62 protein-coding genes and 1 tRNA gene (2 of these 63 cut by a window edge) are annotated in these 55923 nt (G+C 68.9%); 27 read left to right on the top strand and 36 right to left on the bottom strand.

Annotated elements, in window-relative coordinates; genetic code table 11:
- The 3 genes from topA to cspA form a co-directional block, all read right to left on the bottom strand.
- Positions 1-332: the 5' portion of a type I DNA topoisomerase gene (gene topA / locus JF781_RS07495; protein ID WP_225326184.1), read on the bottom strand. 2494 nt of this gene lie to the left of the window's left edge; 332 of the gene's 2826 nt are visible here — the first part of the coding sequence; its start codon is at positions 330-332; its stop codon lies off the left edge, out of view.
- Between the two features lie 203 nt (positions 333-535).
- Positions 536-1135 carry a hypothetical protein gene (locus JF781_RS07490; protein ID WP_225326183.1) on the bottom strand — a complete coding sequence of 200 codons (600 nt, stop codon included), beginning with the start codon at positions 1133-1135 and terminating at the stop codon, positions 536-538.
- Positions 1136-1305: 170 nt separating this feature from the next.
- Positions 1306-1509 carry a cold shock protein CspA gene (gene cspA, locus JF781_RS07485; protein WP_007772268.1) on the bottom strand — a complete coding sequence of 68 codons (204 nt, stop codon included), beginning with the start codon at positions 1507-1509 and terminating at the stop codon, positions 1306-1308.
- 271 nt (positions 1510-1780) lie between these two features.
- On the opposite strand from cspA, the gene JF781_RS07480 reads away from it, so the two are divergent.
- On the top strand, positions 1781-4114 hold the full coding sequence (locus JF781_RS07480; RefSeq protein ID WP_225326182.1) for a DEAD/DEAH box helicase: 2334 nt from the start codon (positions 1781-1783) through the stop codon (positions 4112-4114).
- An 80-nt stretch (positions 4115-4194) separates the two neighbouring features.
- On the top strand, positions 4195-5220 hold the full coding sequence (locus tag JF781_RS07475) for a PAS domain-containing protein (protein WP_225326181.1): 1026 nt from the start codon (positions 4195-4197) through the stop codon (positions 5218-5220).
- Here JF781_RS07475 and JF781_RS07470 read toward each other — a convergent pair.
- The 7 genes from JF781_RS07470 to ssd are packed head-to-tail and all read right to left on the bottom strand — an operon-like array spanning position 5217 to position 9758.
- Entirely contained in the window at positions 5217-5519 is a 303-nt protein-coding gene (locus JF781_RS07470) for an Rv3654c family TadE-like protein (protein WP_308011523.1), read from the bottom strand. The two genes, JF781_RS07475 and JF781_RS07470, sit on opposite strands and share 4 nt — an antisense overlap.
- Positions 5520-5550: 31 nt before the next feature.
- Positions 5551-5841, bottom strand: a complete 291-nt coding sequence (locus tag JF781_RS07465) for a TadE family type IV pilus minor pilin (protein ID WP_275254028.1) — start codon at positions 5839-5841, stop codon at positions 5551-5553.
- Between the two features lie 35 nt (positions 5842-5876).
- On the bottom strand, positions 5877-6077 hold the full coding sequence (locus tag JF781_RS07460; protein WP_225326180.1) for a DUF4244 domain-containing protein: 201 nt from the start codon (positions 6075-6077) through the stop codon (positions 5877-5879).
- 18 nt (positions 6078-6095) lie between these two features.
- Positions 6096-6692 (bottom strand): type II secretion system F family protein, encoded by a 597-nt coding sequence (locus JF781_RS07455; RefSeq protein WP_225326179.1) that lies wholly within the window; start codon positions 6690-6692, stop codon positions 6096-6098.
- 50 nt (positions 6693-6742) lie between these two features.
- The gene (locus tag JF781_RS07450; RefSeq protein WP_225326178.1) at positions 6743-7543 is read right to left on the bottom strand and encodes a type II secretion system F family protein; all 801 of its coding nucleotides are present in this window, start codon (positions 7541-7543) and stop codon (positions 6743-6745) included.
- The gene (locus JF781_RS07445; protein ID WP_225326177.1) at positions 7540-8703 is read right to left on the bottom strand and encodes a TadA family conjugal transfer-associated ATPase; all 1164 of its coding nucleotides are present in this window, start codon (positions 8701-8703) and stop codon (positions 7540-7542) included. Before JF781_RS07445 ends, JF781_RS07450 begins: the two co-directional genes overlap by 4 nt.
- Positions 8700-9758, bottom strand: a complete 1059-nt coding sequence (ssd, locus tag JF781_RS07440; RefSeq protein ID WP_225326317.1) for a septum site-determining protein Ssd — start codon at positions 9756-9758, stop codon at positions 8700-8702. Before ssd ends, JF781_RS07445 begins: the two co-directional genes overlap by 4 nt.
- Positions 9759-10270: 512 nt before the next feature.
- On the opposite strand from ssd, the gene JF781_RS07435 reads away from it, so the two are divergent.
- The gene (locus JF781_RS07435; protein ID WP_225326176.1) at positions 10271-11128 is read left to right on the top strand and encodes an HAD-IB family hydrolase; all 858 of its coding nucleotides are present in this window, start codon (positions 10271-10273) and stop codon (positions 11126-11128) included.
- Positions 11129-11577: 449 nt separating this feature from the next.
- Here JF781_RS07435 and JF781_RS07430 read toward each other — a convergent pair whose 3' ends face one another.
- The 6 genes from JF781_RS07430 to JF781_RS07405 form a co-directional block, all read right to left on the bottom strand.
- Positions 11578-12336 (bottom strand): oxidoreductase, encoded by a 759-nt coding sequence (locus JF781_RS07430; protein ID WP_225326175.1) that lies wholly within the window; start codon positions 12334-12336, stop codon positions 11578-11580.
- Positions 12337-12347: 11 nt separating this feature from the next.
- The gene (locus JF781_RS07425; RefSeq protein WP_225326174.1) at positions 12348-13985 is read right to left on the bottom strand and encodes an ABC transporter ATP-binding protein; all 1638 of its coding nucleotides are present in this window, start codon (positions 13983-13985) and stop codon (positions 12348-12350) included.
- Positions 13982-14857 (bottom strand): ABC transporter permease, encoded by an 876-nt coding sequence (locus JF781_RS07420; protein WP_225326173.1) that lies wholly within the window; start codon positions 14855-14857, stop codon positions 13982-13984. The genes JF781_RS07425 and JF781_RS07420 overlap by 4 nt, the downstream gene beginning before the upstream one ends.
- A complete protein-coding gene (locus tag JF781_RS07415; RefSeq protein WP_225326172.1) occupies positions 14850-15776 on the bottom strand; it encodes an ABC transporter permease in 927 nt (308 codons plus the stop codon). The genes JF781_RS07420 and JF781_RS07415 overlap by 8 nt, the downstream gene beginning before the upstream one ends.
- A gap of 1 nt (position 15777) precedes the next feature.
- Positions 15778-17406, bottom strand: coding sequence for an ABC transporter substrate-binding protein (locus JF781_RS07410; RefSeq protein ID WP_225326171.1), 1629 nt, complete (start codon positions 17404-17406; stop codon positions 15778-15780).
- 133 nt (positions 17407-17539) lie between these two features.
- Positions 17540-18082, bottom strand: coding sequence for a DUF4232 domain-containing protein (locus JF781_RS07405; RefSeq protein WP_225326170.1), 543 nt, complete (start codon positions 18080-18082; stop codon positions 17540-17542).
- 134 nt (positions 18083-18216) lie between these two features.
- Here JF781_RS07405 and acs point away from each other — a divergent pair, with 134 nt between their 5' ends.
- Positions 18217-20172 carry an acetate--CoA ligase gene (acs, locus tag JF781_RS07400; RefSeq protein ID WP_225326169.1) on the top strand — a complete coding sequence of 652 codons (1956 nt, stop codon included), beginning with the start codon at positions 18217-18219 and terminating at the stop codon, positions 20170-20172.
- Between the two features lie 10 nt (positions 20173-20182).
- On the opposite strand, the gene JF781_RS07395 is transcribed toward acs, so the two are convergent.
- Positions 20183-20881, bottom strand: a complete 699-nt coding sequence (locus JF781_RS07395; protein WP_225326168.1) for a S1 family peptidase — start codon at positions 20879-20881, stop codon at positions 20183-20185.
- A gap of 235 nt (positions 20882-21116) precedes the next feature.
- On the opposite strand from JF781_RS07395, the gene JF781_RS07390 reads away from it, so the two are divergent.
- Both JF781_RS07390 and JF781_RS07385 read left to right on the top strand, forming a co-directional pair.
- Positions 21117-21641 (top strand): phage holin family protein, encoded by a 525-nt coding sequence (locus tag JF781_RS07390; RefSeq protein WP_225326167.1) that lies wholly within the window; start codon positions 21117-21119, stop codon positions 21639-21641.
- Positions 21642-22613 (top strand): alpha/beta fold hydrolase, encoded by a 972-nt coding sequence (locus JF781_RS07385; protein ID WP_225326166.1) that lies wholly within the window; start codon positions 21642-21644, stop codon positions 22611-22613.
- On the opposite strand, the gene marP is transcribed toward JF781_RS07385, so the two are convergent.
- Genes marP through nth form a run of 4 tightly spaced genes read right to left on the bottom strand, consistent with a single transcriptional unit; the run spans position 22606 to position 26049 of the window.
- Positions 22606-23799 carry an acid resistance serine protease MarP gene (marP, locus tag JF781_RS07380; RefSeq protein WP_225326165.1) on the bottom strand — a complete coding sequence of 398 codons (1194 nt, stop codon included), beginning with the start codon at positions 23797-23799 and terminating at the stop codon, positions 22606-22608. The genes JF781_RS07385 and marP overlap by 8 nt on opposite strands.
- 11 nt (positions 23800-23810) lie before the next feature.
- Complete coding sequence (locus tag JF781_RS07375) at positions 23811-24629, bottom strand: CoA pyrophosphatase (RefSeq protein ID WP_225326164.1); 819 nt, start codon at positions 24627-24629, stop codon at positions 23811-23813.
- Positions 24630-24658: 29 nt separating this feature from the next.
- Positions 24659-25336 carry a TlpA disulfide reductase family protein gene (locus JF781_RS07370; protein WP_225326163.1) on the bottom strand — a complete coding sequence of 226 codons (678 nt, stop codon included), beginning with the start codon at positions 25334-25336 and terminating at the stop codon, positions 24659-24661.
- A gap of 32 nt (positions 25337-25368) precedes the next feature.
- Positions 25369-26049: an endonuclease III gene (nth, locus tag JF781_RS07365; RefSeq protein ID WP_225326316.1), complete on the bottom strand. Its 681-nt coding sequence runs from the start codon at positions 26047-26049 to the stop codon at positions 25369-25371.
- 173 nt (positions 26050-26222) lie between these two features.
- Between nth and JF781_RS07360 the strand changes: the two genes are divergently transcribed.
- Both JF781_RS07360 and crp read left to right on the top strand, forming a co-directional pair.
- Complete coding sequence (locus JF781_RS07360) at positions 26223-26618, top strand: hypothetical protein (RefSeq protein ID WP_225326162.1); 396 nt, start codon at positions 26223-26225, stop codon at positions 26616-26618.
- Positions 26619-26721: 103 nt separating this feature from the next.
- Positions 26722-27396, top strand: a complete 675-nt coding sequence (gene crp / locus JF781_RS07355) for a cAMP-activated global transcriptional regulator CRP (RefSeq protein ID WP_007772229.1) — start codon at positions 26722-26724, stop codon at positions 27394-27396.
- A gap of 105 nt (positions 27397-27501) precedes the next feature.
- On the opposite strand, the gene JF781_RS07350 is transcribed toward crp, so the two are convergent.
- Genes JF781_RS07350 through JF781_RS07340 form a run of 3 tightly spaced genes read right to left on the bottom strand, consistent with a single transcriptional unit; the run spans position 27502 to position 28930 of the window.
- Positions 27502-28293 carry an MBL fold metallo-hydrolase gene (locus JF781_RS07350; protein ID WP_225326161.1) on the bottom strand — a complete coding sequence of 264 codons (792 nt, stop codon included), beginning with the start codon at positions 28291-28293 and terminating at the stop codon, positions 27502-27504.
- Positions 28294-28298: 5 nt separating this feature from the next.
- Positions 28299-28766 carry a RidA family protein gene (locus tag JF781_RS07345; protein ID WP_225326160.1) on the bottom strand — a complete coding sequence of 156 codons (468 nt, stop codon included), beginning with the start codon at positions 28764-28766 and terminating at the stop codon, positions 28299-28301.
- 2 nt (positions 28767-28768) lie between these two features.
- A complete protein-coding gene (locus JF781_RS07340) occupies positions 28769-28930 on the bottom strand; it encodes a DUF4177 domain-containing protein (protein ID WP_095576409.1) in 162 nt (53 codons plus the stop codon).
- Positions 28931-28988: 58 nt separating this feature from the next.
- Between JF781_RS07340 and JF781_RS07335 the strand changes: the two genes are divergently transcribed.
- Both JF781_RS07335 and JF781_RS07330 read left to right on the top strand, forming a co-directional pair.
- Positions 28989-30008 (top strand): ArsA family ATPase, encoded by a 1020-nt coding sequence (locus tag JF781_RS07335; protein WP_225326159.1) that lies wholly within the window; start codon positions 28989-28991, stop codon positions 30006-30008.
- Complete coding sequence (locus JF781_RS07330; protein ID WP_225326158.1) at positions 30005-31135, top strand: ArsA family ATPase; 1131 nt, start codon at positions 30005-30007, stop codon at positions 31133-31135. Before JF781_RS07335 ends, JF781_RS07330 begins: the two co-directional genes overlap by 4 nt.
- Positions 31136-31178: 43 nt before the next feature.
- On the opposite strand, the gene JF781_RS07325 is transcribed toward JF781_RS07330, so the two are convergent.
- Positions 31179-31529: a WhiB family transcriptional regulator gene (locus JF781_RS07325; RefSeq protein ID WP_225326157.1), complete on the bottom strand. Its 351-nt coding sequence runs from the start codon at positions 31527-31529 to the stop codon at positions 31179-31181.
- A 352-nt stretch (positions 31530-31881) separates the two neighbouring features.
- On the opposite strand from JF781_RS07325, the gene ponA2 reads away from it, so the two are divergent.
- The 5 genes from ponA2 (at position 31882) to JF781_RS07300 (ending at position 37536) form a co-directional block, all read left to right on the top strand.
- Complete coding sequence (gene ponA2 / locus JF781_RS07320; protein WP_225326156.1) at positions 31882-34314, top strand: transglycosylase/D,D-transpeptidase PonA2; 2433 nt, start codon at positions 31882-31884, stop codon at positions 34312-34314.
- 124 nt (positions 34315-34438) lie between these two features.
- Positions 34439-35398, top strand: coding sequence for a metallophosphoesterase (locus JF781_RS07315; RefSeq protein WP_225326155.1), 960 nt, complete (start codon positions 34439-34441; stop codon positions 35396-35398).
- Positions 35395-36510, top strand: a complete 1116-nt coding sequence (locus JF781_RS07310; protein ID WP_225326154.1) for a PLP-dependent cysteine synthase family protein — start codon at positions 35395-35397, stop codon at positions 36508-36510. The genes JF781_RS07315 and JF781_RS07310 overlap by 4 nt, the downstream gene beginning before the upstream one ends.
- 61 nt (positions 36511-36571) lie before the next feature.
- Positions 36572-36648, top strand: a tRNA-Pro gene (locus JF781_RS07305).
- A 198-nt stretch (positions 36649-36846) separates the two neighbouring features.
- Positions 36847-37536 (top strand): GAF and ANTAR domain-containing protein, encoded by a 690-nt coding sequence (locus JF781_RS07300; protein ID WP_225326153.1) that lies wholly within the window; start codon positions 36847-36849, stop codon positions 37534-37536.
- Positions 37537-37592: 56 nt separating this feature from the next.
- Here JF781_RS07300 and JF781_RS07295 read toward each other — a convergent pair whose 3' ends face one another.
- Both JF781_RS07295 and JF781_RS07290 read right to left on the bottom strand, forming a co-directional pair.
- Entirely contained in the window at positions 37593-38225 is a 633-nt protein-coding gene (locus JF781_RS07295) for a restriction endonuclease (protein WP_225326152.1), read from the bottom strand.
- Between the two features lie 133 nt (positions 38226-38358).
- Positions 38359-38661 (bottom strand): DUF4193 domain-containing protein, encoded by a 303-nt coding sequence (locus tag JF781_RS07290; protein WP_225326151.1) that lies wholly within the window; start codon positions 38659-38661, stop codon positions 38359-38361.
- 314 nt (positions 38662-38975) lie between these two features.
- On the opposite strand from JF781_RS07290, the gene JF781_RS07285 reads away from it, so the two are divergent.
- Positions 38976-39671, top strand: a complete 696-nt coding sequence (locus JF781_RS07285) for an HAD family hydrolase (protein ID WP_225326150.1) — start codon at positions 38976-38978, stop codon at positions 39669-39671.
- A 12-nt stretch (positions 39672-39683) separates the two neighbouring features.
- On the opposite strand, the gene JF781_RS07280 is transcribed toward JF781_RS07285, so the two are convergent.
- Positions 39684-40184: a DUF6328 family protein gene (locus tag JF781_RS07280; RefSeq protein ID WP_225326149.1), complete on the bottom strand. Its 501-nt coding sequence runs from the start codon at positions 40182-40184 to the stop codon at positions 39684-39686.
- Positions 40185-40228: 44 nt separating this feature from the next.
- Positions 40229-40597: an STAS domain-containing protein gene (locus tag JF781_RS07275; protein WP_225326148.1), complete on the bottom strand. Its 369-nt coding sequence runs from the start codon at positions 40595-40597 to the stop codon at positions 40229-40231.
- 179 nt (positions 40598-40776) lie between these two features.
- On the opposite strand from JF781_RS07275, the gene JF781_RS07270 reads away from it, so the two are divergent.
- From JF781_RS07270 to JF781_RS07245, 6 genes are all read left to right on the top strand, one after another.
- Positions 40777-41679 carry an STAS domain-containing protein gene (locus tag JF781_RS07270; protein ID WP_009954780.1) on the top strand — a complete coding sequence of 301 codons (903 nt, stop codon included), beginning with the start codon at positions 40777-40779 and terminating at the stop codon, positions 41677-41679.
- Between the two features lie 22 nt (positions 41680-41701).
- Entirely contained in the window at positions 41702-42091 is a 390-nt protein-coding gene (locus tag JF781_RS07265; protein ID WP_008263312.1) for an STAS domain-containing protein, read from the top strand.
- Positions 42081-42491 carry an anti-sigma regulatory factor gene (locus JF781_RS07260; RefSeq protein ID WP_225326315.1) on the top strand — a complete coding sequence of 137 codons (411 nt, stop codon included), beginning with the start codon at positions 42081-42083 and terminating at the stop codon, positions 42489-42491. Before JF781_RS07265 ends, JF781_RS07260 begins: the two co-directional genes overlap by 11 nt.
- A gap of 46 nt (positions 42492-42537) precedes the next feature.
- Complete coding sequence (locus JF781_RS07255) at positions 42538-43110, top strand: SpoIIE family protein phosphatase (protein ID WP_225326147.1); 573 nt, start codon at positions 42538-42540, stop codon at positions 43108-43110.
- Positions 43107-45332, top strand: a complete 2226-nt coding sequence (locus JF781_RS07250; RefSeq protein ID WP_225326146.1) for a SpoIIE family protein phosphatase — start codon at positions 43107-43109, stop codon at positions 45330-45332. Before JF781_RS07255 ends, JF781_RS07250 begins: the two co-directional genes overlap by 4 nt.
- 78 nt (positions 45333-45410) lie before the next feature.
- Entirely contained in the window at positions 45411-46412 is a 1002-nt protein-coding gene (locus tag JF781_RS07245; RefSeq protein WP_225326145.1) for an iron-containing redox enzyme family protein, read from the top strand.
- Here the strand turns inward: JF781_RS07245 and JF781_RS07240 are convergent.
- From JF781_RS07240 to JF781_RS07215, 6 genes are all read right to left on the bottom strand, one after another.
- Positions 46360-46611, bottom strand: a complete 252-nt coding sequence (locus tag JF781_RS07240; protein ID WP_225326144.1) for a CDGSH iron-sulfur domain-containing protein — start codon at positions 46609-46611, stop codon at positions 46360-46362. The genes JF781_RS07245 and JF781_RS07240 overlap by 53 nt on opposite strands.
- A complete protein-coding gene (locus JF781_RS07235; RefSeq protein ID WP_225326143.1) occupies positions 46608-47297 on the bottom strand; it encodes a HemK2/MTQ2 family protein methyltransferase in 690 nt (229 codons plus the stop codon). Before JF781_RS07235 ends, JF781_RS07240 begins: the two co-directional genes overlap by 4 nt.
- Before the next feature lie 106 nt (positions 47298-47403).
- Positions 47404-47958: a type 1 glutamine amidotransferase domain-containing protein gene (locus JF781_RS07230; protein ID WP_225326142.1), complete on the bottom strand. Its 555-nt coding sequence runs from the start codon at positions 47956-47958 to the stop codon at positions 47404-47406.
- A gap of 38 nt (positions 47959-47996) precedes the next feature.
- Positions 47997-48368 carry a malate dehydrogenase gene (locus tag JF781_RS07225; protein ID WP_225326141.1) on the bottom strand — a complete coding sequence of 124 codons (372 nt, stop codon included), beginning with the start codon at positions 48366-48368 and terminating at the stop codon, positions 47997-47999.
- A 16-nt stretch (positions 48369-48384) separates the two neighbouring features.
- On the bottom strand, positions 48385-49371 hold the full coding sequence (locus tag JF781_RS07220; RefSeq protein ID WP_225326140.1) for an LLM class F420-dependent oxidoreductase: 987 nt from the start codon (positions 49369-49371) through the stop codon (positions 48385-48387).
- A 56-nt stretch (positions 49372-49427) separates the two neighbouring features.
- A complete protein-coding gene (locus JF781_RS07215) occupies positions 49428-49892 on the bottom strand; it encodes a GatB/YqeY domain-containing protein (RefSeq protein ID WP_225326139.1) in 465 nt (154 codons plus the stop codon).
- 165 nt (positions 49893-50057) lie between these two features.
- On the opposite strand from JF781_RS07215, the gene JF781_RS07210 reads away from it, so the two are divergent.
- From JF781_RS07210 to JF781_RS07190, 5 genes are read left to right on the top strand one after another with little or no spacing between them, the layout of a single operon-like run.
- A complete protein-coding gene (locus JF781_RS07210; RefSeq protein ID WP_225326138.1) occupies positions 50058-51236 on the top strand; it encodes a hypothetical protein in 1179 nt (392 codons plus the stop codon).
- Between the two features lie 24 nt (positions 51237-51260).
- Positions 51261-51914 carry a DUF4129 domain-containing protein gene (locus JF781_RS07205; RefSeq protein WP_225326137.1) on the top strand — a complete coding sequence of 218 codons (654 nt, stop codon included), beginning with the start codon at positions 51261-51263 and terminating at the stop codon, positions 51912-51914.
- Entirely contained in the window at positions 51914-53053 is a 1140-nt protein-coding gene (locus JF781_RS07200) for a DUF4350 domain-containing protein (RefSeq protein WP_225326136.1), read from the top strand. Before JF781_RS07205 ends, JF781_RS07200 begins: the two co-directional genes overlap by 1 nt.
- On the top strand, positions 53050-54027 hold the full coding sequence (locus tag JF781_RS07195) for a MoxR family ATPase (RefSeq protein WP_225326135.1): 978 nt from the start codon (positions 53050-53052) through the stop codon (positions 54025-54027). The genes JF781_RS07200 and JF781_RS07195 overlap by 4 nt, the downstream gene beginning before the upstream one ends.
- Complete coding sequence (locus JF781_RS07190) at positions 54027-55349, top strand: DUF58 domain-containing protein (RefSeq protein ID WP_225326134.1); 1323 nt, start codon at positions 54027-54029, stop codon at positions 55347-55349. The genes JF781_RS07195 and JF781_RS07190 overlap by 1 nt, the downstream gene beginning before the upstream one ends.
- 74 nt (positions 55350-55423) lie before the next feature.
- On the opposite strand, the gene JF781_RS07185 is transcribed toward JF781_RS07190, so the two are convergent.
- A protein-coding gene (locus tag JF781_RS07185; protein WP_225326133.1) for a stage II sporulation protein M crosses the window boundary here: on the bottom strand, positions 55424-55923 show its 3' portion. 493 nt of this gene lie beyond the right edge of the window; the window shows 500 of its 993 coding nt (coding positions 494-993); its start codon lies off the right edge, out of view; its stop codon occupies positions 55424-55426.

The following is a 55923-nucleotide window of genomic DNA, read 5'->3' as shown; positions in this document are numbered from 1 at the left end:
TCCGTGGCGAGATAGAGCTCGTCGACGTCCTTGAGCAGGCCCTTGAGTTCGGTGACGGTGCTCTTCTTCTCGGGGCTGATGATGTAGAGCGGTTCGAAGTCGTGGTCGACGTTCACGCCCAGCCTGGCCCACGGCTCCGACTTGTACTTGGCGGGCACGTCGGCCGCGGCGCGGGGCAGGTCGCGAATGTGACCGCGGGACGACTCGACGATGTAGCTGGACCCCAGGTAGCCGGCCAGTTTGCGCGCCTTGGTAGGCGACTCGACAATCACAAGTCGCCGGCGGCTTCCGTTGCCGCCGCCGGCGCTGTCCTTCAGTTTCGGGTCAGCCAACTGCCCTTACGCTCCATCCCTGATTGGTCCCCCCTGCGAGACCACCTGCAGGAAGAATGACAGGTCGGCATCGAAAATTCCGGTGAAATTCAGGTACGCGACCGTTCCTTCGCCCTGCGGCACCTGACAATTTCGCACCCTCGGGCGGGCCTGCGCAAACCGACGCTCGAGAACGCGGCGCAAAATCGCCCGTTGTCCGCCGGCTAAACCCGCGGCCACCGGGACAGCGCCTCGGCGCCGTCGGGCGGCTCCCCCACGTTCTCTACCAGGCGCGATAGCCTGCGGCGGCCGGTGATGCGCAGCGCCGGGTGGCCGCCTCGGGTGCCGATCAAGGTGGGCGCGATCCCGACGCGCATCAACGCCGACGCCAGCGGCGAGTGAGTGTCGGGCGCGTGCGGGTCGAGCGCCAGCAGGTAATGCTCGCCCTCCGGGTTGCCGGCCGCCAGCGTCCACGCCCGCAGCTCCCGCGGCCCGGGCAGCCAGCGCGGCGGCACGGTCTTGACCGCGCCGCGCGTCCATTCGGCCGCCAGCGTGCTCAGCGACGGGTCCACCGCCGTGCGCACCAGCGGGGTGTCCTCGTCGGTCCGGCTGATCTCGGCCACCAGCCCGGCCTCGCGGATCATGTCCGCCAGCGCCGAGGCCCGCCATACGTCGTCGACGACCACGGAAAGCCGAGCCAGCCGCGCGCCCTGCGCCTCCGGACCGCCGACGGTGACGATCTGCCCGGACGCCGCCAGCACCCCGGAAAGATCGGCGACCGCGGGCGGCACCGACTCCGCTGTGAAGAAGGAAAGCTGGCTCACGCCATCCGACAGTAGGCCCTCTCACCCGTCCGCGTCTTGAGGCGACCGGCGCGGCGGCGGCGGGCACCCACGTGGCGCAAAAGCCGAAAGAAACCGAAACAAAGAGGAAACCCCCCGGCGGGGCCCGCTGGGGGCTGCACGGGGGGTATCCGTCTCAGGTCTGCTCTCCTCTACAGGGAGCGGACTCCGGTGGCCTGGGGGCCCTTAGGGCTGTGGCCGATTTCGAACTCGACCTTCTGGTTCTCTTCGAGGGTGCGGAAGCCCGAACCCTGGATCTCCGTGTAGTGGACAAACACATCCGCGGAACCGTCTTCGGGGGCAATGAACCCAAAGCCCTTCTCCGCGTTGAACCACTTCACAGTTCCCTGTGGCATCTCTCGATCTTTCCTTTTCTTCTGGGTGCGGGGCATCGCCTTTCGATGCCCCGGGCCTGGTACGACCGCCATACCTCGCTGAGTCGCCGGAACTTCACCCGACCGATTAACCTCGCAGGAACCGCGGCCGCAACGTCGATCCTGCGAAAGTTTGACACGAACACAGAAGCTGCGACCGCAATTAGTCAACCATGTTCATCGCGTCGGCGACAGACTTGTGTGTTTGCCTGATGTGAAGTGCGATTCGGGCAGCGATGCGAAGCGGGGTGAGATGGCGAGTTTCGGCAGTGACCTGCTTGCCGCCGCGCTCGCCGGAACCGCGACGGACGAACGCCCGCTGCGCCACGTCGCCGAGCTGCCGCCGCGCGGCGGCCGGCCGGCCGATTGGCCGGCGTGGGCCGAGCCCGACGTGGTCAAGGCGTTCGCCGACCGCGGGATCGCCGCACCCTGGTCGCATCAGTTCGCGGCCGCGGACCTGGCCTACGCGGGCCGCCATGTGGTGGTGAGCACCGGCACCGCGTCCGGCAAGTCGCTGGCCTATCAGCTCCCCGTCCTCAACGCGCTGGCGACCGATCCGCGGGCCCGGGTGCTCTACCTGTCGCCGACCAAGGCCCTGGGGCATGACCAGCTGCGGGCCGCGCACGCACTCACCGCGGCGGTTCCGCGGCTGCATGACCCCGGTTTTGCGGTGGCGCCCACCGCCTACGACGGCGACAGCCCCGCCGAGGTGCGCCGCTTCGCGCGGGAGCGCTCCCGCTGGTTGTTCTCCAACCCCGACATGATCCATGTGTCGATCCTGCGCAACCATGCCCGCTGGGCCGTCCTGTTGCGGGGTCTTCGCTTCGTGGTGGTCGACGAATGTCATTACTACCGTGGGGTGTTCGGCTCCAATGTGGCGATGGTGCTGCGCCGCTTGTTGCGGTTGTGCGCCCGCTATTCGAGTGCGCCGACGGTGATCTTCGCCAGCGCGACAACGGATTCCCCGGGAGCGACGGCCGCCGAGCTCATCGGGCTTCCGGTTCAGGAGGTCACCGAAGACGGTTCACCCCAGGGGGCGCGGACCGTGGCACTGTGGGAACCCGCGCTGCGGGCCGACCTGGTTGGCGAGAACGGCGCGCCGGTGCGGCGCTCGGCGGGTGCGGAGGCGGCGCGCGTCATGGCCGACCTGATCGCCGAGGGAGCCCAGACCCTGACCTTCGTACGGTCGCGCCGCGCGGCGGAATTGACCGCGCTGGGCGCCCAGGCGAGGTTGGACGACATCGCCCCGGAGCTTTCCCGGACGGTGGCGTCGTATCGGGCCGGGTATCTCGCGGAGGACCGCACCGCGCTGGAGCGTGCCCTGGCCGAGGGCCGGTTGCGCGGCCTGGCCACCACCAATGCGTTGGAGCTGGGCGTCGACATCGCCGGGTTGGACGCGGTGGTGCTCGCCGGTTTTCCCGGCACCGTCGCCTCGTTCTGGCAGCAGGCCGGCCGCTCCGGACGGCGCGGCCAGGGGGCGCTGGTGGTGCTGATCGCCCGTGACGATCCGCTGGACACGTATCTGGTGCACAACCCGGCCGCGCTGCTGGACAAGCCGGTCGAGCGGGTCGTCATCGACCCCGGGAACCCGTACATCCTGAGTCCGCAATTGCTTTGCGCGGCAACCGAACTGCCGCTGGACGAGGTCGAAGTCCGCGAACTCGGCGCCACCGACGTGGCGGACGGCCTGGTCGATGACGGGCTGCTGCGGCGGCGAAGCGGCAAGTACTTTCCGGTGCCCGGTCTGGAACCGCATGCCGCGGTGGACATCCGGGGCTCGGTGGGCGGGCAGATCGTCATCGTGGAGACCGACACCGGGCGGTTGCTGGGCAGCGCCGGCGTCGGCCAGGCACCGGTCTCGGTGCACCCGGGAGCGGTGTACCTGCATCAAGGCGACAGCTACGTGGTGGACTCGCTGGACACCGAGGAGGGCATCGCCTTCGTCCACGCCGAGGACCCCGGTTATGCGACGTTCGCGCGGGAGATCACCGACATCGCCGTCACCGGCACCGGCGAGCGCTCGGCCTTCGGTCCGGTCACGCTGGGGCTGGTCCCGGTTCGGGTCACGCACCGGGTGGTGGGGTATCTGCGCCGCCGGCTCTCCGGGGAGGTGATCGACTTCATCGAATTGGACATGCCGGAGCACACGCTGGCCACCACCTCGGTGATGTACACCATCACCGAGGATGCGTTGCAGCGCAACGGTATTGACGGCACGCGGATTCCCGGGGCATTGCATGCGGCCGAGCACGCGGCCATCGGGCTGCTGCCGTTGGTCGCCAGCTGCGACCGCGGCGACATCGGCGGCTTGTCCACCGCGGTGGGACCCGAGCCCGACGGGCTGCCCAGTGTCTTCGTCTACGACGGGTATCCGGGCGGCGCGGGATTCGCCGAACGGGGCTTTCGAAAGGCCCGCACGTGGCTCGGCGCGACGGCCGGCGCCATCGAGGCGTGCGAATGCCCGCGGGGGTGCCCGTCGTGCGTGCAGTCCCCCAAGTGCGGCAACGGCAACGACCCGCTCGACAAGGCCGGCGCGGTGCAGGTGCTGCGGTTGGTCCTCGCGGAGCTGGCGCGAGAGTCACGCTGAGCAAACCGGCGGAGCCGGCGAGGTCGCCCGTCGGTTCACCCGCTCCCACGGGCGCGTCCCGTCGCCGTAAACTCAGCCGCATGGCCCACGACTGGTTGCTCGTGGAGACGCTCGGTGGGGATCCCACCGTTGTGGCGCAGGGGCGCCAACTGAAGAATCTCGTCCCGATCGCCACCTTCCTGCGCCGCAGCCCGTATCTCGCCGCGGTGCGAACCGCGATCGCCGAATCGGTGCAGACCGGGCAGGGCCTGACCAGCATCACACCCAAGCGTGATCGCATCATTCGCACCGAACCGGTGGTGATGTCCGACGGTCTCATCCACGGCGTGCACGTGTGGACCGGGCCCTCCGACATCGACCCGCCCGAGCGCCCGATTCCGGGGCCGCTGAAGTGGGACCTGACCCTGGGTGTGGCGACCGACACCCGCGAATCGCTGATCAACAGCGGCAAGAACCCCGAAGTCGAAGTCACCTTCGGCAGGGCCTTCGCCGAGGATCTCCCGTCCCGTGAACTCAACCCGAACGAGACCAAAGTGCTCGCGATGGCGGTCAAGGCCAAGCCCGACCAAACATTGTGCAGCACCTGGGATCTCACCGACTGGCGCGGCAAGGCGATCCGGATAGGTTTCGTCGCGCGCACGATCTTGGAGCCGGGGCCCGACGGCCGGGAGCACTTGGTGGCGCGAGCGATCAACTGGCAGTCCGAACTGAAGGGCCCGGCGGTGTCGACCGACGACCTGGCGCAACGGATCCTCAGCGGCCTCGCCCAGGCCGGGGTGCACCGCGCGCTGATCGACCTCAACAACTGGACCCTGTTGAAATGGCTCGACGAGCCCTGCACCTTTTACGACTGGCGACGCAGCGAGACGGGAAAGCCACGCGTTCACCCCGACGATCAGGACGTGATGACCGCCATGACAAGGGAATTCGACGGGGGCGCCACCAGTCGGGTGCTGCGCATGCCCGGGCACGACGGGGACTGGGTGCCGGTGCACATCACCGTCAACCGGGTGGAGCTGGAGCCGGATACGTACGCGGGGCTGGTCTCCCTGCGATTGCCCACCGATGACGAGCTGGTCGCCGCGGGGCTGTCACAAGCGCCCTAGTCCTTTCCTGCGACCGCCGGCCCCGCCCGCGCGGTGGCCCGTGCCGTACCGGCGACGACGACCGCCACCCGCGCCGTGATGACGACATCGAGACCGTCGACCACACAGCCGATGTCGTCGACCCGCATCGCGCGGGCGACGACCGCGGCGTGGGTGCAGGCCGCGTCGGATCCGGACGCCAGGCGCGCCGCCGCGGCCAGGGCGGCCAGGTCGGCCGCCGCCTGTGCGCGGTGACGGGCCACCACCGCCGAGCCGAGGTAGGCGGCGACGCCGGTCGCCCATAGCAGCACCACGACCATCCAGGCCGCGACCAATGTGGCCGAGCCCCGATCATCGGGGCGGCTCGACCGCGGCGACCGCCTTTGCGTCAATGACACTGGCGGGCAACAACTTCGAGTGCGCGACCACGGTGGCGACCAGGAAGTCGCCGTCGCGGTGCAGGTCGATTCGCGACCCGGCAGGGGCGAGTCGGCGAGCGGCGGCCACGGCGGAGCGTTCGTCGCCGCGAGCGGCCAGTCGGGCGGCCTCGCGCGCGGCGTCGATGCAGCGCACCTGCATCGAAACCGCGCTGACGCCGGCCAGGCACAGCACCAGCACCACCACGAGCGATGCGATGCCCAACGCCGCCTCGACGGTGCTCGCGCCGGCACTACCGGCTACACCTTGGTGTTGAGCGCACGGCCGATGATGTTGGTCAGCGCCGACACGATGGAATCTCCGGTGACCACCGCGTACAGCACCGCGCCGAACGCCGCCGCCGCTATCGTGCCGATGGCGTATTCGACCGTCGACATGCCCGACTCGTCGGCCGCCAGCACGACCACGCGCGCGGCGAATTCGCGAAACATGTTGATCATCAAGGACTTCCTTTCGTTTCACAGCAGACCCGACTGCAGCACCTCACCGGCCAATCCCGCCACCACCGGGACGATGCCCAAGCAGACGAACGCCGGCAAGAAGCACAGGCCCAGCGGCCCGGCGATGAGCACCCCGGCCCGCTCGGCGGCGGCGGTGGCCGCGTGTGCGGCGTCGTGGCGGGACTGGTCGGCCAACTCGGCGACGCCACCGGCCAGCGCCGCGCCCGAGGACGCAGAGCGCCGCGCCAACCGCAGCAGCGCGTCGACGTGCGTGTCGTCCGGGCTCGCCGGTAGGTCCGACGGAATCGCCCATGCCACAGCGGGATCGGCGCCCAGCGCCAGCAGGTCGGCGGTCCGGCGCAGGACGCGGGCCAGCTGTGGCGGCGCGGATGGCGCGGCGGCCGCCGCGGCGGTCGACACCGCCATGCCCGCCCCCAGGCACACGGCCAGCACGTCGAGACAGGACGCGACCGCCAGCGCGTCCGGGCCGCCCGTTCGCGCGGCGGTCCCCCGCGCCCGGCCGCCGCGCAGCGGCATCCCGGCACGCCGTCGCGTCAGCGAGGGACCGGGACCGATCCACAGCGCCGCGGCCAGCAGCACCGCTACGAGGTTCATGCGCCGCTCCTCCTCATCGCTTCGCTCTGCATCGTCACCGGCGCGGTTCATCACGCCACCCGATCGACGATGCGGTCCGACCACAACAGCCCGCCGCAGGCCAGCGTCGAACCGATGAGCAAGAGCCACCCGCCCACATGCCCGCCCAGCAGGAAGGCCAGCGGTCGGGCCCCGATCAGTTGACCCAGCAGCACCCCGAGCACCGGCAGGGCGGCCAGTATCGCCGCGGTCGCGCGCGCACCGGCCAGGCTCGATGCAACGCGCGCCGAGAACCGTTGCCGCTCAGCGATATCGCGCTGGGCGGCGCGCATCAGGGTCGCTATTCCCAACCCATTGTCACTGGCCAGCCGCCAGCACAGCGCGAGCCGCTCCCAATGCGCGGGTAGCGCCGACGAGCGTGCGGCGGCGGCCAGCCCGGCCGCGACATCGGCACCCAACCGGGCCCGCGCCGCCACCGAGCGCAGCGAGTCCGCGACCGCGCCGGCGGTCTCGTCGGCGGCGACGCCGAACGCGCGCACCGGATGGGAGCCCGCCCGCAGCTCACCGACGAGCACATCGAGCGCGGTTTCCAGCGCGCGGCCCTCCCGCGTCGCGCGTCGCATGCGGCGGCGACGCCGATAGCGCAGGCTCACGGTCGCGCCCACGACCGCGAAGCACAGAACGGTCGTCAGCGGCAGCAGGACCAGGGCGGCGCAGCCCACACCCACAGCCACCCAGCCCGCGCCGCGAAGCCCGTTCGACGGGAGCCGCCGGCGCGGCGACGCCGCCGGACGGAGCCGGCGCCGGGGCGAGGGCCGACCGACCACCAGCGCGAGCGACAACAGCAGCGCGCCGGCCTGCGGGCCGTTCACGCCGGCATCCGGCTTTGCAGGACGCGCCGCAGTTGCGGGGCGTCGTCGGTCATCCCCCGATCCGCGTGCCACACCGTGACCGCCCGGACCTGTCCTCGAACCGGTTGCAGCACAGCGATTTCAGCGAGTCGCCGCCGACCGGTGCGGTCGCGTTCGACATGCAGTAGCACCTGCACGGCCGCGGCGAGTTGGCTGTGCAGGGCCGCCCGATCGAGACCGCCGAGCGCGCCCAGCGCTTCCAGGCGTGCGGGGACCTCGCCGGGGTTGTTGGCGTGCACGGTGCCCGCGCCCCCGTCGTGCCCGGTGTTCAGCGCGGCCAGCAGGTCGACCACTTCGGCGCCCCTGACCTCGCCGACCACGATGCGGTCGGGCCGCATCCGCAGCGCCTGCCGGACCAGTTGGCGCACCGGGACTTCGCCGACGCCTTCGACGTTGGCGCACCGCGCGACGAGTTTCACCAGATGCGGGTGCCGCGGCGCCAATTCGGCGGCATCCTCGACGCAGACGATCCGTTCGGCGGGCGGCACGGCGCCCAACATCGCGGCCAGCAAAGTCGTCTTGCCCGCGCCGGTTCCGCCGCTCACCAAAAACGCCAGCCGGGCGGCGATGATGTCGGCGACCAGCGCAGCGGCCGCGGGCTCGATCGCACCCGCGGCGGTCAGGGCCGCCAAGTCCTGACTGGCCGGCCGCAGCACCCGCAGCGACAAACAGGTGCCCGCGGCGGCCACCGGCGGCAGCACGGCATGTAGCCGCACCGCGAACCCCCCGGCCCCGATGCCGGTCAGCTCGCCGTCTACCCAGGGCTGCGCGTCGTCCAGCCGCCGTCCGGCGGCCAGCGCCAGTCGCTGCGCCAAGCGCCGCACCGCGGCCTCGTCACGGAAGCGAATCCCCGTTCGGCGCAAGCCGTTGCCGTCGTCGACCCATACCGCGTCCGGTGCCGTGACCAAGACGTCGGTCGTACCGTCCGCGCACAGCAGCGGTTCGAGAACGCCGGCGCCGGTGAGTTCGGTCTGCAGCACGCGGAGATTGGCCAGCACCTCGGTGTCGCCGAGCATCCCGCCGGACTCGGCCCGGATCGCGGCGGCCACCACCGAAGGCCCCAGCGGCCCGGCTTCGCCGGCCAGTCGCTCGCGGACGCGCTCGATCAGCGAACCACTCACGCCGCCCGACCGTTCCGCGCCGCCCGCGCGCCGGCGGGCGGCAGCACCCCAAGCACCTCGCGGGCCGCCGCCGCGAGCGCCGACCGCCGCCCCAATCGCAGGCCGCCGCGTTCCACCTGCTCGCCGAGTTGCGGCTGCGCTTTGATCGCCGCCAGCAACGGCAGGCCGGCGATCTCGGCGACCTCCGCCGCCCGCAGTCCTCCCGGCGACGGTCCCCGCACCACCAGGCCCACGTTGGGATTGACGGACGCCAGGGCCGGCGCCATCGCCGTGGTCGCCGCGCAGGCCCGCACGTCACAGCGGCTGGCGACCACGACAAGGTCGGCGGCGCTCAAGGCGGCCTGGGTCGCGTCGGTGAAGCGGCGAGGCAGGTCGCAGATCACGCTGACCGCGCCCCGACGGCCCGCCTCGACGATGGCGTGCACCGCCCCGGCGTCCACCTCGTACCCGCGCCGAGTTCCGGAGAGCACGCTGATTCCGCGGTGTCGCGGCAACGCATCGCGCACCGCCGGCCAGGTGAGCCGCCCACCGCGCAGCGCAAGGTCCGGCCAGCGCAACCCCGGCGCGTTTTCACCGCCGAGCAACAATTCGATGCCGCCACCCCACGGGTCGAGGTCCACCAGCAGCGCTTCGCTGGCGGCGTGAGCCAGGGCGACCGCGAGCACAGAGGCGCCGGCGCCGCCGCAGCCCCCGATGACGGCGACCGCGTGGCCGCGCGACCCGTCGTCGCGCGACGACTCGGCGGCTTCGGCGAGTTCACCAACCAGCTCGGCCGCGTGCCCGGGCAGTCGCAGCACGTGCCCGGCGCCGACGCCGACGGCGGCCGCCCACGTCGTCGGGTCGGGCTCGGCCGCGGTCACTACGGTCACGTGATCGCGGCGTGGCAGCGCCCAGCGCTCGCAGCGCACCGCGGCCCCCGCGTCCAGCACGATGGCCGCGGCCGCCGCCCAGGTCTTGCGGCTCACCGGCGTCGCGTCGCCGGCATGCACGACGCGAATCCCGGCCGCTGCCGCCACGCGCTCCACCTCGGCGCGCAGTTCGGGCTCCGCCAGCATCGCCAATACACCCGCAGAACCCTCGGCGCGGTGGGCGGCTTCGGTCGTGGAGGTGCCGGTCATCCGCCCACTGTGCGGGGCCCCAACCTTGGCACACCAGTCCCAAACGCGGATTTGGGGATAGAGACGTGAGTGTGCACAAACCGCGCGCGGCGGCGGTGCGCCAGCGACGACGGACGAACTCCCCGCAACGCATCGAGGGCCAATCCCAGCGCCCGAAACCGGGGGGAAACGGCCCAAAAAGACCCGAGAAAAGGGACGACCCCCGCCAGGGGGGGAGGAGGCGAGGGTCGTCGTGCATCAGCCCCGGGGGGTCGGGCTGATACACCCTCGGCTCAGGCCGAGTAATGCTTACTATACACATGACAGTCCGCAATAACGCAATAGATCATTTACTGAAAAATGACCTTGAGCCGCGAAAACACTGCTCCACCGGCCACCCGCACGGCCCTGAGCGGCCATTTCCGGTGCGGGACCACGGCACGACGGCACCGCCGACCTATGCTGGGTCCGTGACCGTCTTCGACCCGGCTGCCGAGCAGTCAGCCGCGGGCCAATCAGCGGCAAGCACCACGTCCCGCGCCCGCACGGCGGCCTTCTTCGACCTCGACAAGACGATCATCGCCAAGTCCAGCACGCTGGCGTTCAGCAAACCGTTTTTCGCACAGGGCCTGCTCAATCGCCGCGCCGTGCTCAAGTCCAGCTACGCCCAGTTCATCTATTTGCTCTCCGGTGCCGATCATGACCAGATGGATCGGATGCGGGCGCACATGACCAATATGTGCACCGGCTGGGACGTGGAACAGGTCAAATCGATCGTCAACGAGACGCTGCACGACATCGTGACCCCGCTGGTGTTCGCCGAAGCCGCCGATCTGATCGCCGCCCACAAATTGTGCGGGCGTGACGTCGTGGTGGTCTCGGCCTCGGGCGAGGAAATCGTCGCGCCGATCGCCCGGGCCCTGGGCGCCACCCACGCGATGGCCACCCGGATGGTCGTCGAGGACGGTCGGTACACCGGCGAGATCGCGTTCTACTGCTACGGCGAGGGCAAGGTCCAAGCGATCCGCGAGCTGGCCGCTCGCGAGGGCTATCCGCTCGAACACTGCTACGCCTACTCCGACTCGATCACCGACCTGCCGATGCTCGAGACGGTCGGTCACCCCAGCGTCGTCAATCCCGACCGCGGGTTGCGGAGGGAAGCCGTCGAACGCGGCTGGCCCGTGATGTCCTTCTCCCGCCCGGTGTCCTTGCGGGACCGCATCCCGGCGCCGTCCGGCGCGGCGATCGCCACCACCGCGGCGGTGGGCATCAGCGCGCTCGCCGCCGGCGCGGTCACCTACTCGCTGTTGCGCCGCTACGCGTTCTAGGCCACAGCAAACACGTGAGGCGCGCCATCCAATGCGCCTTGGCTGCATTCGCCAAATTGGGCCTTGCTGTGCTAGGGGTCTAGTAGTACAAAGGAACCACGGAAGCCCGGTGAGGCCTAGGTCGATCCGGAAGAGAAGGTTCGATCTCCCGATCCGGGCGCCCAGCACGGTGCCCGGCACCCACGCGGAGTCATAGCCGCGAAAATGGCAGAAGTGTTGCGGGCCTGCGTAATTGCGAAAAGCGGAAGCGTCGACGGCCCTTTGGGTGGGGCTGCAACCAGAAGCGTCGCAAGATCGCCGAGGCCAACCCACGCAGCCCCGAAATGCACGCTTGGTAACCGAGTCCCGTGCTAGCGGGCGGCGGACCGATCATTCGGAACGTCGCCCGCTCTACACTTTTCCGACCCTTTTCCGGTGCCGATTTCCCGGCCTTTCGCCCCCCGCTTCAGCTACCGATTCGACATCGAGTCGGCGATCGCCAGAGCCTCTTTCGCACCGGCTTGCATCGCTCGGCAACACAGCACCAGCCACGCGCCCACCCCCTCGCGCGTGCCATCGGCGAAACCCTGTGCCGCGTCGCGGTACGCCGCGGGCTGACGCATCCAGCTGACCTCGGGCACCCCCAAGCCGTGCGGGTCCAGCCCGCTGGCGATGGTCACCAACCTCGACACCGCGCGGGCGACCACGCCGTCCGAACTGCCGAATGGCTTCAGCGTCAACAACTCACCGTGCGCGACCGCGGCGATCACCGGGGCCGGCGCCTGGGTGCGGCCATTCACCAACTCCGCCAACAGCTCCAGCCGCGGCCCTACGCCGGCATCGGCGCGCGGGCGACCCAGATGCTCGGCGTCGGTCTGATCGGCCGCGGCCAGCATGTGCAGACGGGCAAGCGCCTGCAGGGGCGCGCGCCGCCAGATGCCCACGACGGGGCCTTCGCCGCCCTCGAGCGCCTGCGCCACCCGGAGCGCGCCCGCGAACACCGGATCGCTGACCTTTCCGGCGTCGGCGAGATCCTCGAGCCGGATGGGGCCGCCGTCGAGGACCGACGACGCGCGCGCCGCCCGCAGCGCGGCCTCGGCGGCGGTCACGGGCCAGCCGCGCAAGTTGGCCCGGTGGCGATGGGCGCGCCCCAGCGCCTCGCGGGCGCGGTCACTCGCCTCGGCGACGCCGGGCAGTTCCATCAGGGGGGCCAGAGGATCAGCCGTCACAGCTTGACAACCTATCTCCGTCGGATTGTCCGCGCGTGCGGGATGGCCTCCAACAGCTGCCGCGTGTACTCGTGGCCGGGGCGAGTGAACAGCTCCTCGGTGGGCGCGTGCTCCACCGCGCGGCCCGCGCGCATCACCAACACGTCGTCGGCGATCTGGCGGATCACCGCGAGGTCATGGCTGATGAACAAGTAGGCCAGGCCCAGTTCGGCCTGCAGATCGGCCAGCAGGTCCAGGATCTGCGCCTGAACCAGAACGTCGAGCGCGGACACCGCCTCGTCGCACACCAGCACTTCGGGACGCAACGCCAGCGCGCGAGCGATCGCCACCCGTTGGCGTTGGCCACCGGACAGTTCGCGGGGCAGGCGATCCAATACCGACGACGGCAGCGCCACCTGGTCGACGAGGTCATGCACCGCTTGTGCGCGCTGCCTGCGGTCGCCGACCCGGTGAATCCGCAACGGTTCCTCGATGGCACGAAACACCGAGTACATGGGATCCAGGCTGCTGTAAGGATTTTGAAACACCGGCTGCACCCGCCGGCGGAAAGCAAGCTGCGCGTCCCGGGGCATCGCGTCGTCGATTCGGGTGCCGTCGAAAACCACCGCGCCCGAGGTGGGCGGCAGCAGGCCGAGCACCATCCGCGCCAGGGTCGATTTTCCCGACCCCGATTCCCCGGCGATCGCCAGCGTGCGCGCGCGGCGCAGCCGAAACGACACCGCATCGACGGCGCGGAATTCGCCGCGCCGACACGGAACACCGTGGGATTCGCGGTAGACCTTGGTCAACTCGGAGGCGACGAGGATTTCGTCGGCGTCGCCCTCGTCCGGCTGCCCGGCTCTCGGACGCGACCGCGCGGCGCCCCGGACCGCCAGTGCAGGAGCCGCGGCGACCAGCCGGCGGGTGTATTCGTGCTGCGGGCTTTGCAAGATCGACTGCGCCGCACCGGATTCCACCACGACGCCGCGATGGACGACGACCACGGACTCGGCACGCTCCGCGGCCAGGGCCAGGTCGTGCGTGATCAGCAGTAGCGCCGTGCCCAGTTCGGTGGTGAGCCGCTGCAGGTGGTCGAGCACACGCCGCTGCACCGTGACATCCAGCGCGGACGTCGGCTCGTCGGCGATCAACAGCCGCGGCCGGCCCGCCAACCCGATCGCGATCAGCGCACGTTGGCACATGCCGCCGGACAGCTGATGCGGGTAGCGCCCGGCGTGTTTCACCGGGTCCGACATCCCCGCCGCGGCGAGCAGCTCCATCGCGCGTTCGCGGGTGTGCGGGTCGGAGGTGTTGGCCCGCAACGCTTCCCGGATCTGAAAGCCGACCTTCCACACCGGGTTCAGGTTGGTCATCGGATCCTGCGGAATGTAGCCGATCTCCCGACCCCGGATCGCACGCATCGCTCGGCGGTCGGCGGCCGAGATGTCGACGCCGTCGAACACGATGCGCCCGCCGGTGATTCGCCCGCCCGGCGGAAGGAGTCCGAGGATCGCCGCGGCGGTGGTGGATTTCCCCGATCCCGATTCGCCCACGACGGCGACGGTCTGACCGGGCAGCACGGACAGGTCCAGGCCACACACCGCGGCCTGACCGCCGAAACTGACTTCCAGGCCGTCCACCAACAGCAGTGGCGGGGCGGTTGCGCTCATGCCCGCCACGCCCTCGACGCCGGATCCAGCGCGTCGCGCAGCGCGTCGCCCATCATCATGAAGGCCAGCACGGTCATGGCCAGGGCGCCGGCGGGATAGAACAGGATGGGCGAGCCCGCCCGCAGCCGCGTCTGGGCGAGATTGATGTCGCCGCCCCACGACACCACCGACGTCGGCAATCCGACACCGAGGTAAGACAGCGTGGCCTCGGTGACGATGAATAGGCCGAGGGCGATGGTGGCCACCGCGATGACCGGGCCCAGGGCGTTGGGTAGCGCGTGCCGGAGCATGATCTGAAACCTGCTCATCCCCAACGCTTTAGCGGCGAGGACGTAGTCGCTGGCGCGCACCGAGAGCACCGCACCGCGCGCGATCCTGGCCACCTGCGGCCAACCGAACAACGCGAGGATCGCGATCACCGTCCACACCGTGCGATGGTGCAGGACCTGCATGAGCACGATAGCGGCAAGCAGCAACGGCAGCCCGAAGAACACGTCGGTGACACGGGAGACCACCGCGTCGATCCAGCCGCCGTAGAAGCCGGCCAACGCGCCCAGCGCGCCGCCCACGACGAACACGATCGCGGCAGCCCCAAGGCCGACCGTGACCGAGGCGCGCGCGCCATACACCGTGCGCGCGTACACGTCGTGGCCCTGCAAGTCGGTGCCGAACCAGTGCGCGCGCGACGCGGGCAGCAGGCTCTGGCCGGGATCGGCATAAGTCGGATCCACGGATGTGAACAACGCCGGAAACATCGCGACGGCAACGATGAACGCGATCAACAGTGCCGCACCGATGAACTTCGGGCGCCGGTGCAAGCGCCGCCACGTGTCGCGCCAGAATCCGCCCCGTGCGGTGTTCGGCTCAGCCATAACGGATCCGGGGATCCAGCGCGGCGTACAGCAGATCCACCATCAGATTGGTGAGCAGGTAGATCATCACCAGCACGGTCACGATCGAGACCACGGTGGGCGCCTCTTGCCGGGTGACGGCTTGGTAGAGCACGCCGCCGATGCCGTGAATGTTGAAGATGCCTTCGGTCACGATGGCCCCGCCCATCAGCGCGCCCAGGTCCGCTCCCAGAAACGTCACGACCGGGATCAGCGAGTTGCGCAGGATGTGCACCGTCACGACCCGGGGCCGTGACAATCCTTTGGCGGTGGCGGTGCGCACGTAGTCGGCATGCGCGTTGGCGGCCACCGCCGACCGGGTCAACCGCACCACATAAGCGAAAGACACCGAGCCCAGCACGATTCCGGGTAACAGCAGGCGCGCGAAGGTGGCTCGTTGTCCCACCGTCACCGGGGCGATGCCCAACCGGACCCCGAACACGAACTGCGCGAGGAATCCCAGCACGAAGATGGGGATCGCGATGATGACCAGGCCGGTGATCAACACCGTCGAATCGAAAAGGCCACCCGCACGCAGGCCCGCGACCAGCCCGAACCCGATTCCCAGCACCGCCTCGACGGCCAGGGCGATCAACGACAGCCGCAGGGTGACCGGAAACGCGTGTGCGAGAACGTCACTGACGGGAAGCCCGGAGTAGGCGCGGCCCAGGTCGCCATGCAAAACGCCGCCGAGGTAGCGCAAGTACTGCACGATGAACGGGTCGTCGAGGTGATAGCGGGTGCGCAGCTGCGCGGCGACGGCCGGCGTCAGGGGGCGATCGCCGGCGATCGCGGCCAAGGGGTCGCCGGGCAGCAGGAAGACCATGCCGTAGATCAGCAACGTGGCGCCGAGGAACACGGGCACCATGACGGCGATCCGGCGCGCGATGTACCAGCCCATGTCAAGCCTTGACGATGTTCTCGTAGTCGGGCAGCCCGTTCCAGGTGACCGTGACGTTGCTGACCTCGGGTGACCATCCGACCACGCTGATGTAGTTCCACAGCGGAACAACGGGCATGTCGTGGAACAGGATTCGTTGGGCTTCGTTGGCCAGCCTGGTGGCCTGCGCCAGGTCGGGTGCGGCTTCGGCGGCCGCCAGCGCGGCGTCGAACTTCTCGCTGGAGTAGCCGACGTCGTTGGATCCCGCGCCCGTGGCGAACAGCGGGGCGAGGAATTCGATCATCGACGGGTAGTCGCCCTGCCATCCGGCGCGAAACGCGGTGGCGATGCTGCGGTTGGTGATCTGGGTGCGAAACCCCGCGAAGGTCGGTTGCGGCGCGCCTGCCGCGTCGATGCCGAGCACGTTCTTGATGCTGTTGGCCACGGCGTCCACCCAATCCTGGTGTCCCGCGTCGGCGTTGTAGGCGATCGCGTAGCGTCCGCTCCAGGCCGAGATCGCATCGGCCTGCGCCCAAAGTCGCCGCGCCCGATCGGGATTGAAGTCCAACGCGTCACTGCCGGCGATGTTCGGATCGAACCCCGGCAGTGATCGGGCGGTGAAATCGCGTGCGGGACTGCGGGTGTCGGCGAAGATCTGCCGGGAGATCTGCGGCCGGTTGATGGCGGCCGACAGCGCCAGGCGGCGCAGCCGGCCTTCCTCGCCCCCGAAATGCGGCAGCCGCATCGGGGTGTCGAGGCTCTGGTTTATCGCGGCCGGGCCGCTGGTGACCTTGTCGCCGAGGTCGCGCTTGTAGACCGGCAGGGCGCTGGGCGGGATGGTGTCCAGCACGTCGAGGTTGCCCGACAGCAGGTCGGCGTAGGCGGTGTCCAGGTTGGCGTAGAACTCGAAGCGCAGCCCCTTGTTGTGTGGCTTGCGGTTGCCGCGATATCCGGGGTTGGGCCGCAAGTCGATTCGGACGTTGTGCTCCCACGCCGGACCGTCGGGGCCTTGTACGAGTTGGTACGGTCCGTTGCCGATCGGGTGCTGGCCGAACCCGCTCATGTCCCGAAAGGCGGCCGCCGGCAACGGATAGAAGGCGCTGTGTCCCAACCGCATCCTGAAGTCGATGGTCGGCGCCTTGAGCCGGACGGTGAACTCCAGGTCGTTGATCACCCGCAGCCCGGACATCGTGGTCGCGGTCGGCTTGCCGTCTCCGGTGAGGCCGGCGACCGCGTCGAAGCCGTCGATTGGGCCGAAGAAGCATTGCTGCAGTTGGGCATTGGTGCTCAGCGCGCCATAGTTCCAGGCGTCGACGAACGAATGCGCCGTCACCGGTGAGCCGTCGGTGAACGTCCAGCCGGGTTTGAGGATGACGCGGTAGTTGACGTTGTCGGTGGTGTCGATCGACTGGGCGACCTCGGGCGACGGGTGGCCGGCGGCATCGTAGGACATCAGGCCGGCGAAGAGCCGGTCGAGGATCCGGCCACCCTGGCTGTCGTTGGTGCCGGTCGGGATCAGTGGGTTGGGTGGTTCGCCGCCGTTGACCACCACCAGATCCGGACTCAGCACACCGCCGCCGCATCCGGCCAGCGAGGCGACCACGAGCATCGCGGCGACGACCGGGGCCAGCAAGGCCGGCGGGGTCCGCATCGCACGCATGACACCCGACCCTAGGGCCTGAAGTCGTGCGGGGGTGAAGTGCCACGACCGCGTCTGCGACCTAGAACCCCCGGGTGGTCGTCCCCGCGCGCGTCTACTGTCTGGCCAGGGCCGACTGACTCGCTCAGACCGCGGTGACGGGATGCACCTGCAACTCGCAGGCCTCGATGGTGGCCGACACCGTCACCACGTTGGTGGTGCCGGGCGGATTGACGAGCAAGTCCGTGTAGGTGGGGCACGGCTTTCCCTCACCGTCGACGGCGACGCCCTCGACGATCGCCTGGCCCTGGGTCGAGATGGACAGGATGACGGCGGGCGCGACGTTGACGCCGCTGGGCAGGCCGCCCATGTATCCGCGCAACGTGGGCCGGGCGTGCACCAATGGGCCGCCGGCGCCCGAGTCGACCCCGGCGTATCCGGCGATGGTGCAGGGCTCCGCGCCGCCGGCGAGGGTGAAGATCAGGGTCACCGCGCGGTGCCCCACCGCGGCCTCCGTCGGGGAGGCGGACACGGCGATCTGGTCCGACCAGCACGGCGTCGGCGCGTCGACGGTGTCGGCCGGCATGGCCGACGCGGGCCACCCCAGCACCGCGGCGGCGGCGTAAGTCGTTGCGGCCGCGGCGAAGCTGGGGGCTAGTCGGCGGATGCTCCGCCCATGACCCGGCACACGGTGATTATCCGCCCTGAGGGCACACTTTGACCCCGGATTCGGCACACAACTGCCGCTCGCAGAGCCACGCCGCACACAGCTAGGCTCGCAGTCGGCCAGCCAACGGCGCAGTCTCGACACAGGAGAAGCCAGTGACCGCAACCCACCCTGCGGGCCCCTCGTCGTATCCCCCGTCGGCGCACTTCGTCGAACAGGCCAACGCGGGCGAGGAGCTGTACCGCGAAGCCGAACAGGACCGGCTGGCCTTCTGGGCGAACCAGGCCAATCGGCTGTCCTGGGCAACGCCGTTCACCGAGGTGCTGGACTGGTCCGACGCGCCGTTCGCCAAGTGGTTCGCCGACGGCAAGCTCAACGTCGCGTACAACTGCGTCGATCGCCACGTCGAGGCCGGCCACGGGGATCGCATCGCCATCCACTGGGAGGGCGAGCCGGTCGGTGACCACCGCAGCCTGACCTACGCGCAGCTGCAAGCCGAAGTCTGCAAGGCCGCCAACGCGCTGACCGATCTCGGCCTGGTAGCCGGTGACCGCGTCGCGATCTACCTGCCGCTGATCCCCGAGGCGGTGATCGCGATGCTGGCCTGCGCGCGCCTGGGCGTCATGCACGGCGTCGTGTTCGCGGGCTTCACCGCCAAAGCGTTGCAGGCCCGCATCGCCGACGCCGACGCCAAGCTGCTGATCACCAGCGACGGGCAATTCCGCCGCGGCAAGCCCGCGCCCCTCAAGGACGCCGCCGACGAGGCGGTTGCGGGCCCGGACAGCCCCATCGAGCACGTTGTGGTGGTGCGGCGCACCGGAATTGACGTGTCCTGGGATGACGACCGCGACCTGTGGTGGCACGACGTCGTGGACGCCGCCTCCCCCGAACACACCCCGGAGCCGTTCGGCGCCGAGCAGCCGTTGTTCCTGCTGTACACCTCGGGCACCACCGGCAAGCCCAAGGGCATCGTGCACACCAGCGGCGGCTACCTGACACACGCCGCCTACACGCACCACTACGTCTTCGACATCAAGGCCGACACCGACGTGTTCTGGTGCACCGCCGACATCGGCTGGGTCACCGGACACACCTACGGTGTATACGGTCCGCTGGCCAACGGGGTCACCGAGGTGCTCTACGAAGGCACACCCGACAGCCCGACCCAGCACCGTCATTTCGACATCATCGAAAAATACGGTGTGACAATCTATTACACGGCGCCCACGCTGATTCGCACATTCATGAAGTGGGGCCGCGAGATCCCCGATGCGCACGACCTGTCCAGCCTGCGGCTGCTGGGGTCGGTCGGCGAGCCGATCAACCCCGAAGCGTGGCGCTGGTACCGGAAGGTGATCGGCGCCGAGCGCCTCCCGATCGTCGACACCTGGTGGCAGACCGAGACGGGCGCCACGATGATCTCCCCGTTGCCGGGGGTCGCTGCGGCCAAACCGGGTTCGGCGATGAGGCCGCTGCCGGGGGTCTCGGCGAAGATCGTCGACGACCACGGCGAGGAGCTGCCGCCGCCGGGCGAGGACAAGGGCGAGCACGTCACCGGCTACCTGGTGCTGGACCAGCCGTGGCCGTCGATGCTGCGCGGCATCTGGGGCGATCCGCAACGTTATGTCGAGACCTACTGGTCCCGATTCGCCGAGCAAGGCTGGTATTTCGCCGGTGACAGCGCCTATTACGACGCCGACGGCGACATCTGGGTGGTCGGCCGCATCGACGACGTGATGAACGTGTCGGGCCATCGGCTCTCCACGGCCGAGGTGGAGTCGGCGTTGGTCGGCCACGCCGCGGTGGCCGAGGCGGCGGTGGTCGGCGCGACCGACGAGACAACCGGTCAGGCCATCTGCGCGTTCGTCGTCCTGTGCGCGGATTTCGAGGTGCACGACGGAATCGTCGACGACCTGCGCGTCGAGGTGGCCCGGGAGATCTCCCCCATCGCGCGTCCGCGCGAGGTGCACGTGGTGCCCGAGCTGCCCAAGACCCGCAGCGGCAAGATCATGCGCAGGCTGTTGCGCGACATCGCCGAGAACCGCGAATTGGGCGACACCTCAACGCTGCTCGACCCCGGCGTGTTCGACGCGATCAGGGCGGCGAAGTAGCCGGTGCCGTTCAGGCCGGCAGCGGGCTGAACCCCGCACCGGGGCGGTGCTTGGCGTTGATGTCGCCCAGGATCGCGTTGAAGGACTGGACCACCGCCGGGGTGTGCAACGGGATGTACTTGACGATGCATGTCGGCAGGTTGTCGCTGAACGCCCCGTGGATCATTCCGACCAACTCATTGTTGACGGTCACCGGCGCGCCGGAATCACCCGGTTGGCCGCAGACCTGCATCACGATGGTGCCCGGGGTCTGGCCCGCCCCCCAGGTGACGCCGCACGAATTGCCGGTGGTGCGGCCCTGTTTGCAGGCGATCTCGCCGAAGGCCGGGTCCGGGCCGATGCCGCTGATCAAGAAGCCGTTGAAGTTCGCCACCGGTGTCACCTTGGCCGGATCGAACTTGATCACCGCGTAGTCGAGGTTGTCGTTGCCGGCGACCATGGTGCCCAATATCCCCGCGTTTTCCGCGCCCTCGGCGGCGACCTGAGCGCCCGGGCCCCCGCAGTGCGCGGAGGTGAATCCGATGAGCTCGCCCGCGGCATCCCCACCGATGGTGGTCAGCGTGCACATGGTGTCGCCGTTGACAACGATGCCCGCCCCACCCCCCAGCGGGATCCTGACATCAGCGGCGGCGGCGTGGCCATGCGAACCGAGCACGGCCACGAGCAGGGCAACCATCGCCACCAAGAAGCATCGGTGCGCCCTCCGCACAGCCTCACTCCCATCGTCGGCCGGACATCGCGACCGGCTTGGCCGAGTGTAATCGGCCGGGGAGCCATGTTCGCTTCGGCCGCGCGTCCCGGCCGACCGCGTTCTGGCCGAACCCAACTGGCCAGCGGGCGGTCGCATGTTCGGCCGGCCTCGTCTGGCTTCTCCTGTCCAGGCGCCACGTGGCAACATGAACCGCGACGACAGCGAGCCTGGCGACGACGAAAGAGGACGGTCTGTGAGCAAAGCCGATGGCAAGAACGGTGTGCCCAGCACGCTGACCACGATTCCGTTGACCGACCCGCACGCCAAGCCCACCGAGTCGTCGATCGGCGACCTGATCAAGGACGCGACGACCCAGGTCTCCACGTTGGTGCGCGCCGAAGTCGAACTGGCCCGCGCCGAAATTACCCGCGACGTCAAAAAGGGCCTCACCGGTAGCGTTTTCTTCATCGCCGCGCTCGTGGTGCTGTTCTACTCCACCTTCTTTTTCTTCTTCTTCGTCGCCGAACTGCTCGACACCTGGCTGTGGCGCTGGGTGGCTTACCTGATCGTCTTCGGGATCATGGTGGTGGTCGGCGCCGCACTCGCCTTGCTGGGCTTCCTCAAGGTGCGCCGGATTCGAGGGCCGCGCCAGACGATCGAATCGGTCAAGGAGACCCGCACCGCGCTCACGCCGGGCCATGACAAGCAACTCACCCAGTCGCACGGCAGGCACGCGAAGCGCGGCGACGAAGCCGCCGGCGATCCCTCGGGCGGGTAGATGGCGCCGCCCGATCCGTCGGTAACCCGCATCGACGGGCCGTGGCGCCACCTGGATGTGCACGCCAACGGCATCCGCTTTCACGTCGTGGAGGCCCTTCCTCCCCGCGATGCCGGCGGCCTGCCGCCGACGGCGCGGCCGTTGGTGATGCTGCTGCACGGATTCGGATCGTTCTGGTGGTCCTGGCGTCACCAGCTGCGCGGGCTCACCGGCGCGCGCGTGGTCGCGGTCGACCTGCGCGGTTACGGCGGCAGCGACAAGCCGCCCCGCGGCTACGACGGCTGGACGCTGGCCGGGGACACGGCCGGACTCATCCGTGCGCTCGGGCACTCCTCGGCGACGCTGGTCGGCCACGCCGACGGCGGGCTGGCCTGCTGGGCCACCGCGCTGCTGCATTCGCGGCTGGTCTCGGCCATCGCGCTGATCAGCTCGCCGCACCCGGCGGCGTTGCGGCGATCCACATTGACGCGACGCGACCAGGGTTACGCGCTGTTGCAAACATTGCTGCCATACCAACTGCCGTTGTGGCCCGAGCGCCTGCTGACCCGCAACAACGCGGCGGAGATCGAACACCTGGTCCGCAGCCGTAGCTGCGCGAAATGGCTTGCATCCGAGGACTTTTCCGAGACCATCGGCCATCTGCGGACGGTGATACAGATTCCGGGGGCCGCGCACTGCGCGCTGGAATACCAGCGCTGGGCGGCGCGCAGCCAGCTGCGCGACGAGGGGCGGCGGTTCATGAGGTCGATGTGCCAGCAGCTCAGTGTGCCGCTGTTGCACCTACGCGGCGAGGCGGATCCCTACGTGCTGGCCGACCCGGTCAATCGGACGCAACGTTACGCGCCGCAGGGGCGCTACGTATCCATCGCCGGCGCAGGGCATTTCAGCCACGAAGAGGCACCCGAGGAAGTCAACAGGCACCTGACGAGATTCCTCGACCAGGTGCACGCGTCCCGAGCCGGCCTCAACTGACGCAGGACCCGGTGCCCACCGTCTGCGTGTCACCGATTTTGGCGAGCTGACCGGCCACCTCGTCGGCGGTCAGCACAAAGCCGGTGTCGGGGTCGTCGACGGCCGCGCCGAACACCACACCGAGCACATGGCCGTCGAGATCGATCAACGGTCCACCCGAATTGCCTTGCTCCACACCGGCTCTGATCGTGTAGACGTCGCGGGTGACCGGCGCCGGGTCCCGGTAGATATCGGGCCCACTCAATTTGATCAGCTCCCGGATCCTGGCCGGTGTCGCGGTGAAGTTGCCCCCACCCGGATAACCGAGCACGACGACACTGGCACCCGTCTTCGCCTCGGTCTGCGCGAACGGCAACGGCGGTGGCGGCAAGTTGGGGACCGCCAGGATCGCGATATCGACCGACGGATCGTAGGACACCACGGTCGCGTCGAGGGGGCTGCCGCTGGCGTAGATCTGAACGCTGTTGGAGCCGGCCACTACATGCGCATTGGTCATCACCCGGTCGGGCGCGATCACGAATCCACTGCCCTCCAACACCTTCTGGCAGCTGGGGGCCAGGCTGCGCACCTTGACCACGCTGGGGGCGGTGGACTGCACCACCGGATTGCGGGCCAACTCGGGGTCGGGTGAGGCGACCGGGATGACCGGGGTCCGGCTGAACGGCTCCAACACGGCGGGCAGGCCGGACGTGTTCAACAGTGCGGACAGCCGCTTGGGCACCGTCTTGAGCCAAGGCGGTGCAACCTCGTTGACCTGAGCCAACACTCGCGAACCCCGGACCGCGGCGGCCAGCTCCGGCTGGTCCTTCGACTGCGTCAGCGGCGTCGCCAACAGCCACGCGGCGGTCAACACCACGACGAGCTGCACTCCCACCCCGATGACCGAGTCGAGAGTGCGGATGGAGCGGCTGCGGATCGCGCCCCGGACTGCTCGCCCCAACACCACGCCGGCGACCTCACCGATGACGACGAGCGCGAGGATCAAGAACAGTGCCGCAAACAATTTGGCGCGCGGGGCGGCGATGTGGCTGACAAGGTGGGGCGCCAGCAACACCCCGGCGATCGCGCCGAGCAACACCCCCACGAACGAGAGCAGCGAACCCAACGCCCCCGACCGCCAACCCGAGACCGCCGCGATGAAGGCGACCGCCAGCACGGCGATATCCAGCCACTGCGACGGGGTCATCGAATTCATGTTCATCGGCGGGTCTCGCCCCGTTCACCGACCAGCGCCATCGCCGCGTCCAGCTCCCGCTCGTCGGCGGTGTCCCAGGGCTGCGCCCAGCCGGCGACGTCGAGCAACGCGGAGATCACCTGGCCAGTGAATCCCCAGACCAGCATCTCGTTGAGCAGAAACGCCGGGCCGGCCCACCGGCGGCCGAGGTCGCCGCGGTACACCATCAACCGGTTTTCCGGATTGATGAAGGCGCGCACCGGAACTCGTGCGACGATCGCCGTCTCGGCCTCGTTGACAACGGCCACCGGACCGGGATCCGGCGAGTACGCCAACACCGGGACGACGTGAAACTGCGAGGGCGCGATGAACATTCGCTCCAGGGTGGCCAGCGGATGCAGCCTGCTGACCTCGATTCCGGTTTCCTCGCGGGCCTCGCGCAGGGCGGTGGCCACCGGGTCGGCGTCGGTGGGATCGGCGGCGCCACCGGGGAACGCGGCCTGGCCGGCGTGGTGACGCAAGGTCGACGCCCGCACGGTGACCAACAGGTCGGCGTCGTCGGGGAGGCCGCCATCGGGTGGACCGGATTGCGGGCCGGAGAACAACACCAGGACCGCGGCTTCGCGGGAGCCTCCGCGCAGGGCGGTGACCGCCGAAGCGGCCTTGGTGGTGATCATCGCCAGCACGTCGGCCGGCAGCCGGCGCCGGGCCGCATCCGGAACGTCATCGACGTTGTCGACCAGCGGACGCAGCCAGGACGGGCAGGCGTCGGGCGTCAGCGGAACGGTCCCGCGTGTGGGGGCGGGGTCCCCATTCCGCAGGGGCGAACCCCCAGCACTCACGGCCCCTCCAGTCGGCTCAATTTTTCCGCTTATCCCCTGTCGGTTCCGATCGCCGCCGCGATCTCGTCGGCAGTGGTGAAAGCTCGCGGCAGCGTCTGCGCAACGCTACCGTCCGGCCGCAGAACCACCGTCGCGGGCATCACATTTACCACCCTCAGCGCGGCCGCGACCCGGCGACGACCGTCCTGCAAGGTCGGCAGCCGAACGCCGAGCTCGGCCAGCCGCAGCAAGGCGGCGGTCTCGTTCTCGTCCTGATGCACCGTCACCACCGTCACGTCCGAACCGGCCCGCCGTTGATACTCGGCCATCGCGGGCAGTTCGGCGGCGCACGGCGCGCACCAATACGCCCACAAGTTGAGGACCACGCGGCGCCCGGCCACCGCGCGGGCGACATCGACGACCGAACCGTCGGCCGCGCACTCCGCCGTCACGCCGCGCAGGGCCTCGGGGCCGGGACCGCTTCCGGCTCCGGGGCACGGCGCCAGGCCGGCCCGTTGCCGCGGACCCGCCAACGCCGCCGGGGTGTCGGCGTCGCGGTGTTCCCGGTCCGCCGCGGTCTGATCGCCACGTTCGGTCGCCGGAGTCCCCGTCGTGGCCGGGTGGTCGCGCAGCTGCGCCACCAGCGCCGCGATGAGCGCCACGACCACCGCCAGAATCGCGATGTGCCAGCGAGCCTTCCGGGTGAGCGTCGGCCTCCACATCGGCATGCGGTCCCTGTGCGAGTCGGTTCCGGCGCGGGTTACAGCCCGGCCAGCGCGAGCAGGTGCTCGGTTTCCGGACCCCGCACCAGGGGCGCGGCCAGCGGCGCCTCGGTGGGTCCCAGGCCGAAGGAGGGGCAGTCCTTGGCGATCAGGCAGACGCCGCACGCGGGTTTGCGCGCGTGGCACACCCGTCGGCCGTGAAAGATCACCCGGTGACTCAGCATGGTCCACTCACTGCGCTCGATGAGCTCGCCGACGGAGTGCTCGATTTTGACCGGGTCGTTGTCCGTGGTCCAGCGCCACCGGTGCACGAGCCGCGCGAAATGCGTGTCGACGGTGATGCCCGGGACCCCGAAGGCGTTGCCCAGGATCACGTTGGCGGTCTTGCGGCCCACACCGGGCAGCGTGACCAGCTCGCCCATGGTGCCCGGCACCTCGCCCTCGAACCGTTCGATTAGGGCCTGGCCGAGGCCGATCAGCGAGGACGCCTTGTTGCGGAAAAAGCCGGTCGGGCGGATCAGGGTTTCCAGTTCGGCGCGGTCGGCCTGGGCGTAGTCGAGCGCCGACGGGTACCGCTTGAACAGTGCCGGCGTCGTCAGATTGACCCGCTTGTCGGTGCTCTGCGCGGACAGGATGGTGGCGACCGTCAACTCCAGCGGCGTGGTGAAGTCCAGCTCGCAGTGCGCGTCCGGAAACGCTTGTGCCAGCGCACGATTCATCCGCCGCGCCCGTCGCACCAAGCCAACTCGGGATTCCTGCGACCAGCGCCGGGCCTCGACGCCACCGGGCTGGGCCGGCGTCGACTTCGACCGCCCGGACGACTTTGCCACTGTCACCTACGACAGAGTACTGATTTCGTGATCTCGCCGAGACCTCGTGTTGATGCAAGGCCATGTTTACTCTTCGTGTGTCATGGTTGCTGGTAGCCGGCGTTCCGGTGCTGCTGATGCTGGCGGCGCTCGGTCTGGGTCGGCTCGAGTTCGAACTCACCCATGACGCCCTGGCAGTGGCCGATGTCGACGAGTTTCTCGAGCGCGCGGGCGACGTCGATATGCGCACCCTGGCCTGCGAAGGCATGCCCGAGGCGCTCGAGTACCTGCATCGACGCGAGGCCCGGCAACTGTCCGGCCCCGTGCTGACCGGGCGCACCGACGGGCCGCGCCACGCCGCGCCGTCATTTGCCGTCGGCTTCGTCGACCGCGATGAGATGACATTGCCGACGCGAATCCACGGCCATTCGCACGTCAATCCGCAATTTAGGGCACCTCGACACGCCAATCGTGTGTAGCGTTGGCACGTTAGACACAATGGCGTTCCTCTAGACTCGTCACGCGAGCAAGGGATCAGCCTGCCCGTATACATTAATTTTCTGGGAAAGTTGAAGAGGCAACGTGGACGAGATCCTGGCAAGGGCAGGAATCTTCCAAGGGGTTGAGCCCGGCGCGGTCACAGCGCTGACCAAGCAGCTGCAACCCGTCGACTTCCCCCGCGGACACACAGTCTTCGCTGAGGGGGAACCGGGGGATCGGCTCTACATCATCGTCGCGGGGAAGGTGAAGATCGGTCGCCGCTCGCCCGATGGACGCGAGAACCTGCTGACGATCATGGGCCCGTCGGATATGTTCGGCGAACTGTCGATCTTCGACCCGGGTCCGCGGACTTCCAGCGCCACCACCATCACCGAGGTGCGTGCGGTGTCGATGGACCGCGACGCCCTGCGGGCGTGGATCGCCGATCGCCCCGAGATCGCCGAGCAGTTGTTGCGGGTGCTGGCCCGACGGCTGCGCCGCACCAACAACAACCTGGCCGACCTCATCTTCACCGACGTGCCCGGCCGGGTGGCCAAGCAGCTGCTGCAGCTCGCCCAGCGTTTCGGCACCCAAGAAGGCGGCGCCATGCGGGTCACCCACGACCTGACGCAGGAAGAGATCGCGCAGTTGGTGGGGGCCTCACGGGAGACGGTGAACAAGGCGCTGGCCGACTTCGCCCACCGCGGCTGGATCCGCCTCGAGGGCAAGAGCGTGCTGATCTCGGACTCCGAAAGGCTCGCGCGCCGAGCTCGATAAGCCCCGGGCGCGAACGTTGGTCCGCGAGCGTAACGTGGCTGCGATTTTCGGCGCTCAATTTCGCAGTGGCGTTACGCTCGCGAACGCTCGCCGGGCGAGTTCGCGCTAGCCGCGCAGATGATCCAGCTGGACCTGCACCGACCACTCGGCGGCGTCCCACAGCTTCTCGTCGACGTCGACGTAGACGTGTTCGACGATCTGGCGGGCGTCCGCGTCCTCGCCGAGCTCCCGCAGCGCCGATCGCACCTGCTCCAGTCGCTCATGCCGGTGCGCGATGTATCCGCGCGTGACGGCGTCCAGGTCCGGCAACTCCGGCCCGTGCCCGGGCAGCACGGCGCGATGGCCCAGACCGCGCAACCGGTGCAGCGATTCCAGGTAGTCGGTGAGGCTGCCGTCTTCCTTGTCCATCACGGTGGTGCCGCGGCCCAGGACGGTATCGGCGGTCAGCACGGCGTCGTCGAGCACGAAGGACAGCGAATCGGCGGTGTGGCCGGGGGTGGCCATGACTTTGATCGTCAGTCCGGCCGCATCGATCACCTCGCCGTCGACCAGCTCGCCGCCAAGCCCACGCAGGAAGCCGCTGCCCGCCGACCGGACCGTCGCGCCGGTGCGCTCGACGAGCTTGTCGATGGCGTCGGTGTGATCGCCGTGCCGGTGGCTGATCAGCACCAAACCGATGCGGCCCAGCGCGGCGATCCGCGCGATGTGCTCGTCGTCGTCGGGCCCGGGGTCCACGATGACCAGCTCGTCGCTGCGCGGGCCGCGCAGCACCCAGGTGTTGGTGCCCTCCAGCGTCATCAGGCCTGGGTTGTCGGCCAGCAGGACCGAGACCGTGTCGGTGACCGCCCGCAACCTGCCGTATGCGGGGTGGGTCAGCGACTCGGCAACCTCGGTCACGGCCGTCAGCCGACCTCGACGATCAGCTCCACTTCCACCGGCGCGTCCAGTGGCAGCTCGGAGACGCCGACCGCCGACCGCGCATGCGCGCCCCGCTCGCCGAACACCTCGCCGAGCAGGTCGGAGGCGCCGTTGATGACGCTTGGCTGGCCGTTGAAACCGGGAGCCGATGCGACGAACCCGACGACCTTCACCACCCGGGTCACCGAGTCGATCCCCACCAGGGAATCGACCGCCGCCAGCGCGTTGAGCGCGCAGATCCGCGCCATCGCCTTGCCCTCGTCGGGGGTGACCTCCGCGCCGAGCTTGCCGGTGCCCGCCAGCTTTCCGGCCTGCATCGGCAGCTGGCCCGCGGTGTAGACCAGGTTGCCCGTGCGCACCGCCGGTACATAGGAGGCCAGCGGCGCGACCACCTCCGGCAGCGCGAGACCGAGCTCCCCGATGCGGGCCTTCCAGGAAGGCTGGGCGCTCATCTTTACTTGGGGCGTTTGAGGTAGGCGACGTGCTGTTCGCCGGTCGGGCCGTTCAGCACCGAGACCAGCTCCCAGCCGTCGGCGCCCCACTGGTCGAGGATCTGTTTGGTGGCGTGCGTCAGCAACGGGACGGTGACGTACTCCCAGGCGGTCGGTTCGCTCATGCGGCGAGCTTATCGGTCGGTGGTGAACCGCTCCGGCCAGCCCGGCTAGCATGCGAAGGTGGCAACCACATCGAGCGGTGGTAGCGCCGTCGGCTGGCCGGCGCGCTTGACCAAGGCCCGCTTACATTTTGTGACCGGCAAAGGCGGTACGGGCAAGTCGACGATCGCGGCGGCGCTGGCGCTGGCGCTCGCGGCCGGGGGCCGCAAAGTCCTCCTCGTGGAAGTCGAGGGCCGCCAAGGGATTGCGCAACTCTTCGACGTCCCGCCCCTGCCGTATCAGGAGGTGAAGATCGCGACCGCCGAACGCGGCGGTCAGGTCAACGCCCTGGCGATCGACATCGAGGCCGCGTTCCTGGAATACCTCGACATGTTCTACAACCTGGGCATCGCGGGCCGCGCAATGCGGCGCATCGGTGCGATCGAGTTCGCGACGACCATCGCGCCCGGCCTGCGCGACGTGCTGCTCACCGGGAAGATCAAAGAGACGGTGATACGCGTCGACAAGAATCGGCTCCCGGTGTATGACGCGATCGTCGTCGACGCCCCGCCGACGGGACGGATCGCGCGGTTTCTGGATGTCACCAAGGCCGTCTCCGATCTGGCCAAGGGCGGCCCGGTGCACTCGCAGGCCGACGGGGTGGTGAAGCTGCTGCACTCCGAGCAGACCGCCATTCACCTGGTCACCCTGTTGGAGGCGCTGCCCGTCCAGGAGACACTGGAAGCCATCGAGGAACTCGCCGAGATGCAGCTGCCGATCGGCAGCGTGATCGTCAACCGCAACATCCCCTCCTACCTGCAGCCGGCCGATCTGGCGAAAGCCGCCGAGGGGGATATCGACGCCGACTCGGTGCGGGCCGGGCTGGAAAAGGCCGGAATCACGTTGAACGACAACGACTTCGCGGGGTTGCTGACCGAGACCATCGAGCACGCGACGGTGATCGCCACGCGCTCCGAGATCGCACAGCAGCTCGATGCCTTGAAGGTGCCGCGGCTGCAGCTTCCGGCGATTTCCGACGGTGTCGATTTGGGCAGCCTTTACGAGCTGTCGGAATCGCTTGCGCAGCAGGGAGTTCGATGAGCACCACACCGAAAACGCTTGATATGGCCGCTATCCTGGCCGACACATCCAACCGCGTGGTGGTGTGCTGCGGCGCGGGCGGTGTGGGCAAGACGACCACCGCCGCCGCGATCGCGCTGCGCGCCGCCGAATACGGCCGCAACGTCTGCGTCTTGACGATCGACCCGGCCAAGCGACTGGCCCAGGCGCTGGGGGTCAACGACCTCGGCAACACCCCGCAGCGAGTCCCGCTGGCGGCGGAGGTGCCCGGCGAGTTGCACGCGATGATGCTCGACATGCGTCGCACCTTCGACGAAATGGTGGTCCAATACTCCGGACCCGGTCGCGCACAAGCGATTCTGGACAACCAGTTCTATCAAACCGTCGCCAGTTCGCTTGCGGGCACGCAGGAATACATGGCGATGGAGAAACTGGGTCAGCTGCTGGCCGAGGATCGCTGGGACCTGGTGGTCGTCGACACCCCGCCCTCGCGCAACGCGCTGGACTTCCTGGACGCGCCGAAGCGGCTGGGCAGCTTCATGGACAGCCGGCTGTGGCGGCTGTTGCTGGCGCCGGGCCGCGGCATCGGCCGGTTGGTCACCGGCGCAATGGGTTTGGCCATGAAGGCGATGTCCACGATCCTGGGCTCACAGATGCTCGGCGACGCCGCCGCGTTCGTGCAATCGTTGGACGCCACATTCGGCGGCTTCCGGGAAAAGGCCGATCGCACGTACGCGCTGCTGAAAAGGCGTGGCACGCAATTCGTTGTGGTGTCGGCGGCCGAGCCCGACGCGCTGCGCGAGGCGTCCTTCTTCGTCGACCGGCTGTCGCAGGAAGGGATGCCGCTCGCCGGGCTGGTCTTGAACCGCACGCATCCGACGTTGTGCTCCCTGCCGGCCGAGCGGGCGATCGACGCCACCGAGATGCTCGAGCACGGGACCGATCCCGAAGCCGCGTCGCTGGCCGCCGCCGTGTTGCAAATTCATGCCGACCGCGCCCAAACCGCCAAGCGGGAAGTCAGATTGCTGTCCCGATTCACCGGAGCCAACCCGCACGTGCCGGTCATCGGCGTTCCGTCGCTGCCGTTTGACGTTTCGGATTTGGAAGCGCTGCGGGCCCTCGCCGACCAGATCACGTCGGTCGCTTAGGCCGAGCCACCCCTACCAGCGGGCGCAGCGCTGCGGCGTTCGGTCAGCCGGCGGTGCGGCTTCTGCTCTTGTCGAAGAAGTCCGCCCAGGACACCACCTCGGGGTGCTGCTTGAGCAGCGCGCGGCGTTGCCGCTCGGTCATGCCGCCCCACACCCCGAACTCGACCTTGTTGTCCAGCGCGTCCGCCGCGCACTCCTGCATCACCGGGCAGTGGCGGCAGATCACCGCCGCCTTGCGCTGGGCCGCGCCACGGACAAACAGTTCGTCGGGATCGGTCGTGCGGCATAGCGCCTTCGAGACCCAAGCGATCCGATCTTCAGCATCGACGCTGCGGAGTACACCTTGTGCGGCTGCAATGTTTGTCCTACGCGCCGCCGGCCGTATTGGTGACACGAATCGTTCCCTTTCCCTACCGGCCGCCCGTCACGGCCGCCCTCCTTGGGTGCAGATCCAACCCTGCGATCTACGCCTCACCATGTACATCGGTGTTACCTGAATCTCACCGTGTGTCTAAGTTAGGTGGTCAGGTGCCAATTGCGCAACAGTCCGATAACGCATTTTTTGGGACGAACGTGCCGTCTCGTACAAAAAATCGGGCGGCGAAGTGATCTTGCACACTCGGCTACCCGTCTGACCTGTGACGCAACCGCAAATTCTCAACGCGCGCCCGGGGCCCCAGCAGCGGAAAATTTTCGGGTGAAGTTGCAGCGTGGCGGCGTGACTGGAGGCCGCTACTGTAGTACCCATGTCAGACCGCCCCCCGGCCGCGCTCACGATTCTGAAGCTCGCGGGGTTCTGTTTGTTGGCCAGCGTCGTCGCCACCGCCCTCCTTTTTCCCGTCGCCGGTGGCATCGGGCTGGTGTCCAATCGGGCCTCGGAAGTGGTCGCCAACGGCTCCGCGCAGCTGCTCGAGGGCGAGGTGCCGGCCGTGACGACGATGGTCGACGCCAAGGGCAACACCATCGCCTGGCTGTATTCGCAACGCCGGTTCGAGGTGCCCAGCGACAAGATCGCCAACACGATGAAGCTGGCGATCGTCTCCATCGAGGACAAGCGGTTCGCCGACCACAACGGGGTGGATTGGAAGGGCACGCTGACCGGGCTGGCGGGCTATGCGCGCGGTGACGTGGACACGCGCGGCGGTTCGACCATCGAGCAGCAGTACATCAAGAACTACCAGTTGCTGGTCACCGCGAAGACCGACGCGGAGAAGCGCGCGGCGGTGGAAACCACCCCGGCGCGCAAGCTGCGCGAGATCCGGATGGCGCTGACGCTGGACAAGACCTTCACCAAGCCCGAGATCCTGACCCGGTACCTGAACCTGGTCTCGTTCGGCAACAACTCGTTCGGCGTGCAGGACGCCGCCCAGACCTACTTCGGGATCAACGCCTCCGACCTGAACTGGCAGCAGGCGGCGCTGCTGGCGGGCATGGTGCAATCGACCAGCGCGCTCAACCCTTATACCAACCCCGAGGGCGCTCTCGCGCGGCGAAACCTGGTGCTGGACACCATGATCGAGAACATCCCGCAGGAGGCCGAGGCGCTGCAAGCCGCCAAGGCCGCGCCGCTGGGGATCCTGCCGCAGCCCAACGAGCTGCCCCGCGGCTGCATCGCGGCGGGCGATCGGGCGTTCTTCTGCGACTACGTGCAGGAGTACCTCTCCCGGGCCGGGATCAGCAAGGAACAGGTGGCCCGGGGCGGCTATCTGATCAAGACCACGTTGGACCCGGACGTGCAGCTCCCGGTCAAGTCGGCGATCGACAAGTTCGCCAGCCCGACGCTGCCGGGCATCTCGAGCGTGATGAGCGTGATCCAGCCCGGCAAGACGTCGCACAAGGTGATGGCGATGGCCAGCAACCGCACCTACGGGCTGGACGTCGACGCCGGCCAGACCATGCGACCGCAGCCCTTCTCCCTGGTCGGCGACGGCGCGGGCTCCGTATTCAAGATCTTCACGACGGCCGCGGCCCTGGACATGGGGATGGGCATCAACGCCACCCTCGAGGTGCCGGGACGGTTCCAGGCGAAGGGCATGGGTAGCGGCGGGGCCAAGGGCTGCCCGAAGGACAACTGGTGCGTGGTCAACGCCGGCAACTACCGCGGGTCGATGAACGTGACCGACGCGTTGGCCACCTCGCCCAACACCGCGTTCGCCAAGCTGATCCAGCAGGTCGGCGTGACGCGCACGGTGGACATGGCGATCAAACTCGGGCTGCGGTCCTACGCCGACCCGGGCACCGCCCGCGACTACAACCCCGACAGCAACGAGAGCCTGGCCGACTTCGTCAAACGGCAGAACATCGGCTCGTTCACCCTGGGCCCGATCGAGGTGAACGCGCTGGAACTGTCCAACGTCGCGGCCACCCTCGCCTCCGGGGGCACCTGGTGCCCGCCGAACCCGATCGACAAGCTGGTCGACCGCAAGGGCAATGAGGTCGCGGTGACGACCGAGACCTGCGATCAGGTGGTCCCCGAGGGCCTGGCCAACACCCTGGCCAACGCGATGAGCAAGGACGCGCTGGGCGGTGGCACGGCGGCGGGTTCGGCCGGCGCGGCGGGCTGGGACCTGCCGATGTCCGGTAAGACGGGCACCACCGAAGCCCACCGCTCCTCGGGCTTCGTCGGATTCACCAACCACTACGCGGCGGCCAACTACATCTACGACGACTCCACCAACCCCACGGATTTGTGTTCGTCCCCGCTGCGGCACTGCGGCGAGGGCGACCTGTACGGCGGTAACGAGCCCGCGCGCACCTGGTTCACCGCGATGAAGCCGATCGCCACCAGTTTCGGGCCGGTGCAGCTGCCGCCCACCGACCCGCGCTACGTCGACGGCTCTCCCGGGTCGCGGGTGCCGAGCGTGGCGGGCCTGGACATCGATGCGGCACGCGCGCGCATCAAGGAGGCGGGCTTCCAGGTCGCCGACCAGAACAACTTCGTCAACAGCAGCGCAAAGCAGGGCGAGGTGGTCGGCACGACACCGAGCGGCGCAACCATTCCGGGCTCGATCATCACCATTCAGGTCAGCAACGGCATCCCGCCGGCTCCGCCGCCGCCCCCCGAAGGCGCGCCGGTGCCGGTCGGCTCGCAGGTCGTCGAGATTCCGGGGCTGCCGCCGATCACCATCCCCCTGATGGCGCCGCCGCCGCCGGCCCCGCCCGGTGCGCCGCCGCCGTAGACCCGATTGCCGCACTCCTCAGCACCCCGCTGCTTCGCGGGCCGCATCGTCGTACGGCGAGACCCGATTGCGGCGTGACGCAAGAGATACGCTGCCGGTCCGCGGCCGGCAGTAGGCTGCCACCATGGCTGCTGTTTTGCCCGTCCTGATACGTGCCGGTGTCGCGGCGCTCGGTTCGAGCGTCGCCGGCCTCGGCTATGCCGCGATCATCGAGCGCAACGCCTTCGTCCTGCGCGAGATCACCATGCCCGTGTTGAGCCCCGGCTCCACCCCGCTGCGCGTGCTCCATATCAGTGACCTCCACATGACGCCCGGCCAGCGGCGCAAACAGGCGTGGCTGCGAGAGCTGGCCGGCTGGGAACCTGACCTGGTCGTCAACACCGGCGACAACCTGGCCCACCCGAAGGCCGTCCCGGCGGTCGTCCAGGCCCTGGGTGACCTGCTGTCACGGCCGGGTGTCTTCGTGTTCGGCAGCAACGACTACTTCGGGCCGCGCCTGAAGAACCCGATGAACTACGTGACCAACCCGTCGCACCGGGTCCGCGGTGAGCCGCTGCCCTGGCAGGACCTGCGGGCGGCGTTCACCGAGCGTGGCTGGCTCGACCTCACCCACACTCGACGCGAGTTCGAGGTGGCGGGCCTGCACGTCGCCGCCGCGGGCGTGGACGACCCCCACCTCGACCGGGACCGCTACGACACCATCGCCGGCCCGGCCAGTCCGGCGGCGAACCTGCGGCTCGGGCTGACCCATTCCCCGGAGCCCAGGGTGCTGGACCGCTTCGCCGCCGACGGCTATCAACTGGTGATGGCCGGACACACCCACGGCGGCCAGGTGTGCCTGCCGTTCTACGGCGCCGTGGTGACCAACTGCGGCCTGGACCGCTCACGCGCGAAGGGGCCGTCGCGGTGGGGCGCGCACATGCAGTTGCACGTCTCCGCGGGGATGGGGACCTCGCCGTTCGCGCCGGTGCGGTTCTGCTGCCGGCCGGAGGCGACCATGCTGACCCTGATCGCCACCCCGATGGGCGACCGCGGCGCGGCCAGGGACCTGAGCCGTTCGCAGCCAACAGCTTCGGTGCGTTGACCGACCGGACCCGGATCGCGGTCCGCAGCCGCTCACGTTGCTGGACCGACAACGCGATCCGGTTGATCCATGCCGACGCGCGTCGCAGCGCTGACACCCACCTGCTGCGCTATCCGCTGCCTTCGCGGTGGAGCAGCAACGTCGACGTCGCGCTGTACCTCAAGGACGAGACCACCCACATCACCGGCAGCCTCAAGCACCGGCTGGCCCGTTCGTTGTTCCTCTACGCCCTGTGCAACGGCTGGATCGACGAGGGCACCACGGTGGTCGAGGCGTCCTCGGGTTCGACGGCGGTGTCGGAGGCCTATTTCGCGGCCCTGTTGGGGCTCCCGTTCGTCGCGGTGATGCCGGCGGCGACGAGCGCATCGAAGGTGGCGCTGATCGAAGCCCACGGCGGCCGTTGCCATTTCGTGCAGAGCTCCAGCGAGGTGTATGCCGAAGCCGAGCGCGTCGCCCGCGAAACCGGCGGCCACTACCTGGACCAGTTCACCAACGCCGAACGCGCCACCGACTGGCGGGGCAACAACAACATCGCCGAGTCGATCTTCGAGCAGATGCGCGAGGAGCGCTTCCCCGTCCCGGAATGGATCGTGGTCGGCGCGGGCACCGGCGGAACCAGCGCGACGATCGGGCGCTACATCCGCTATCGACTGCACGCCACCCGGTTGTGCGTGGTCGACCCGGAGAACTCCGCCTTCTTTCCCGCCTACGCCCATGGCCGCGACGACCTGAACGACTTGGTGATGCCCACGTCGTCGCGGATCGAGGGCATCGGCCGGCCGCGGGTGGAGCCCTCGTTTCTCCCCGGCGTCGTCGACCGCATGGTGGCCGTCCCCGACGCGGCCTCGATCGCAGCCGCGCGCCACGTCAGCGCCGTTTTGGGGCGCCGGGTGGGGCCGTCCACGGGCACCAACCTGTGGGGCGCGTTCGGCCTGCTCGCCGAGATGGTCGCCGAAGGCCGCAGCGGTTCGGTGGTCACGCTGCTCGCCGACAGCGGCGACCGCTACCGCGACACGTACTTCAGCGACGAGTGGGTCGCGGAACAGGGACTGGATCCGACGGGCCCCGCCGCGGCGCTGGTCGAGTTCGAGCGTTCGTGCTCGTGGGAGTGATGTGGCGCACCGCGGTTTGGCCACCCGATAGCCCGGTGCGATAGGCTGTCGGAGCTTCAGGCGGGGTGTGGCGCAGCTTGGTAGCGCGCTTCGTTCGGGACGAAGAGGCCGTGGGTTCGAATCCCGCCACCCCGACCAGTTAGGTCTGCCCATCCGGTGCGGGCGCAATCGCCCAAAACCCGGCCAATATAGTGGATCTCACCGTAATGCTGAGCAGACAGCATTGACATTCGTCGCCGTCATAACTGACCAATGATCGCCTTGCGAGACCGCAGGCTGCTGAAACGGCGCGGGATTTTGCCTGTAACCGGTCTCGACGCACGAAGGCGACATTCAGTGACCAATCTCGAAGATTTCACCCTGCTCACCGACGTTCTGCGCGCCATCTATTCCGCCGACGCGGCGGACTTCCCGCAGGTGCTGGACGAGCTGACCAGGGCGGCGGCGCGCTGGGTGCCCGGGGCGCAGGAGGCGGGGATCACCGTCACCAGCCGGAAGAACGAGGTCAGCACCCCCTCGGTCACGGACGATTGCGCCAGGTTGCTCGACGAGTTCCAGCAACGCCACCTCGAAGGGCCGTGCGTGCACGCCGCGTGGACCCGGAAGGTCGTCGTCATCAACGACCTCGCGGCCGACGCGCGCTGGCCGAAGTATCAGGCCGACGCGCTCGCCCACACCCCGGTGCGCAGCATCCTGTCACTGCCGATGTACGCCGACGAGCTGAGCATGGGAGCGCTGAACTTTTATGCCGAACGCCCGCACGCCTTTTCCGACGACTCCCGCCGGGTGGCCGCCGTCTTCGCCACGCTGGGTGCCCTGGCGTGGAGCAACGTCGTGCGCGCCCAGCAGTTCAGGGAAGCCCTGAGCACCCGCGACACGATCGGGCAGGCCAAGGGCATCCTGATGGAGCGCTATGACCTCGATGACGACACGGCGTTCAACACGCTGATCAAACTGTCGCAGAGCATGAACACCCCGCTGCGCGTTATCGCGCGCCGGGTCATCGAGGACACGACCCGGCGCTGACGCGAACGCGTTCGCAGCCACCGAAATGCGCTGCGGCCCTGGGCATCTCGCGGATTCTAACCCTGGTTCCCGGCGCCGCCGCCGGGCGCGACGCTGGGTGCGCGGCGGGGGCCCCGCACGGGGATGGGCGCCACCCGCGTCCAGCTCCGCAGTTGCGTGCGCCCGACCAGACGGCATTGGTGGGTGATGGCCAGTTGGCGGGCGGCCTTCGTGAACGTCTGGTTGGTCACCACGACCGTCCGATTGCAACCGTGGTGTAGCGACCCGGACACGACCTGTTGCACCGCGGCGACGCCGACGGCCTTGGCCAGCCTTTTGCACTGCACCGCCATGCGGACGCCGTCCTTCTTGGCGATGAGGTCCACCCCGTAGTCGCCGGTGCTCGCCGTCGGGGTGACGCTGTAGCCCGCGATGCGCAGCTGCGCGGCAACGAATTCCTCGAATTCGGTACCGGACATTCGATCGATGGCCCGCAGCCCGGAGTTCGCGAATTTGAGGTCGCGCCGGCGCTGTGCGTCGGCCTGATAGCGGTCCCGCTGCACCGAAAGCCACCACAGGAGGGCGACCGCGACCGCGAGCCCGCCGAGGCCGGCCAGAAATCCCGCGGGCGGGCTGCCGGTGGCCTGCTGCGTGAAATACCAAGGGAGAGCTAACCCCAGCAAGAGGAGCGACCCGAGAATCTTCTCCATGACTCCTCAACGTGCCGTTCGCGCCGACCCAGACTTGCCGATGAACCTAGTTCAAGCCTCTGACATTTCGGGGCAGGCGCGAGGCGACGCCGCGGCGCGGCCGCGGAGGGCTATCCGGTGAACCGTCGCGGCGTTACGCGCAGTCGGCGCAGACCGGGAGGCCGGCGCTGGAGCGACGCAACCGGCTGCGGTGCTGCACCAAAAAGCAACTCGAGCAGGTGAACTCGTCGGCCCGCTGCGGGATCACGGTCACCGTCAGCTCTTCCCCGGACAGGTCGGCGCCGGGCAGCTCGAAGAAGTGCACATCGTTCGGGTCCTCGTCGACCACGGTGGTGCCCGCCCCGTGCAGGGTCGGCGCGAGCTCGCGAAGCGAGGACTTTTCCTGGGTGTCGTTGTCGGATACACGGCGTGCGTCGTAGTCAGTGGTGGTCGCCATCGGAGTTCCTCCCTGCTCTCAGACGGGCTGACGCACTTTCTTGTACTCACCCGTGGCGCAGGCAGTACCCCGTTAATGCACGCCCTACACCGATCCGAGATAAGAAATTTTCGGCGCGGTCCGCGTGTCAGGATTCCCCCATGCGGTCCGGCGTGACCGAGCACGCGGCCCCGGGGGCGATAACCGCTGGGTGGCCATGAGACCCCCTGTGCGCCAGCGTTATTCGCACGAATGGACGGACGTGAGCCGGCCGCCGTCTCGCGATCACCCGCCGGATGGTGTCAGCCGGGCCCGGCGTGGGTATGCCCCGCCACATGACGTTGCAAGCGGATGCGGGCGGTGCGCCCGCCGTCTTGTTCGACGTTGACGGAACCCTGGTGGATTCCAACTACCTGCACGTCCACGCGTGGCAGCGCGCGTTCGACGCCGAAGGCATCGTGGTGGCGTCGTGGCGGATCCACCGCTGCATCGGCATGGACGGCTCGAGGCTGGTGCGGACGCTGTCCGATGACGCGCCGGCCGACGTGCAGGAGCGGCTCAGCGACAAGCACAGCCGGTACTACCGCGAGATCACCGCGCTGCTCGAACCGTTGCCCGGAGCCCGCGCCCTGCTGCGCCGCGTCGCGGAGCTGGGGCTGCAGGTCGTGCTCGCCAGCTCGGCGCCCGAGGACGAACTGGAGATCCTGCGCAAAGTGCTCGATTGCGACGACGTCATCTCCGAGACGACGTCGTCGCGGGACGTCGACACCGCCAAACCCGAACCCGGGATCGTGCGGGTTGCGCTGGACCGAGCCGGGGTGGATGCCCGGCACGCCGTGTTCGTCGGGGACGCCGTGTGGGACGCGCACGCCGCGGCGGGCGCGGGCGTGCCGTGCATCGGGCTGCTCAGCGGCGGCATCGCCGGCGCGGAGTTGCGGGAGGCCGGAGCCGATCCGATCTTCGCCGATCCGCAAGACCTGCTCGACCATCTGGAAACCACCCGGATCGCGGCGCTCACTGCGGCACCCTGACCGCGGGCGTTTTCACATGCCGCGAGTGCGCAGCATCAACGGCAGCACGAACCAAAAGAATATGAACAGCGGCAGCGCGCACGCGCCCGCGACGAGGCCCACATTCCGCCCGGACACCGCCGCGAAAATGATGGTGGTGACGCCGATCAGCGCCAGGCCGAGCAGCCCCAGCCCGGCATAGGCACAGCGGTGAGCGGCGGAAACGAGAACTTGCAGCCGATGGCGCCGGAAAAGGATCCGGTGCATCGCAACCGGGGCGATCAGCAACACCGTCGAGCACACCGCGCACATCACCGTGGCCAGATAGACATCGCGCATGGGGCGTCCGAGGACATCGAAACGCTGCTGGAACGGCAGCGTCAGCAGGAAGCCGGTCAGCAGCTGCACCCCGGTCTGGACCACGCGCAGCTCCTGCAGCAGGCTGTTCCAATTGCGGTCCAGCCGTTGCACTTCGGTTTCGCCACGTTCACGGCGATCCCACCGCTGATCGTCCTGCGGATGGTCGACGTCCATAGCCGTGATCATCGCACCCGGCGCGCCCGGCGGCGCGGGAATCGCTAGCTGTTGAGTTTGCCGTCCCGCACCGCGGTCAGCGCGTCGTCGAGCGTCGGATACAGCGGAAAGGTCTTGTCCAGACCGGTCAGGTGAATCGGCCGTCGGGTGGCCGGGCCGCGTGCGACCACGCCGAACCCGGTGTCCTTGCCCAGCTTCTCGTACGTCGCCGCCAGGATCTTCAGCCCGACCGAACCGAGGAACTCCACCGCTGACAGATCGATGACCAGTGCGGTGGGGCTCTCCGCGACAACCGCGCCGATGGCCTGTTCCAGGGCAGGAGCCGTGACCAAATCGATTTCGCCGCTGACACTGACCACGGAAACGCCGTCGTGGTCCTCGACCAACGTGGTAATCGAATCAGGAGCTGACAATGGCAATCCTTTGTCCTGGGCCTTGAATGCCTTAAGCGTCGTTCAACCCTAGCCTGCGTTACGAACTGCGAGAAGAATATGCCCTCTACACGTGGCCCGCGACAACCCAGGCTAGTCTCGCAAAAAGGAACTGCAGACCGCAGTGCGTGACGTGTACTCGGGAGGCCTGGGGAGGCCATATGTCAGATTCGACGTCGGATTTCACCAGTACCGGCACCGCAGCGCAAGTCGTCGGCATTTCCAGCGAGGGGCTGTTGCCCCAGCTAGTTCAGCATCTGCGTCAGAACCGGACCGTTTTGCGGGAGGAATGGGCCCGCCGCATCACCGAGGCCGAGCTGCTCACCGCGATGACCCCCGAGGAGCTCTTCTCCGAAGCGACGGCCGTCTACGACAACTACGTCGAGGTGCTCGAGACCGGTAGCGTCGAGGCGCTGCAGGCCTACGCCCGCGACCTGTCCGAACGCATCATCCCCCGAGGCGTGGAAACCGACGAGGTCGTCGGGATCGTCCTGCTGCTCCGCGACGTGCTGGCGCGCTCGCTGTTCGAGAAATACCAGACCGAATTCGAGATGCTCAACCGGGTGCTAGACGCCTACGAGCCGGCCGCCAACCGGATCGCCAACACCGTGGCGGTCAGCTTCGTGCAGGAACGTGAGCGCATCATCCGCCAGCAGCAGGAGGCGATCCGGGAGCTCTCGACGCCGGTGCTGCAGGTGCGTGAGCAGTTGCTGATCCTTCCGATCATCGGTGTGCTGGACAGCCAGCGCGCGCGCCAGGTCACCGAACAGCTGTTGCGCGCCATCCGCGCCAACCGCGCGAAGGTGGTGGTCATCGACATCACCGGTGTGCCGACCATCGACTCGACGGTGGCCAACCACCTGGTGCAGACGGTCGACGCGTCGGGGCTGATGGGTGCCAGCGTGATCATCACCGGCCTGTCCTCCGAAATCGCGCTGACGCTGGTGACGATCGGCCTGGACCTGTCGAAGATGAACGCGGTCGGCGACCTGCAGGGCGGTATCGAGGAAGCCGAGCGACTGCTGGGCTACGAGGTGACTCGTACCGGCGAGCAGACCGGGTGACAGTCAGGAACGCGAGCGCCGCATGCCAGTACCGATCCTGAAACAGGGTTCGATCCTCATCGCCTCGGTGCAGGCCGCGCTCTCGGACTCCGACGCCGAACGGCTGCGCTACGACCTCATGGAGCGCGTCAGCCGGTTCCGCGCGCAGGGCATCATCGTCGACGTCACCGCCATCGACGTGATGGATTCCTTCGCGGCCCGGTCGCTGCGCACGATCGCGCACATGACCCGGCTGCGCGGCGCGGACACGGTGATCGTCGGCCTGCAGCCCGAGGTGGCGTTCGCGATGGTCCAGCTTGGCCTGGCGTTCGACGACATGAACACCGCGCTGGACCTCGAAGAGGGCCTGTCCCTTCTGAATCGCCAACTGGCACAGCGGAAACCGACGATCGGACGCGATGGTGGCGGCTGATATCGTCGTCGCCATCGACAATCCCGACGACATCGTCGAAGCCCGCAAGGCGGGACACGAACTCGCCCTTGATTTGGGCTTCTCCCTGACCGACGTCACGATGATCGCCACGGCGATCTCGGAAATCGCCCGCAACATCACCAGCTACGCCGGCCGTGGCTCCGTGCGGGTCGGGGTGGCCGACCGGGAGGGCCGCAAGGCATTGGTGGTGCGCGCCGAGGACCAGGGGCCCGGCATCGCCGACATCGAACGCGCGATGGAAGACGGATATTCGACCGGACGCGGGCTCGGGATGGGGCTGCCGGGCGCGCGCCGCCTGATGGACCGGTTGGTCGTCGAGTCCACGGTCGGCCAGGGAACCGTCATCGAAATGTGGAAATGGGTCCCTCCCCGTGCATGAAAGCGGCCGCTGCGGACCCATCGAGTGGGCGAGGGCGGGCCGGCCCTTGCCCAGCGAGTACACCTCCGGCGACCGGGGCATCGCAGTCGACATCGGCGGTGAGGCCGTGCTGTTCGGTCTGGTGGACGGCCTCGGCCACGGGCCGGCTGCCGCGGAAGCTGCACTGCGCGCGATCGATGCGGTCAAGCGCAACAGTTCCGAGCGGCTCGAAGTTTTGATCGAGCTTTGCCACCGGCTGCTCACCGGGACCAGGGGGGTCGCAATGACGTTGGCGCGAGTCGATTTTGCCGCGAACACGCTGGAGTGGACGGGGGTCGGCAACGTCACCGCCGATCTGGTGGCCAAGGCACCCAGCGGTATCCAGGTCCGGTCCAGTGCCCGTCTCACCGGAGGCATCGTCGGCTACCGGATCCCGGAAATCCGTCCGGCACAGGCGGTTTCGATCCGCCCCGGCGATCTGCTCGTGATGAGCACCGACGGGATCGGGGAAGATTACCTGGAGCACCTCGACTTCTCGGCCCATGCTGTCGCCATCGCCGAAGAAATTCTCGGCAAGCACGCCAAGGAATCCGACGACGCGATGGTGCTGACGGCGCGGCACAGGGGGGCCTCGACATGAGCGACAACGTCTCCGCGGCCGGCTTCCACGCGCAGTACGCCGCCGCGTTGCGCGCCTACCTGGACACCCGCGACGAGGCCAGCCTGTCGATCGGATACGAGCTCGGCCGCACGGCCCTACAGGATCAAATCAGCCTGCTGGAAATCGTCGAGAACCACGTCCGCCTGGTCTTTGAAATCGCGAAGGACGTGCGCATCGACGGGCCGATCGCGCTGGAGTTCCTGCTGCAGTTGATGGTTCCGCTCGACGTGGCCATGCGCGGCTTCATCGACGGCAACAAGCGTTACGCGGAACAGCGGGCTCGCGCCGAGGGGCTGGCCGACCGCGACAAGTTCCGCAACGCGCTGGTGAATTCGCTGCAGGAGGGGTTCTTCGTCGCCGACCACGAGGGCTCCGTGATCGAGGTGAACAGCGCCTTCATCGACATCATCGGGTTTCCGAGCGAGGGCTTGCCCTATCGGTGGCCGCACCCGTGGCTGGTCGACACCAAGACGGCGGCCGAACAGATCGGCCGGGTGTTGGACCACGGCAGGGCCGACTACGAAACGCCGATCCGCCACGGCGACGGGCATCTCGCCTGGGTGAAGGTGAGCATCAACGCGGTCAAGGAGTCCGGCAGCGACCGCGCCGCCTACGTCGGGACCGTTCGAGACATCACCGCGGAGCGCGCTTTTGCGGCGCGGGAGAGTGCGGTCTTGCGCCTGGCCACGGCGGTGGCGGTGGCCAAGAGCGTGGACGAGTTGCTGTCGATCACGCTCGACGAGTGCCGCGCGGCGATCGACGTGCAGCGCGTGGTCGCGGTCATGTGGCCCAGCGGCGAGGGCGACCCGACGGTCCACGCCGCGGGCGAGCCCTCGGCAACTTCGTGGCGCAAACTGGATCCGACGTTGCGTCACACCTTCACCGACGCGCGTCAGCAATTACCGCTGACGGCGAAAACCGTTGAGTCACCCGATCATCCCGGCAAGGCTCAGGGATTGGTTGCGGTGCTCTCCGGCACCGGGGACCTGGCGCTGTGGCTGGAGCTGCGCACGCCTCGCTGGGTCAGCGGCGAAGACCGCCTGCTGGTCACCGTGCTGATCAGCCATCTCAGTCTGGCCATGCAGCACGTCCGTCAGTTCGAGAATGCCCGCGAGACGTCGCTGACGTTGCAGCGCGCCATGCTGCCGCCCGTCAAGCCCCCGCCGGGTTTCACGGTGCGCTACGAGCCCGCGGTGCTGCCGCTGGAGATCGGCGGTGACTGGTATGACGTGCTGCCCATCGGCGATCACCGCATCGGCATCGTCGTCGGCGACTGCGTGGGCCGCGGCCTGCCGGCCGCGGCCATCATGGGGCAGCTGCGCAGTTCCGCGCGAGCGCTGTTGATCAACGGCGCCGAGCCCGCGGTGCTGCTCGATCAGCTCGACTCGGCGGCGTCGCTCATCCCGAATGCCTACTGCACCACCGTCTTTCTCGCGATCCTGGACACCGAAACCGGGGTCCTGCAGTACAGCAACGCCGGCCACATGCCGGCCGTGCTCACCGGGCCCGAGCCCGGTACGACGACCCTGTTGACCGACGCCGCTTCGGTGCCGCTCGCGGTCCGCCGCGATGCGCCGCGACCGCAGACCACCCAGGTGCTGCCGCCCGGCTCGACCCTCATGTTGTTCACCGACGGGCTGGTGGAACGCAAACACGAGTCGATCGACGACGGAATCGCCCGCGCGGCAGACTTTCTGGCGCGGACGAAGTCATTGCCGTTGGACACCGTCGCCGATGAGATGCTTCGTGAACTGGCGCCGGAGGGCGGCTATGACGACGATGTGGCGATGGTGATCTACCGCCACCATCAGACCCCGCTGCGCATCGAAAGTGACGCCACCGCAGACCAATTGGTTCGTATCAGGCACCGTCTCGCGGACTGGCTGCGCGCCGCCCACATCACGGATGAGCTGGCCGCCGACATCGTGCTGGTGGTCAACGAAGCCTGCACCAATTGCGTCGAGCACGCCTACCGGGGATTCGTCGCCGGGGCCATGGTGGTCGAGGCCAGCCTTGGCGACGGCGAAGTGCACACCCGCATCACCGATTACGGGTCGTGGAAGACGCCGGCCGCCAACCCGGTCAACGGTGGGCGCGGCTTGCCGCTGATCAGGGCGCTCAGCCATGCGATGGAACTCGAGACCGCGGCCACCGGCACCACCGCCGATATCACGTTCCGATTGCCGGCAGCATCCGAGTAGTGGGCATCGAAAAGTGTTGCGGCGCCGTTTGCCGGGCCCCGGATACGGGTAGTCACCGGCGTGACCCTCGCATCGACCATGACTGAACCCGTCCTGCCGGAGGCGCACGGGCCGCTGTCGACGGCCGTTCGTTGCGCCCTGACGGGCCCGCCGTCGGTTGACCATTTCGCACGCATCGGCGCATCTGTGCGCGATTCGGACCCCTACGGTCTGGATCTGCAGCTGGCGCTGTCCGTGTGCTACGAGCTGCACTACCGCGGCTTTGCCGGCGTCGACCCCGAATGGGAGTGGAATCCGGCGCTGCTGGCGCTGCGGGCCGAATTGGAGCGCGTGTTTTTGGCCGGTGTGCGCCGCGACGTCGATCCCATCGAACCCGATCAGACGGCGGCGGCCGAAATGGAAGCGATTTCGGTCGAGCCCGTCGACGGCACCGGCCCGTCGTATTACCTGCGTGACACCGGAACGTGGCAGCAGATGCGCGAATATTTCGTGCACCGCTCGGTGTATCACCTCAAGGAGGGCGATCCGCACGCGTGGGCCATTCCGCGCCTGATCGGCACCGCCAAAGCGGCCTTCGTGGCGGTGGAGTTCGACGAGTACGGCGCCGGGCAGGGCCCGCGACTGCACCAGCAGCTGTTCGCCGATCTGCTGGCCGCGGCCGGGCTCGACGCGACATATTGGGGTTACGTCGACGCGGTTCCCGCCGAATCGCTGGCGGCGGTCAACCTCATGTCGCTGTTCGGGCTGCACCGCTCGTTGCGCGGCGCCGCGATCGGGCACTTCGCCTCGACCGAGATCACTTCGCCGCCGGGATCCCAACGGATGGTTCGGGCCTTGGAGCGCTTACGGGCGCCGGCGGCCTGCATCGCCTTCTACAGCGAGCACGTCGAGGCCGACGCGGTACACGAACACGTGGTGCGCGGCGATGTGGTCGGCGATCTCGTCGCGAGGGAGCCGCAGCTCGAGCGGGACATCATTTTCGGGATCCGCGCACACGCCGCGGTCGAAAACCGCTTGGCGGAAACGATTATGGCGTCGTGGAAGCAGGATCAGACGTCGTTGCGGCGGCCGCTGCCGTAGTAGTGGTCGTCTTGTTGAGTCGCCGGCACCTGCGGTGGCTGGTGTCGCACAACGGGTACCTGCCGCTGCGCCGGCAGGTACAGATCGCCACCATGAAACGGTCGGACTCGACGACTTCGCCGCCGGGCATCTCGATGCGCACCGGACCCGACACCAGCACCGGCCCGTTGGGAACCACCTGAACCCGGGTGGGACTCATCGCTTTTCAGCCCGGATCACGATCAGTTCCTCTTCCCGGCGCCCGCGTGGTATCAGGCCGACATCTTCCAGCCAAGTCGCCCGGGATGTCATCACCGGACCGAACGGAATCCATTTCGAGGCAATCACTTCCGCCTCCATGCCGGCCCACTTGAGGGAATCCAGCGACTGTTGGACACCGGCCAGCGCCGAGTGCACCAGCAGCAGGGATCCCCCGTCGCGCAACAACTTCGGTGCCGACTCGCACAGGGGGTCGAGTATCTGGCGGCCGTCTTGGCCGGCATCCCAGGCCCACGACGGTCCGGCGACCGGGTAGATCGCTTCCAGCTCAGCACCGGGGGGAGTCGGCACGTAGGGCGGGTTCGACACCACCACGTCGAACGGCGCGCACTCCACTGCCGCGATCCACGACCCCTCGCGAACGTCGACGTCGACACCGGCAACCGCGGCGTTTTCCCGGGCGCAGCGCACTGCCTGCGGGCAGATGTCGAAGGCCGTCGCATCGGCGCAGCCCATGCCCGCGGCCGCGATCGCGACGAAGCCACTGCCGGTGCACAAATCAAGGACATGCCGCCCCGGGATCAGACCGGTGTCGTGCATCACGTCGACCAGCAGTCTGGAATCCTCTTGCGGCTGATACACGTTGTGGGCGGGCAAGACGGCGGGCTCGGGATACGTGGTCGTCACTATTGGCCTTTCGAGAACCCTACAAGGATCGCCGCTGATCACGGCTTGGCGGGATAATGCCCGCAAACCCGCGCATTCAAACCGACCGGCCGAAAAGTCACCACCGCTAACGCGCCGTCGCGTGGGCGAACTGCTCGAGGATCGCCGCGCAGAAGGCCGGGAGGTCCGAGGGCGATCGGCTCGAGATCAAATTGCCGTCGACGACGACCTCTTCGTCTACCACGCGGGCGCCCGCGTTGCGAAGATCGGTGCGGATGCTCGCGTAGGACGTCAACGTCCGGCCCACCGCCACACCGGCTTCCACCAGCGTCCACGGTCCATGACAGATCGCGGCCACCGGCTTCCCCGATCTGACGAAATCACGGACGAACGAAACGGCGTCGTCGTCCATGCGCAGCTTGTCCGGGTTCACGGTGCCACCCGGAAGCACCAGGCCGTCGTATTCGTCCACCGACGCCTCCGACACTTTCCGGTCGACGGCGAAGGTCCCGGCCGGCTCGAGATCGTGGTTGCGCGCCTGGATTTCGCCGTCCTCGAGCGACAGCACCTCGATTTGCGCGCCGGCGTCGTGCAGCGCCGCGCGTGGCTGTTCGAGCTCAACCTTTTCCACGCCGTCGGCCGCCAGAAACGCTATTTTCTTTCCTTGCAATTCGTTTGACATCGCCGTCTTCCTTCCTGCGATCAACGATTCCCGTCGGATCAAAGGGTTCGCATCGCCGTGTAGAGGTCCAGGCCGGCGATCCCGGAAAGGGCGGCGGCACAGATGGTGCCCCGCCGCCGTCGCCCGGGACCGCGGGCGGCCACACCCGCGACCAGCAGGGCCATATCCAGGACATCCCCGGCCACGCGCGTCCACACCAGTTTGTCGGGACCCGCCAGCAGCGCCGCGCCGTGACCGCATTCGCGCAGCCCGAGCGCGCGGATCACCCGTCGCGATCGGGTGGTGTCGTTCACGCCCGCGATCGCGGCGACCTTCCCCGGGGCCAGTAGTTCGCTGATGCCCAGGACGAAGCTGGCACCGCCGAGCGCCTTGACCAATGTGGCTGTGGTGTCGCCTGATTGGTCGCTCATCGTCGCTCCCCGCTGATCAGTTTGCTGCCTCGCGCAGCGCGGCGAGCAACGGCTCGGCGGCCTCTTTGAGGAATCGCTCCTGGGTTTCCCCGCCGATCTGGATGAGCGCGATATCGGTGAATCCGGCCTCCCAGTAGGGCCGCACGCCCTCGACGATCGCGTCCAGATCGGGTCCGCACGGAATGGTCTCGGCGACGTCTTCGGGGCGCACGAATTGGGTGGCGCCCGCGAAGCCGGCCGGGGTCGGCAGGTCGGCGTTCACCTTCCAGCCGCCGGCAAACCAGCGGAACTGGTCGTGCGCGCGCTTGACGGCGGTGTCGCGATCGGGGTCCCAGCAGACCGGTATCTGGCCGATCACCCGCCCGCCGCCGGCGAGGTTGGCGGCCTGACGCGCGCCGTGCCAACCGTCGACGAGATCGGCCTTGGGCTCGGTGGCGATCAGATGGTCGGCCAGCTTGGCGAACTTGTCGATCGCCTTGGTGCCACCGATGGCCACCCCGATGCCGACCGGGATGTCGGGCACGTCCCACAACCGCGCGGAGTCGACCTGGAAATACTCGCCGGTGAAGTCCACCAGCTGCCCGCCGAACAGTTCCCGGATGATCTTGATGGCCTCACGCAGCATGTCTTGCCGACGGGTCACAACCGGCCAGCCCTTGCCGACGACGTGCTCGTTGAGGTTCTCGCCGCTGCCCAACCCCAGGGTGAACCGGCCGTCGGACAGGATCTGCACGGTGGCGGCCTGCTGGGCGACGATGGCCGGGTGATACCGCATCGTCGGGCACGTCACGTAGGTGTAGAGGTCCACCCGTTCGGTGGCCTGTGCCACCGCACCCAGCACCGCCCAGGCGTTGGGCGCGTGTCCTTGCGAGGTGAGCCACGGTGAAAAGTGGTCGCTGCAGACGTGGAAGTCGAAACCGCGCTCTTCGGCCGAAATGGCGTACTGGACAAGCTCTTTGGGTCCACTCTGTTCGGTCATCAAAGTGTAGCCAAAATTGGTCATGCGCAATTGGGTACCCGGCTGCCCCGAGGACAAACGACACCACCGAACCGGTCGGGCTACAGGCGCTCTTTGACGGCGGCCGACAAGCGGGCGCCGTCGGCCTTGCCGGCCGCGATCGCGCTGGCGGCCTTCATCACCATGCCCATCTGTTTCATGCCCGGACGCTCGCCGATTTCCTCGGCCACCTGCGCGATCGCCGTGTCGACAACGTCGGCCACCTCCGCCTCGGTGAGCGGGGTGGGCAGGTACTCGTCGATGATCCGCGCCTCGGCGTGCTCGTTGGCGGCGAGATCCCCGCGCCCGTTCTGGGTATAGATCTCCGCCGATTCGCCGCGTTTGCGGGATTCCTTGGCCAGCACCCTGATGACCTCCTCATCGGTGAGGTCTTTGGCCTGCTTACCGGACACTTCCTCGGTTTGGATCGCGGCCAGCAGCATGCGCAGGGTGGCCGTTCGCAGCTTGTCCTGGGCCTTCATCGCCGCGGTCAGGTCCGTCCGGAGCCGGGATTTGAGTTCCGCCATGTGTGAGACGCTACGCGCGGGCGCGGGGGGACAACGCGGTTCCACACGTATGAACGCGGGTGAACGCCGGTGAACATTGTGAAATGCCACGGCCGCCGACAGGATGGAGCCCATGACGAACGACGCGCCCGGCTGCAGAGCTAGTTTGCAAGGCCTCGGGGTTCGGTGAGCGCGCCGCCGCCTGGTTATCCGGTTGGCCCGCCGCCGGCATACGGCCCACCACCCCACTATGGCCCGCCCCCGGCGTACGGGCCGCCCCCGACGTACGGCCCCCCACCGGGCTACGCGCCCCCGCCGGGTTATCCACCCCCGCCCGGCTACGGACCGCCGCCGGGCTACGGGTCCCCACCCACCTTCGGCCCGCCGCCGGGCTACGGAACGGTCAAACCCGGCATCATCCCGCTGCGGCCGCTGACCCTCGGCGACATCTTCAACGGCGCGGTCGGCTACATCCGCGCCAATCCGAAAGCGACATTGGGCCTGACCGCGATCGTCGTGGTGATCATGCAGATCATCACCAAGGCCGCCTTCTTCGGACCGTTGGCCGCCCACGACCGATTCACCACCGACGAATCCGACGGCCTGACCGCGGGCGTCCTGGGCGCCTTTACGGCGTCGGTGGGCGCCGGCCTCCTGGTCGGCTGGCTGGGCGGCATGCTGCTGTCCGGAATGCTCACCGTCATCGTCGGGCGGGCGGTGTTCGGGTCGCCGATCACCATCGGTGAAACCTGGGCCAAGATCCGTGGGCGGCTGCACGCCCTGCTCGGCCTGGCCCTGCTGGAGGCCGTCGTGGTCGCGGCCCTGGCCGGGCTGGTCGCGGTGATCATCGGGGTGCTGGCGGCGATCGGTAGCGCCGCGGCGGCCGTGGTGCTCGGCATCCCTCTGGTGCTGGTCGTCGTCGCGGCGCTGGTGTACCTGTACACCGCGGCGCTGTTCGCCCCGGTGCTGATCGTGCTGGAGCGGCTGCCGGTGCTCGACGCGATCGCCCGATCGTTCAGGCTGATCCGCAACGGCTTCTGGCGGGTGCTGGGCATCCGTACCCTCACCTTCCTGGTGGCCTCCATCGTCGCCAACGCCGTCGCGGTGCCGTTCAGCATCGCCGGCCAGTTTCTCCAGATCACCTCGTCCGGCACGGCTTTCCTGATCAGCACCGCCGTCCTCTCCGTCGGGGCGGCGATCGGCGAGATCATCACCGCGCCGTTCAACGCCGGAGTCATCGTCCTGCTCTACACCGACCGCCGGATGCGCGCCGAGGCGTTCGACCTGGTATTACAGACCGGAGCCGCCCACGGGCCCTACGCGGCCGCGTCCACCGACCACCTCTGGCTCACGCGGCCGCTGTAACGGCTGAGCGAGGACTAGCTGAGCATGCCTTCCATCGACATCGACCGCGATGCCGCGCACCGTGCCGCGCAGGACGAACTCAACAAGCCGATCTATTCCAAGGGGTCGGCGGCCGACCAATTCCTCCACTGGCTCAACGACCTGATCTACCGGATGCTGCAGAAGACCTCCACGGTGCCGGGCGGATGGTTCACGGCGGCAGTGCTTTTGATCCTGCTGGCCATCGCGGTGCTGGTTGCCGTCCACATCGCGCGGCGCACCATGCGCGCCCGCCGTGGCGGCGACCATCTGCTGTTCGAAGCCGCCCAGCTGACGGCCGCCCAGCATCGCGCGACGGCCGAAAGCTACGCGGCCGAGGGCGATTGGGCGGCGGCGATACGCCACCGGCTGCGCGCCGTCGCCCGCCAGCTCGAGGAGACCGGTGTGCTGGCGGCGGCCCCCGGCCGCACGGCCAACGAGCTGGCTCGCGACGCCGGCACCGCGTTGCCCCATCTGGCTGGCGAATTATCCGAAGCGGCAACGGCTTTCAACGACGTCACCTACGGCGAGCAGACCGGCACCCAGGCCGCCTACCGGATGATCGCCGACCTCGACGACCACCTGCGGTCGCGCTGGTCGGGCGTCCCGGCGGAGGCCGGCCGGCCCGCCGTCCCCGAGTCGTGGGCCCAGGTGCGGTGATGGCGACGATCACCGAGGACCGCCCCGGAACCGCGCCCCGGCGCCGGCGGTCCTGGCGCTGGGTGGTCGTCCTCCTGCTGGTGCTCGCCGTCATCGCGGGGGTCGACGCCTACCTGAGCGCGCCGCGCCCCGGCGCGCGGATGGACCCGGCGTCGAGCGGCCCGGACGGCGCGCACGCGCTGGTGGAGTTGCTGCGCAACGCCGGCGTCGACGTCGTGGTCGCCGACACCATCGCCGACGTCGAACACGCCGCGCGCCCGGACGCGCTGATCCTGGTGGCACAGAGCCAATACCTGACCGACACCGTGGCCGACCGGCTGGCGAAGATCCCCTCGGATCTGCTGCTGGTGGAGCCGACGACGCGGGCCCGCGAGGCGCTGCTGCCGGACGTGGATGTATCGGGCGCCAGCGGCTTTGACAGCGGCCCGAATTGCACTCTGCGCGAGGCCGTTCGGTCCGGTTCTGTCCGGTTCGGGCCGACCAACACCTACAAGGCCAAGGACGGCCGGGCGATGACCCGCTGCTACGGCGGCGCGCTGATCCGCTTCCGGGATGGCGGGCGGGTCGTCACCGCGGTCGGCAGCACCGAGTTCATGACCAACGGCAGCCTGTTGCAAGCGGGCAACGCCGCGCTGGCGATGAACCTCGCCGGGGACCGGCCCCGCCTCGTGTGGTACGCGCCCCATCGCGTCGAGGGTGAATCCTCCGCCAAGGCATCGCTTTTCGACCTGATTCCGCCCAGCGTGATCTGGATCGTGTGGCAACTGGCGCTGGTGGTGCTGCTGGTCGCCGCGTGGAAGGGCCGCCGGCCCGGCCCGCTGGTGGCCGAGGAGCTGCCCGTGGTGGTGCGCGCCTCGGAGACCGTCGAGGGGCGCGGCCGGCTGTATCGGTCCCGGCGGGCACGCGATCGCGCCGCCGCGGCGCTGCGCACGGCCACGCTGCAGCGGCTGCTGCCGCGACTCGGGCTGGGCGCCGGCGCCGCACCGGCGGCGGTGGTGTCCACCGTGGCCCAGCGCATCGGGTCCGATCCGGGATACGTCTCCTACCATCTGTTCGGTCCGCCTCCGACGACCGACAACGACCTGTTACAACTTGCCCGTGCGCTCGACGAAATCGAAAGGCAGGTCGCACACCCGTGACACAACCCACCACCGCGGAGTCCCCCACCACTGAATCGGCACGTGAGGCGCTGCTGGCGTTGCGCGCCGAGCTCGCCAAGGCCGTCGTCGGGCAGGAGGGCGTGGTCAGCGGCCTGGTGATCGCGCTGCTGTGCCGCGGGCATGTGCTGCTGGAAGGCGTTCCGGGAGTGGCGAAGACGCTGCTGGTCCGGGCCCTGTCCGCGGCGCTGCAGCTGGAGTTCAAGCGGGTGCAGTTCACCCCCGATTTGATGCCCGGCGACGTGACGGGGTCCCTGGTTTACGACGCGCGCACCGCCGCGTTCGTCTTTCGGCCCGGCCCGGTGTTCACCAACCTGCTGCTGGCCGACGAGATCAACCGCACCCCGCCCAAGACGCAGGCCGCCCTGCTCGAGGCGATGGAGGAGCGCCAGGTCAGCGTCGAGGGCGAACCGCAGCCGCTGCCGGACCCCTTCATCGTTGCCGCGACCCAGAATCCGGTCGAGTACGAGGGCACCTATCAGCTGCCCGAGGCCCAGCTGGATCGCTTTCTCCTCAAACTGAATGTGGCGCTGCCCCCGCGTGACGCCGAAGTCGCCATCCTGCACCGGCACGCCCACGGCTTCGACCCCCGCGACCTGTCGGCGATCAAGCCGGTGGCCGGGCCGGCCGACCTGGCCGCCGGCCGCGACGCCGTGCGACACGTGCTGGTCGCCGACGAGGTACTGGGCTACATCGTCGACATCGTCGGGGCCACCCGCTCCTCCCCCGCGCTGCAGCTGGGCGTGTCCCCCCGCGGGGCGACCGCCCTGTTGGCCACCGCGCGCTCCTGGTCCTGGCTGTCGGGCCGCAACTACGTCACCCCCGACGACGTGAAGGCCATGGCCCGCCCGACGCTGCGGCACCGGGTGATGCTGCGACCCGAGGCCGAGCTCGAGGGGGCCACGCCCGACGGCGTGCTCGACGGGATTCTGGCGTCGGTTCCGGTGCCCCGCTAGTGATCCTGACCGGACGCACCGGGCTGGTCGCGCTGATCTGCGTCCTGCCCATCGCGGTGTCGCCTTGGCCGGCAACGGCTTTCGTGGCCCTGCTGGTGGCGCTGGCCGCCGCCGTGGCCGTCGACGTCGCCTTGGCGGCCCGCACCGGCGGCCTGCGCTACGTGCGCTCCCCGGATCGCTCCGCCCGGCTGGGGCAGCAGGTGGAGTGTGAGCTGGTGATCCACAACGACGGCCGGCGGCGGTTTCGCGGCCAGGTCCGCGACGCCTGGCCGCCCAGCGCCCGCGCGCACCCGCGCACCCACCCGGTGGACATCCCCGCCGGGGGTGATCAGCACGTCCAGACCCTGCTCGAACCGGTGCGCCGCGGCGATCAGCGCGCCACTGTGATCACCGCGCGATCGATCGGACCGCTGGGCCTGGCGGGGCGGCAAGGTTCGCAATCGGTGCCCGGCCAGCTGCGGGTGCTGCCGCCATTCCTGTCGCGCAAGCATCTGCCGTCGCGGCTCGCCAGGCTGCGCGAGATCGACGGCCTGCTACCCACCCTGGTGCGCGGGCAGGGAACCGAATTCGATTCGCTGCGAGAGTATGTCGTCGGTGACGACGTGCGCTCGATCGATTGGCGCGCCACCGCGCGCCGCGCCGACGTGGTGGTGCGCACGTGGCGCCCCGAACGCGACCGGCGCGTGGTGATCGTGCTCGACACGGGCCGCACGGCGGCGGGCCGGGTCGGCGTCGACCCGACCGCCTCCGATCCCGCGGGCTGGCCGCGGCTGGATTGGTCGATGGATGCCGCGCTGCTGTTGGCCGCGCTCGCGTCGCGGGCGGGGGACAACGTCGACTTCCTCGCCCACGACCGGGTGCGCCGGGCCGGCGTCTTCGGCGCCTCGCGCACCGAACTGCTTGCCCAGCTCGTCGACGCGATGGCCCCCCTGCAGCCGACGCTCGTCGAATCCGATTGGCGGGCAATGGCTTCCGCCATCGCACTGCGGGCCCGTCGGCGCTCACTGGTGGTGCTGCTGACGGACCTCAATCCGGCCGCCCTCGACGAGGGCCTGCTGCCCGTGCTGCCGCAGCTGTCGGCCAAGCATCACCTGCTGCTGGCCGCGGTCTCCGACCCGCGGGTCGACCAGATGGCCGCCGGCCGCTCCGATGCCGCGGCGGTGTACGACGCCGCCGCGGCCGAGCGCTCCCGCAACGACCGCGGCGCCATGGCCACGCGGCTGCGCCGCACCGGCGTGGAGGTCGTCGACGCCCCACCCGCCGAGCTGGCACCCGCCCTCGCCGACCACTACCTGGCGATGAAAGCGACCGGGCGCCTGTAGCTTTGGCGCCGCGAAGCTGTAACCACCGACGCATTTCCCGAGTAAGGCCGTCGGTAGTTGCAGTCTCGCGAAACTCAGCCGGTGGGGACCACGTCCGGCGCGTCCTCGATGTCGCCGCTTTCCCCGGCTTTGACCCCGCGGCGGCCGAAATAGACGATGTAGCACACGAACGCCGCCTCGGCGACGATGCCGATGCCGACCCGTACGACGGTCGGCAACGGCGACGGCGTCACCAGCGCTTCGATCAACCCGGAAACCAAGAGCACGGCCACCAGGCCCACGGCCACCGAGACGATGGCACGACCCTGTTCGGCCAGGACCTGCCCTCGGGGCCGGTCTCCGGGCGAGATCACCGACCATCCCAATCGCATCCCCGCCGCCCCCGAGAGGAAGACCGCCGTCAGCTCCAACAACCCGTGGGGGGCAAGCAATCCCAGCAGGACGTCGCCCTTGCCGGCCGGGAACATCAGGCCGGCGATCACGCCCAGATTGGCGGCATTTTCAAACAGCACGAAGGGAATGGGCAGCCCCAGCACCACGGAAAGCGCGATGCATTGGGCGGAAACCCAGGAAT

The sequence above is a fragment of the Mycobacterium sp. WUMAC-067 genome (assembly GCF_020217485.1).
Taxonomy (GTDB): Bacteria; Actinomycetota; Actinomycetes; order Mycobacteriales; family Mycobacteriaceae; genus Mycobacterium.
The sequence above is the reverse complement of the archived record's forward strand: the minus strand, read 5'-3'. Positions and strand labels throughout refer to the sequence as shown.

Coding starts and splice junctions, on each gene's coding strand:
- cspA (WP_007772268.1), bottom strand. CDS start 1,509: ATGCCACAGGGAACTGTGAAGTGGTTCAACGCGGAGAAGGGCTTTGGG.
- JF781_RS07480 (WP_225326182.1), top strand. CDS start 1,781: ATGGCGAGTTTCGGCAGTGACCTGCTTGCCGCCGCGCTCGCCGGAACC.
- JF781_RS07475 (WP_225326181.1), top strand. CDS start 4,195: ATGGCCCACGACTGGTTGCTCGTGGAGACGCTCGGTGGGGATCCCACC.
- JF781_RS07470 (WP_308011523.1), bottom strand. CDS start 5,519: ATGGTCGTGGTGCTGCTATGGGCGACCGGCGTCGCCGCCTACCTCGGC.
- JF781_RS07460 (WP_225326180.1), bottom strand. CDS start 6,077: ATGATCAACATGTTTCGCGAATTCGCCGCGCGCGTGGTCGTGCTGGCG.
- JF781_RS07455 (WP_225326179.1), bottom strand. CDS start 6,692: ATGAACCTCGTAGCGGTGCTGCTGGCCGCGGCGCTGTGGATCGGTCCC.
- ssd (WP_225326317.1), bottom strand. CDS start 9,758: ATGCTGGCGGAGCCCGAACTGCGCGCCGAGGTGGAGCGCGTGGCGGCA.
- JF781_RS07425 (WP_225326174.1), bottom strand. CDS start 13,985: ATGAGCGCAACCGCCCCGCCACTGCTGTTGGTGGACGGCCTGGAAGTC.
- JF781_RS07420 (WP_225326173.1), bottom strand. CDS start 14,857: ATGGCTGAGCCGAACACCGCACGGGGCGGATTCTGGCGCGACACGTGG.
- JF781_RS07415 (WP_225326172.1), bottom strand. CDS start 15,776: ATGGGCTGGTACATCGCGCGCCGGATCGCCGTCATGGTGCCCGTGTTC.
- JF781_RS07410 (WP_225326171.1), bottom strand. CDS start 17,406: ATGCGGACCCCGCCGGCCTTGCTGGCCCCGGTCGTCGCCGCGATGCTC.
- JF781_RS07385 (WP_225326166.1), top strand. CDS start 21,642: ATGGCGCCGCCCGATCCGTCGGTAACCCGCATCGACGGGCCGTGGCGC.
- marP (WP_225326165.1), bottom strand. CDS start 23,799: ATGACCCCGTCGCAGTGGCTGGATATCGCCGTGCTGGCGGTCGCCTTC.
- JF781_RS07370 (WP_225326163.1), bottom strand. CDS start 25,336: ATGCCGATGTGGAGGCCGACGCTCACCCGGAAGGCTCGCTGGCACATC.
- nth (WP_225326316.1), bottom strand. CDS start 26,049: ATGAATCGTGCGCTGGCACAAGCGTTTCCGGACGCGCACTGCGAGCTG.
- JF781_RS07360 (WP_225326162.1), top strand. CDS start 26,223: ATGTTTACTCTTCGTGTGTCATGGTTGCTGGTAGCCGGCGTTCCGGTG.
- JF781_RS07345 (WP_225326160.1), bottom strand. CDS start 28,766: ATGAGCGCCCAGCCTTCCTGGAAGGCCCGCATCGGGGAGCTCGGTCTC.
- JF781_RS07340 (WP_095576409.1), bottom strand. CDS start 28,930: ATGAGCGAACCGACCGCCTGGGAGTACGTCACCGTCCCGTTGCTGACG.
- JF781_RS07330 (WP_225326158.1), top strand. CDS start 30,005: ATGAGCACCACACCGAAAACGCTTGATATGGCCGCTATCCTGGCCGAC.
- ponA2 (WP_225326156.1), top strand. CDS start 31,882: ATGTCAGACCGCCCCCCGGCCGCGCTCACGATTCTGAAGCTCGCGGGG.
- JF781_RS07315 (WP_225326155.1), top strand. CDS start 34,439: ATGGCTGCTGTTTTGCCCGTCCTGATACGTGCCGGTGTCGCGGCGCTC.
- JF781_RS07295 (WP_225326152.1), bottom strand. CDS start 38,225: ATGGAGAAGATTCTCGGGTCGCTCCTCTTGCTGGGGTTAGCTCTCCCT.
- JF781_RS07290 (WP_225326151.1), bottom strand. CDS start 38,661: ATGGCGACCACCACTGACTACGACGCACGCCGTGTATCCGACAACGAC.
- JF781_RS07285 (WP_225326150.1), top strand. CDS start 38,976: ATGACGTTGCAAGCGGATGCGGGCGGTGCGCCCGCCGTCTTGTTCGAC.
- JF781_RS07280 (WP_225326149.1), bottom strand. CDS start 40,184: ATGGACGTCGACCATCCGCAGGACGATCAGCGGTGGGATCGCCGTGAA.
- JF781_RS07270 (WP_009954780.1), top strand. CDS start 40,777: ATGTCAGATTCGACGTCGGATTTCACCAGTACCGGCACCGCAGCGCAA.
- JF781_RS07265 (WP_008263312.1), top strand. CDS start 41,702: ATGCCAGTACCGATCCTGAAACAGGGTTCGATCCTCATCGCCTCGGTG.
- JF781_RS07250 (WP_225326146.1), top strand. CDS start 43,107: ATGAGCGACAACGTCTCCGCGGCCGGCTTCCACGCGCAGTACGCCGCC.
- JF781_RS07245 (WP_225326145.1), top strand. CDS start 45,411: ATGACTGAACCCGTCCTGCCGGAGGCGCACGGGCCGCTGTCGACGGCC.
- JF781_RS07240 (WP_225326144.1), bottom strand. CDS start 46,611: ATGAGTCCCACCCGGGTTCAGGTGGTTCCCAACGGGCCGGTGCTGGTG.
- JF781_RS07230 (WP_225326142.1), bottom strand. CDS start 47,958: ATGTCAAACGAATTGCAAGGAAAGAAAATAGCGTTTCTGGCGGCCGAC.
- JF781_RS07225 (WP_225326141.1), bottom strand. CDS start 48,368: ATGAGCGACCAATCAGGCGACACCACAGCCACATTGGTCAAGGCGCTC.
- JF781_RS07220 (WP_225326140.1), bottom strand. CDS start 49,371: ATGACCAATTTTGGCTACACTTTGATGACCGAACAGAGTGGACCCAAA.
- JF781_RS07215 (WP_225326139.1), bottom strand. CDS start 49,892: ATGGCGGAACTCAAATCCCGGCTCCGGACGGACCTGACCGCGGCGATG.
- JF781_RS07205 (WP_225326137.1), top strand. CDS start 51,261: ATGCCTTCCATCGACATCGACCGCGATGCCGCGCACCGTGCCGCGCAG.
- JF781_RS07200 (WP_225326136.1), top strand. CDS start 51,914: ATGGCGACGATCACCGAGGACCGCCCCGGAACCGCGCCCCGGCGCCGG.